At 72.5% G+C, this 56,199-nt stretch carries 54 protein-coding genes (2 of these 54 running past the window's edge); 32 read left to right on the top strand and 22 right to left on the bottom strand.

Features of this window, described 5'->3' with window-relative positions:
* Window positions 1-883: the 3' portion of a dipeptide ABC transporter ATP-binding protein gene (locus tag ABZ877_RS05305; protein WP_361064786.1), read on the top strand. Its footprint begins 203 nt before the window's first position; the window shows 883 of its 1,086 coding nt (coding positions 204-1,086); its start codon lies beyond the left edge, outside the window; it ends in the stop codon at window positions 881-883.
* A gap of 3 nt (window positions 884-886) precedes the next feature.
* On the opposite strand, the gene ABZ877_RS05300 is transcribed toward ABZ877_RS05305, so the two are convergent.
* Entirely contained in the window at window positions 887-3,049 is a 2,163-nt protein-coding gene (locus ABZ877_RS05300) for an alpha/beta fold hydrolase (protein WP_361064605.1), read from the bottom strand.
* Window positions 3,050-3,228: 179 nt separating this feature from the next.
* Here ABZ877_RS05300 and ABZ877_RS05295 point away from each other — a divergent pair, with 179 nt between their 5' ends.
* From ABZ877_RS05295 to ABZ877_RS05280, 4 genes are all read left to right on the top strand, one after another.
* Window positions 3,229-3,423, top strand: coding sequence for a hypothetical protein (locus tag ABZ877_RS05295; protein WP_361064602.1), 195 nt, complete (start codon window positions 3,229-3,231; stop codon window positions 3,421-3,423).
* Window positions 3,424-3,454: 31 nt separating this feature from the next.
* Window positions 3,455-4,381: an N-acetyl-1-D-myo-inositol-2-amino-2-deoxy-alpha-D-glucopyranoside deacetylase gene (gene mshB / locus ABZ877_RS05290; RefSeq protein WP_361064599.1), complete on the top strand. Its 927-nt coding sequence runs from the start codon at window positions 3,455-3,457 to the stop codon at window positions 4,379-4,381.
* A 77-nt stretch (window positions 4,382-4,458) separates the two neighbouring features.
* Window positions 4,459-4,833, top strand: a complete 375-nt coding sequence (locus ABZ877_RS05285; protein WP_361064783.1) for a DUF6113 family protein — start codon at window positions 4,459-4,461, stop codon at window positions 4,831-4,833.
* A gap of 143 nt (window positions 4,834-4,976) precedes the next feature.
* Window positions 4,977-7,115, top strand: a complete 2,139-nt coding sequence (locus ABZ877_RS05280) for a hypothetical protein (protein WP_361064596.1) — start codon at window positions 4,977-4,979, stop codon at window positions 7,113-7,115.
* Between the two features lie 183 nt (window positions 7,116-7,298).
* Here the strand turns inward: ABZ877_RS05280 and ABZ877_RS05275 are convergent, their stop codons facing one another.
* A complete protein-coding gene (locus ABZ877_RS05275; RefSeq protein WP_361064593.1) occupies window positions 7,299-8,141 on the bottom strand; it encodes a transglutaminase-like domain-containing protein in 843 nt (280 codons plus the stop codon).
* 17 nt (window positions 8,142-8,158) lie between these two features.
* Window positions 8,159-9,205, bottom strand: a complete 1,047-nt coding sequence (locus tag ABZ877_RS05270; RefSeq protein WP_361064590.1) for a GNAT family N-acetyltransferase — start codon at window positions 9,203-9,205, stop codon at window positions 8,159-8,161.
* 140 nt (window positions 9,206-9,345) lie between these two features.
* Between ABZ877_RS05270 and fdxA the strand changes: the two genes are divergently transcribed.
* On the top strand, window positions 9,346-9,666 hold the full coding sequence (gene fdxA, locus ABZ877_RS05265; protein ID WP_111666449.1) for a ferredoxin: 321 nt from the start codon (window positions 9,346-9,348) through the stop codon (window positions 9,664-9,666).
* Between the two features lie 135 nt (window positions 9,667-9,801).
* Window positions 9,802-10,905, top strand: a complete 1,104-nt coding sequence (locus ABZ877_RS05260) for a bifunctional succinyldiaminopimelate transaminase/glutamate-prephenate aminotransferase (protein ID WP_361064586.1) — start codon at window positions 9,802-9,804, stop codon at window positions 10,903-10,905.
* Between the two features lie 69 nt (window positions 10,906-10,974).
* Here ABZ877_RS05260 and ABZ877_RS05255 read toward each other — a convergent pair whose 3' ends face one another.
* Complete coding sequence (locus ABZ877_RS05255; RefSeq protein WP_361064583.1) at window positions 10,975-11,421, bottom strand: ATP-binding protein; 447 nt, start codon at window positions 11,419-11,421, stop codon at window positions 10,975-10,977.
* 382 nt (window positions 11,422-11,803) lie between these two features.
* Between ABZ877_RS05255 and dapE the strand changes: the two genes are divergently transcribed.
* Complete coding sequence (gene dapE, locus ABZ877_RS05250; protein WP_361064580.1) at window positions 11,804-12,883, top strand: succinyl-diaminopimelate desuccinylase; 1,080 nt, start codon at window positions 11,804-11,806, stop codon at window positions 12,881-12,883.
* Between the two features lie 93 nt (window positions 12,884-12,976).
* Window positions 12,977-13,726, top strand: a complete 750-nt coding sequence (locus ABZ877_RS05245; RefSeq protein ID WP_361064577.1) for a TIGR00730 family Rossman fold protein — start codon at window positions 12,977-12,979, stop codon at window positions 13,724-13,726.
* A 16-nt stretch (window positions 13,727-13,742) separates the two neighbouring features.
* Here ABZ877_RS05245 and folP read toward each other — a convergent pair whose 3' ends face one another.
* Window positions 13,743-14,603: a dihydropteroate synthase gene (folP, locus tag ABZ877_RS05240; protein WP_361064574.1), complete on the bottom strand. Its 861-nt coding sequence runs from the start codon at window positions 14,601-14,603 to the stop codon at window positions 13,743-13,745.
* Window positions 14,604-14,740: 137 nt separating this feature from the next.
* On the opposite strand from folP, the gene ABZ877_RS05235 reads away from it, so the two are divergent.
* Entirely contained in the window at window positions 14,741-15,139 is a 399-nt protein-coding gene (locus ABZ877_RS05235) for a DivIVA domain-containing protein (RefSeq protein WP_361064571.1), read from the top strand.
* Window positions 15,136-15,729: a DNA-3-methyladenine glycosylase I gene (locus ABZ877_RS05230; protein WP_361064568.1), complete on the top strand. Its 594-nt coding sequence runs from the start codon at window positions 15,136-15,138 to the stop codon at window positions 15,727-15,729. Before ABZ877_RS05235 ends, ABZ877_RS05230 begins: the two co-directional genes overlap by 4 nt.
* Window positions 15,730-15,736: 7 nt before the next feature.
* Here ABZ877_RS05230 and ABZ877_RS05225 read toward each other — a convergent pair whose 3' ends face one another.
* Window positions 15,737-16,540 carry an enoyl-CoA hydratase-related protein gene (locus ABZ877_RS05225; RefSeq protein WP_361064565.1) on the bottom strand — a complete coding sequence of 268 codons (804 nt, stop codon included), beginning with the start codon at window positions 16,538-16,540 and terminating at the stop codon, window positions 15,737-15,739.
* Window positions 16,541-16,874: 334 nt separating this feature from the next.
* Here ABZ877_RS05225 and ABZ877_RS05220 point away from each other — a divergent pair, with 334 nt between their 5' ends.
* Window positions 16,875-17,042 (top strand): DUF3117 domain-containing protein, encoded by a 168-nt coding sequence (locus ABZ877_RS05220; protein WP_003966491.1) that lies wholly within the window; start codon window positions 16,875-16,877, stop codon window positions 17,040-17,042.
* 90 nt (window positions 17,043-17,132) lie between these two features.
* Here ABZ877_RS05220 and ABZ877_RS05215 read toward each other — a convergent pair whose 3' ends face one another.
* Complete coding sequence (locus tag ABZ877_RS05215; RefSeq protein WP_361064780.1) at window positions 17,133-17,765, bottom strand: O-methyltransferase; 633 nt, start codon at window positions 17,763-17,765, stop codon at window positions 17,133-17,135.
* A gap of 261 nt (window positions 17,766-18,026) precedes the next feature.
* Here ABZ877_RS05215 and sigE point away from each other — a divergent pair, with 261 nt between their 5' ends.
* The 5 genes from sigE (at window position 18,027) to ABZ877_RS05190 (ending at window position 23,131) form a co-directional block, all read left to right on the top strand.
* Window positions 18,027-18,806, top strand: coding sequence for an RNA polymerase sigma factor SigE (gene sigE, locus ABZ877_RS05210; protein ID WP_361064562.1), 780 nt, complete (start codon window positions 18,027-18,029; stop codon window positions 18,804-18,806).
* The gene (locus ABZ877_RS05205) at window positions 18,803-19,753 is read left to right on the top strand and encodes a zf-HC2 domain-containing protein (RefSeq protein ID WP_361064559.1); all 951 of its coding nucleotides are present in this window, start codon (window positions 18,803-18,805) and stop codon (window positions 19,751-19,753) included. The genes sigE and ABZ877_RS05205 overlap by 4 nt, the downstream gene beginning before the upstream one ends.
* Window positions 19,754-19,847: 94 nt before the next feature.
* A complete protein-coding gene (locus ABZ877_RS05200; RefSeq protein WP_361064556.1) occupies window positions 19,848-21,704 on the top strand; it encodes a trypsin-like peptidase domain-containing protein in 1,857 nt (618 codons plus the stop codon).
* A 170-nt stretch (window positions 21,705-21,874) separates the two neighbouring features.
* The gene (locus ABZ877_RS05195) at window positions 21,875-22,339 is read left to right on the top strand and encodes a sec-independent translocase (RefSeq protein ID WP_361064553.1); all 465 of its coding nucleotides are present in this window, start codon (window positions 21,875-21,877) and stop codon (window positions 22,337-22,339) included.
* 135 nt (window positions 22,340-22,474) lie between these two features.
* Window positions 22,475-23,131, top strand: coding sequence for a hypothetical protein (locus tag ABZ877_RS05190; RefSeq protein WP_361064550.1), 657 nt, complete (start codon window positions 22,475-22,477; stop codon window positions 23,129-23,131).
* A gap of 84 nt (window positions 23,132-23,215) precedes the next feature.
* Here the strand turns inward: ABZ877_RS05190 and ABZ877_RS05185 are convergent, their stop codons facing one another.
* From ABZ877_RS05185 to ABZ877_RS05175, 3 genes are read right to left on the bottom strand one after another with little or no spacing between them, the layout of a single operon-like run.
* A complete protein-coding gene (locus tag ABZ877_RS05185; protein ID WP_361064547.1) occupies window positions 23,216-24,349 on the bottom strand; it encodes an Mrp/NBP35 family ATP-binding protein in 1,134 nt (377 codons plus the stop codon).
* A 44-nt stretch (window positions 24,350-24,393) separates the two neighbouring features.
* A complete protein-coding gene (locus tag ABZ877_RS05180; RefSeq protein WP_361064544.1) occupies window positions 24,394-24,942 on the bottom strand; it encodes a DUF1003 domain-containing protein in 549 nt (182 codons plus the stop codon).
* Window positions 24,935-26,209: a CBS domain-containing protein gene (locus ABZ877_RS05175; RefSeq protein ID WP_361064541.1), complete on the bottom strand. Its 1,275-nt coding sequence runs from the start codon at window positions 26,207-26,209 to the stop codon at window positions 24,935-24,937. Before ABZ877_RS05175 ends, ABZ877_RS05180 begins: the two co-directional genes overlap by 8 nt.
* Window positions 26,210-26,451: 242 nt before the next feature.
* On the opposite strand from ABZ877_RS05175, the gene ABZ877_RS05170 reads away from it, so the two are divergent.
* On the top strand, window positions 26,452-27,171 hold the full coding sequence (locus ABZ877_RS05170; protein ID WP_361064777.1) for a hypothetical protein: 720 nt from the start codon (window positions 26,452-26,454) through the stop codon (window positions 27,169-27,171).
* 48 nt (window positions 27,172-27,219) lie between these two features.
* Here ABZ877_RS05170 and ABZ877_RS05165 read toward each other — a convergent pair whose 3' ends face one another.
* Window positions 27,220-27,735, bottom strand: coding sequence for a hypothetical protein (locus tag ABZ877_RS05165; RefSeq protein ID WP_361064538.1), 516 nt, complete (start codon window positions 27,733-27,735; stop codon window positions 27,220-27,222).
* A gap of 14 nt (window positions 27,736-27,749) precedes the next feature.
* Window positions 27,750-28,880 carry a magnesium and cobalt transport protein CorA gene (locus ABZ877_RS05160; protein WP_361064535.1) on the bottom strand — a complete coding sequence of 377 codons (1,131 nt, stop codon included), beginning with the start codon at window positions 28,878-28,880 and terminating at the stop codon, window positions 27,750-27,752.
* A 497-nt stretch (window positions 28,881-29,377) separates the two neighbouring features.
* Here ABZ877_RS05160 and ABZ877_RS05155 point away from each other — a divergent pair, with 497 nt between their 5' ends.
* The gene (locus ABZ877_RS05155) at window positions 29,378-29,968 is read left to right on the top strand and encodes a suppressor of fused domain protein (RefSeq protein ID WP_361064532.1); all 591 of its coding nucleotides are present in this window, start codon (window positions 29,378-29,380) and stop codon (window positions 29,966-29,968) included.
* Window positions 29,969-29,975: 7 nt separating this feature from the next.
* Here the strand turns inward: ABZ877_RS05155 and ABZ877_RS05150 are convergent, their stop codons facing one another.
* Window positions 29,976-31,211: an MFS transporter gene (locus ABZ877_RS05150; protein ID WP_361064529.1), complete on the bottom strand. Its 1,236-nt coding sequence runs from the start codon at window positions 31,209-31,211 to the stop codon at window positions 29,976-29,978.
* A 197-nt stretch (window positions 31,212-31,408) separates the two neighbouring features.
* On the opposite strand from ABZ877_RS05150, the gene ABZ877_RS05145 reads away from it, so the two are divergent.
* The 3 genes from ABZ877_RS05145 to ABZ877_RS05135 all read left to right on the top strand — a co-directional run bounded on the left by ABZ877_RS05145 (window position 31,409) and on the right by ABZ877_RS05135 (window position 33,826).
* On the top strand, window positions 31,409-32,062 hold the full coding sequence (locus ABZ877_RS05145) for a DUF6758 family protein (RefSeq protein WP_361064526.1): 654 nt from the start codon (window positions 31,409-31,411) through the stop codon (window positions 32,060-32,062).
* 161 nt (window positions 32,063-32,223) lie between these two features.
* Entirely contained in the window at window positions 32,224-33,096 is an 873-nt protein-coding gene (locus ABZ877_RS05140; RefSeq protein ID WP_361064523.1) for a PHP domain-containing protein, read from the top strand.
* A 124-nt stretch (window positions 33,097-33,220) separates the two neighbouring features.
* Window positions 33,221-33,826: a MarC family protein gene (locus ABZ877_RS05135; RefSeq protein ID WP_361064520.1), complete on the top strand. Its 606-nt coding sequence runs from the start codon at window positions 33,221-33,223 to the stop codon at window positions 33,824-33,826.
* A gap of 76 nt (window positions 33,827-33,902) precedes the next feature.
* Here ABZ877_RS05135 and ABZ877_RS05130 read toward each other — a convergent pair whose 3' ends face one another.
* The 3 genes from ABZ877_RS05130 to ABZ877_RS05120 form a co-directional block, all read right to left on the bottom strand.
* Window positions 33,903-34,055, bottom strand: coding sequence for a hypothetical protein (locus tag ABZ877_RS05130; RefSeq protein ID WP_361064517.1), 153 nt, complete (start codon window positions 34,053-34,055; stop codon window positions 33,903-33,905).
* A gap of 274 nt (window positions 34,056-34,329) precedes the next feature.
* Complete coding sequence (locus ABZ877_RS05125; protein ID WP_361064513.1) at window positions 34,330-35,193, bottom strand: alpha/beta hydrolase; 864 nt, start codon at window positions 35,191-35,193, stop codon at window positions 34,330-34,332.
* A 100-nt stretch (window positions 35,194-35,293) separates the two neighbouring features.
* Window positions 35,294-37,786: a DEAD/DEAH box helicase gene (locus tag ABZ877_RS05120; RefSeq protein ID WP_361064510.1), complete on the bottom strand. Its 2,493-nt coding sequence runs from the start codon at window positions 37,784-37,786 to the stop codon at window positions 35,294-35,296.
* A gap of 511 nt (window positions 37,787-38,297) precedes the next feature.
* Here ABZ877_RS05120 and ABZ877_RS05115 point away from each other — a divergent pair.
* Window positions 38,298-39,053: a ferritin-like fold-containing protein gene (locus tag ABZ877_RS05115; RefSeq protein ID WP_361064774.1), complete on the top strand. Its 756-nt coding sequence runs from the start codon at window positions 38,298-38,300 to the stop codon at window positions 39,051-39,053.
* A 19-nt stretch (window positions 39,054-39,072) separates the two neighbouring features.
* Here the strand turns inward: ABZ877_RS05115 and ABZ877_RS05110 are convergent, their stop codons facing one another.
* From ABZ877_RS05110 to ABZ877_RS05095, 4 genes are all read right to left on the bottom strand, one after another.
* Window positions 39,073-39,348, bottom strand: a complete 276-nt coding sequence (locus tag ABZ877_RS05110; RefSeq protein WP_361064507.1) for a hypothetical protein — start codon at window positions 39,346-39,348, stop codon at window positions 39,073-39,075.
* A 197-nt stretch (window positions 39,349-39,545) separates the two neighbouring features.
* The gene (locus ABZ877_RS05105; RefSeq protein WP_361064504.1) at window positions 39,546-39,773 is read right to left on the bottom strand and encodes a DUF3107 domain-containing protein; all 228 of its coding nucleotides are present in this window, start codon (window positions 39,771-39,773) and stop codon (window positions 39,546-39,548) included.
* A gap of 169 nt (window positions 39,774-39,942) precedes the next feature.
* Entirely contained in the window at window positions 39,943-40,596 is a 654-nt protein-coding gene (locus ABZ877_RS05100) for a TetR/AcrR family transcriptional regulator (RefSeq protein ID WP_361064501.1), read from the bottom strand.
* 179 nt (window positions 40,597-40,775) lie between these two features.
* The gene (locus ABZ877_RS05095) at window positions 40,776-40,994 is read right to left on the bottom strand and encodes a hypothetical protein (RefSeq protein ID WP_361064498.1); all 219 of its coding nucleotides are present in this window, start codon (window positions 40,992-40,994) and stop codon (window positions 40,776-40,778) included.
* Between the two features lie 205 nt (window positions 40,995-41,199).
* Between ABZ877_RS05095 and ABZ877_RS05090 the strand changes: the two genes are divergently transcribed.
* The 7 genes from ABZ877_RS05090 (at window position 41,200) to moeZ (ending at window position 50,112) form a co-directional block, all read left to right on the top strand.
* Window positions 41,200-42,303, top strand: a complete 1,104-nt coding sequence (locus ABZ877_RS05090; protein WP_361064495.1) for an alpha/beta hydrolase — start codon at window positions 41,200-41,202, stop codon at window positions 42,301-42,303.
* Between the two features lie 59 nt (window positions 42,304-42,362).
* Window positions 42,363-43,673 (top strand): DUF3152 domain-containing protein, encoded by a 1,311-nt coding sequence (locus ABZ877_RS05085; RefSeq protein ID WP_361064492.1) that lies wholly within the window; start codon window positions 42,363-42,365, stop codon window positions 43,671-43,673.
* A 200-nt stretch (window positions 43,674-43,873) separates the two neighbouring features.
* On the top strand, window positions 43,874-45,676 hold the full coding sequence (locus ABZ877_RS05080; RefSeq protein ID WP_361064490.1) for a DUF3492 domain-containing protein: 1,803 nt from the start codon (window positions 43,874-43,876) through the stop codon (window positions 45,674-45,676).
* Window positions 45,673-46,935 (top strand): hypothetical protein, encoded by a 1,263-nt coding sequence (locus ABZ877_RS05075; protein ID WP_361064487.1) that lies wholly within the window; start codon window positions 45,673-45,675, stop codon window positions 46,933-46,935. The genes ABZ877_RS05080 and ABZ877_RS05075 overlap by 4 nt, the downstream gene beginning before the upstream one ends.
* Window positions 46,936-47,161: 226 nt before the next feature.
* Window positions 47,162-48,133 carry an NAD-dependent epimerase/dehydratase gene (locus tag ABZ877_RS05070; RefSeq protein WP_361064484.1) on the top strand — a complete coding sequence of 324 codons (972 nt, stop codon included), beginning with the start codon at window positions 47,162-47,164 and terminating at the stop codon, window positions 48,131-48,133.
* Window positions 48,121-48,870 carry a spherulation-specific family 4 protein gene (locus tag ABZ877_RS05065; RefSeq protein WP_361064481.1) on the top strand — a complete coding sequence of 250 codons (750 nt, stop codon included), beginning with the start codon at window positions 48,121-48,123 and terminating at the stop codon, window positions 48,868-48,870. Before ABZ877_RS05070 ends, ABZ877_RS05065 begins: the two co-directional genes overlap by 13 nt.
* 63 nt (window positions 48,871-48,933) lie before the next feature.
* Window positions 48,934-50,112 (top strand): adenylyltransferase/sulfurtransferase MoeZ, encoded by a 1,179-nt coding sequence (gene moeZ, locus ABZ877_RS05060; RefSeq protein ID WP_361064478.1) that lies wholly within the window; start codon window positions 48,934-48,936, stop codon window positions 50,110-50,112.
* A gap of 80 nt (window positions 50,113-50,192) precedes the next feature.
* Here the strand turns inward: moeZ and ABZ877_RS05055 are convergent, their stop codons facing one another.
* Complete coding sequence (locus tag ABZ877_RS05055) at window positions 50,193-51,740, bottom strand: alpha/beta hydrolase (protein ID WP_361064475.1); 1,548 nt, start codon at window positions 51,738-51,740, stop codon at window positions 50,193-50,195.
* A gap of 91 nt (window positions 51,741-51,831) precedes the next feature.
* Window positions 51,832-54,603: a lysylphosphatidylglycerol synthase transmembrane domain-containing protein gene (locus ABZ877_RS05050; RefSeq protein ID WP_361064472.1), complete on the bottom strand. Its 2,772-nt coding sequence runs from the start codon at window positions 54,601-54,603 to the stop codon at window positions 51,832-51,834.
* A gap of 108 nt (window positions 54,604-54,711) precedes the next feature.
* Here ABZ877_RS05050 and ABZ877_RS05045 point away from each other — a divergent pair, with 108 nt between their 5' ends.
* Together ABZ877_RS05045 and ABZ877_RS05040 are read left to right on the top strand one after the other, a co-directional pair.
* Window positions 54,712-55,086: an MGMT family protein gene (locus ABZ877_RS05045; RefSeq protein ID WP_361064469.1), complete on the top strand. Its 375-nt coding sequence runs from the start codon at window positions 54,712-54,714 to the stop codon at window positions 55,084-55,086.
* A 278-nt stretch (window positions 55,087-55,364) separates the two neighbouring features.
* Window positions 55,365-56,199 carry the start of an ATP-dependent DNA helicase gene (locus ABZ877_RS05040; RefSeq protein WP_361064466.1) on the top strand. 2,459 nt of this gene lie beyond the right edge of the window, so the window shows 835 of its 3,294 coding nt (coding positions 1-835); its start codon is at window positions 55,365-55,367; its stop codon lies beyond the right edge, outside the window.

Below are 56,199 nucleotides of genomic sequence, written 5' to 3'. Positions count from 1 at the left end.
GTCCGGCTGCGGCAAGTCCACCGTCGCCAAGATGCTGGTCAACCTGGAACAGCCCACCGCGGGCGTCATCAAGTACAAGGGCGAGGACATCACCCGCCTCTCGGGCCGCGCCCTGAAGGCGGTGCGCCGCAACATCCAGATGGTGTTCCAGGACCCGTACACGTCCCTGAACCCCCGTATGACGGTCGGCGACATCATCGGGGAGCCGTACGAGATCCACCCCGAGGTCGCGCCGAAGGGCGACCGCAGAAAGCGGGTGCGGGAACTGCTCGACGTGGTCGGACTCAACCCCGAGTACATCAACCGCTACCCGCACCAGTTCTCCGGCGGCCAGCGCCAGCGCATCGGCATCGCGCGCGGCCTGGCCCTGCGCCCCGAGATCATCGTCGCCGACGAGCCGGTCTCCGCGCTCGACGTGTCGGTGCAGGCCCAGGTCATCAACCTCCTGGACCGGCTCCAGAACGAGTTCGACCTCTCCTACGTCTTCATCGCCCACGACCTCTCGATCGTGCGCCACATCTCCGACCGGGTCGGCGTGATGTACCTCGGCCGCATCGTGGAGATCGGCTCCGACGCGGAGATCTACGACCATCCGACGCACCCCTACACGCAGGCGCTCCTGTCCGCGGTGCCGGTCCCGGACCCGGAGGCGCGCGAGCACCGCGAACGCATCATCCTCACCGGCGACGTGCCCTCGCCCGCCAACCCGCCCTCGGGCTGCCGGTTCCGCACCCGCTGCTGGAAGGCGCAGCAGCGGTGCGCGGACGAGGTGCCGCTGCTCGCGGTCCCGGCCGCCTTCCGGCTCGGCGACCAGGGCCCGGCGCAGCACCCCTCGGCGTGCCACTTCGCGGAGGAGAAGCAGGTCGTGCCCCCGGAGCAGTAGGAGCTACCGCAGCCCGAGGGACCGCTTCAGGAAGTCGACCTGGAGCAGCAGCAGGTTCTCCGCGACCTGCTCCTGCGGCGTCATGTGCGTCACGCCCGACAGCGGCAGCACCTCGTGCGGCCGCCCGTCCGCGAGCAGGGCCGAGCTGAGCCGCAGGGCGTGCGCCACCACCACGTTGTCGTCGGCGAGCCCGTGCACGATGAGCAGCGGCCGGTGTTGTGGCGCGGCGCCCGACAGCCCGTCGTCGGTGACGAGCGAGTTCGTCGCGTACGTGTCGGGCGATGCGGCCGGGTCGCCCAGGTACCGCTCCGTGTAGTGCGTGTCGTACAGCCGCCAGTCGGTGACCGGCGCGCCCGCGACGCCCGCGTGGAAGACGTCGGGCCGCCGCAGTACGGCGAGCGCGGAGAGGTAGCCGCCGTAGCTCCAGCCGCGCATGGCGACCTTCGACAGGTCGAGCGGGAACCGCTCCGCCAGCGCGTGCAGAGCGGTGACCTGGTCGTCCAGGGTCAGGGTGAAGTCGCCGCGGATGGACTTCTCCCGGCCCGGCGAGGTGCCGGGCGTGCCGCGCCCGTCCGCGACGATCACCGCGAAGCCCTGGTCCGCGAACCACTGAGACGTCAGGTACGGGTTGTGCGCCGCGTGGACGCGCTGCCCGTGCGGGCCGCCGTACGGGTCCATGAGCACCGGGAGCGGCCCGTCCCCCTCCGCGTACGAGGACGGGAGCAGGACGGCGCAGGGGATGCCCTCAGCCTCCGTCAGCGTCACGCGCGGCGAGAGCAGCGGCCGTTCCGCGTGCGAGGCGATGTCGGCGACGTGCTTGCCGTCGCGCTCCACGCGCACGCGCGCGCCCGGGGCGTCCAGGGCCGACGAGACGAACACGGTGACACCGCCCGAGCGGACCGCCGTGTGCACACCGGGCCCCTCGGAGACGCGCTGCACGCCCAGCTCGTTGACCCGGTAGACGTGCACCTCACCGGTCTCGGGGGCTTCGGCGCGGGCGCCCGCGGAGGCCGAGACGAGCACGTCACCGTCGCCGACGTCGAGCACGGCCCGCACATGCAACTGCCCGCCCGTCAGCAGCCGTTCCCCGACCGCGAGGACCCGCGCCCCGCCCTCGTCAGCGATCCGCACGAGCTGCCCGCTCGGCGACCAGCACGGCACGCCCGGGAACAGTTCGAGCCACTGCGCGTCCTCGTCGGCGTGCACCATCCGCGTCGAACCGTCCTCCAGGTTCACCGCCAGGTACAACGCGCTCCGCTGGTCGCGCGCCTGTACGAGGATCAGCGGGGCGCCGTCCGCCGACCAGTGCACGCGGGCCAGGTACGGGTAGGCCGACCGGTTCCAGTTGATCTCCGTACGGGAGCCGTCGAGGCCGTACGCGAACAGGCGCACCTCGGCGTTGGGCGTGCCCGCCGCCGGATAGGCGGTGCGCTGCGGCTCGCGGTCCGGGTGCGCGGGGTCGGCGATCCACCAGCGCCGCACGTCCGCGTCGTCGGCGCGGGCCACCAGCAGCCGGTCGGACTCCGGCGACCACCAGAAGCCGCGGTGCCGGCCCATCTCCTCGGCCGCGATGAACTCCGCCAGCCCGTACGTCACCGTCTCCGACTCGGGGGTCGCGAGCGCCCGGTCGTCGTCGCCCTCCGCGCCCACGACCCGGAGCGCGCCCCGGACCACGTACGCGACGTGCCGCCCGTCGGGGGAGGGGCGCGGGTCCAACACGGGGCCGGGAACGCGCAGTTCACGGGTGGTGCCGGCCCGCAGCTCGGCCGCGAAGAGACGGCCCGACAGGGCGAACGCGGCCAACTCGGCGGCGGCGTCCGTCGCATAGCCCACGATGCCCGCGCCGCCCTCCCGGCTGCGCTCGCGCCGCGCCCGCTCCTCGGCCGACAGCCGCTCCGCGGAACCGCCGAGGAGGGTCACCGGATCGGCCGCGACCCGCTCCCGGCCGCTCGGCACGTCCAGGACCCACAGGGCGTTCGCCCGGTTCTCGCCCCCGGACGACCGCAGGAACACGACCCGCTCCCCGTCCGGCGCCACCGTGAAGGCACGGGGCGCGCCCGAGGTGAAGCGCTGCGTCCGCGCGTGCTGACGAGGAAAGGAGTACGTCCCGCTCCCACTGCCCTGCGGCGTGTCGGGCCCGCTGCCCGTGGCGTTCTCGGTGGTCATTCCCGAAGCCTAGGACGTAAGCAGGGGCGACGCGCCCCCCACGCGCTCCCGCCCGCCCCCGGTGCTCCCTCGCGGTGACTCATGCGCGACAGCGGATAGTTATGATCAGTAGCGCTGTGTGGGCATCCCGGAAGGGGGACGTCCGTCAGTGACCGGATCACTTTGGAGGAGGGACCGCTGTGGCACTCTCGATCTCGGCCGTGGTGCTGTTCGCGATCATCGTCTTCATCCTGATCAAGAAGTCAGGGCTGAAGGCCGGGCACGCCGTGGTCTGCGTGCTGCTCGGCTTCTATCTGGCGAGCTCCTCCATCGCCCCCACGATCAAGGAACTGACGACGAACGTGGCGGGGATGATCGGCGGCATCAAGTTCTGATCCGGGGGGTGCGGCGTTCTAGGCTGGGCGCATGACGGAACTGCCCGGTCGGCGTCTGCTCCTCGTGCACGCGCACCCCGACGACGAGTCGATCAACAACGGCGCCACGATGGCCAGGTACGCCGCCGACGGCGCCCACGTCACCCTCGTGACCTGCACCCTCGGCGAGGAGGGCGAGGTCATCCCGGACGAACTGGCACATCTCGCCCCGGACCGTGAGAACCGCCTCGGCCCCCACCGCATCGGCGAACTCGCCGCCGCCATGAAGGAGCTGGGCGTCACCGACCACCGCTTCCTCGGCGGGCCCGGCCGCTACCACGACTCCGGGATGATGGGCGTCGAACAGAACGAGCGCCCCGGCGCCTTCTGGTCCGCCGGCCTCGACGAGGCGGCGGCCCACCTCGTCGCCGTCGTCCGCGAGATCCGCCCGCAGGTCCTGATCACGTACGACCCGGACGGCGGCTACGGCCACCCCGACCACATCCAGGCGCACCGCGTCGCCATGCGCGCCGCCGACCTCGCCGCGGAGCCGGACTTCCGCCGCGACCTCGGGAACCCGCACACCATCTCCAAGATCTACTGGAACCGGGTGCCCCGCACGGTCGCCGAGGAACGGTTCCGCGCGCTCGCCCAGGCCCTTGACCGCACCCCCTTCACCGTCACCGCCGCCGTCTCCGACGTCCCCGGTGTCGTGGACGACGCACGGGTCACCGCCGAGATCGACGGCGGCCCGTACGCGGACCGCAAGGCCGCCGCGATGGCCGCGCACGCGACCCAGGTCACCGTCGCGGACCCGGTCGGCGACCTCCGCGCCTTCGTCCTGTCCAACGGCCTCGCCCAGCCGCTGTTCGTCACGGAGTACTACGAGTTGGTGCGCGGCGAGGCCGGATCGGCGTACGAGAAGGACCTGTTCGAGGGCATCGACGGCACTGAGAGCATCGAAGGAGCGGGCGCGTGACGAGCGGCGGCAAGAACAACGGTACGAACGGGGCACGGGCCGGGAGTTCGGCGGCCCCGGTCGACCTCCCCTTCAGCATGTCGGTCACCCCGGGCCGGGCCGCCGTCCTGGTCGTCCTCTTCGTGCTCGGCGCCCTCGTCGGCACCGCGGGCGCGCTGCTCCAAGGGGGCTGGTTCCCGGCCGGGTTGCTGCTCGCGCTGCTCGGCGCGGCCGGACTCTTCCACGGCGGGACACGGCTCACCGGCGGAAGGTCCGGCGCCCTCGCCCCCGCCGCGGGCTGGGTCCTCGCGGTCATCCTGCTCACCGCGAGCCGCCCCGAGGGCGACTTCCTCTTCGGCGCGGGAATCGGCTCCTACCTCTTCCTCCTCGGAGGGATGGCCGTCGCTGTGATGTGCGCCACGCTGGGACTTCCCCGGCAACCGGCCGCCTCCGCCGCCCGACTTGGGAAGTGACGTACCACTTCGGCCCGTGCCCGGTGCACCTTTCACCGTCCGTCACTCCGTGCCGTCCGGCCGCGGCCAGTATGGTGGTGCGCGCCGCCGAGCAGCCCGCGTGAGGTCGAGACGGGCGGCGGAGCCAACCGGGAGAACCTGCTTTGAGTCGTGAAACTGACAGTTCGTCCTCCGGGCCCCAGGGGCGCGGCGCTGCCGCGTACCCGTCGGGGACGCCTCCGTACGGCACGTCCGCGCAGGGCGCGGCGTCCGGCGACGCCGACCCGCTGGGCCAGGGCCCCGCGGGTGACCAGGGCACCCCGGACAGCCCCAAGACGGAGACCACGCTGACGACGCGGATCCGGATCAACATCCCCGGCTCGCGTCCCATCCCGCCGGTCGTGATGCGTACGCCGATGAGCGACGTCGACGCCGGGCCGCAGGACGGCGCGGAGGCGCGGGGCGCGGAGCCCGAGTCCGGCGCGGGCCACCCGTCCGCGCTCACGGGGTACACGGACGGCGCGGCCGACGGCGGCGGGGCCGCCGCAGGTGACGCGCCCGAGCCGAAGGCTCCCCGCGAGGAGAAGACCAGCGACTGGTTCGCACCCCGCAAGAGCCCCACGGCACGCGGCACGGGCGGGGCGCCCTCCGGCACGTCCGGTCCCTCCGGCACGTCGGGCGGCTTCGACGCGAACGGCGCGGAGCCCGGCCCGGGGGAGAGGGGAGACCTGCCGTACTTCTCCGGTGGCCCGGACAACCCCGGTGCGCCGGGCGCGAACGGCGGCCCCGGCCCGGCGGACGACCTCGGCTTCCCGGGCGGCCCCGGCACCTCCGGTGGCCGCGACGCCTTCGCGGGCCCCGGCAGCGCGGGTGCCTCCGGTGGGCCCGGTGCCTCCGGTGTTACTGACGGCCTCCGTGCCGGTGCCGGGCGCGGTACGTCCGGCGTCCCCGGCATGTCCAGCGGCCTCGACGCCTTCGGTGATCCCGGCAACGGACGCGCGCCGGGCGGTGCCCGTGGCGCGTCCGAGGGGCGGCGGGGCGGTGCCCCGCGCAAGGGGCCCGTCGGGCCGACCGCCGGGCCCGCCACCGGGGACGGGCCGATAATGCCGACGCCCGCGCCGAACCCGCAGGTCCGCCCGGACACGCCGCGCCTGAGCGACGACACCGCGATCCTCACCCCGCAGAAGCCCGCGCCCGAGCCGCCGTCCAGCGGCCATGTCTCCGGCGACACGCTCACCAGCGGGATGCCGGTCGTCCCGGCGGCCGACGGTGACCGGGGCCCCGGTCGGCCCTCGCCGCACACCCCGCCGAAGCTCCCGGACCCGGTGCCGAGCACCCCGGCCCCGGCGAAAAAGAAGAAGGGCCGCAACAAGCTGGTCCTGCTCGGCGCGGCCGTCATCGGCGTGGCCGGGGTCGCGTACGGCGCGGGCCTGCTGATGAACCACTCCGACGTGCCCAAGGGCACCACCGTCCTCGGCGTCGACATCGGCGGCGGCACCCGCGACCAGGCCGCGGCCAAGCTCGACGACTCCCTCGGCAAGCGCACGACGCAGCCGCTGAAGCTCCAGGTCGACGGCAAGACCGTCGAGCTGAAGCCGGACCAGGCGGGGCTGTCCCTGGACAGCGCGGCGACGGTGTCGGCCGCCGCGGGCAGCGACTACAACCCGGTCTCCGTGATCGGTTCGCTCTTCGGTCAGCAGCGCGTCGTCGAGCCGGTGATGCCGGTCGACGAGGAGAAGCTGCACGCGGCGCTGGAGCAGGCGGCGGGCGGGGCCACGGGCTCCGGTGACGGCACGATCAAGTTCGTACCGGGCAAGGCCGTGGCCGTGTACGGCAAGGCGGGCAAGGGCATCGACGTGGCCAAGTCGACCAGCGCCGTCGAGCAGGCGTACCAGCGCCAGGTCGAGACGGGCGCGTCCACGCCGGTCCGGGTCGCCACGACGACCCGGCAGCCGACGGTCTCGAACGCCGAGGTCGACCGGAAGATGAAGCAGTTCGCCGAGCCCGCGATGTCCGGCCTGGTCACGATCAAGGCGGGCGCCGCGTCGATCCCGTTCGGCCCGGACAAGTCGCTGCCGAAGATCCTCGGCATGAAGGCGGTGAACGGCAAGCTGGTGGAGACGTACGACCTGGAGGCGCTCAAGAGCCTCTACGGCAACATCTTCGACGGCGTCCTGATCACGCGCGGCAACGGCAAGAAGACCCCGGTCCAGCCGACGGACGTGGCCGCCGCCATGGGCAAGGCCCTCCTGGGCAAGACCCCGGCGGAGCGCACGGCAACCATCGAGACGAACCCGAGCTAGCACGCGACAGCAAGCCCCGCATGCCACCATGCGGGGCTTGCTGCAGCCCCGCCAGGGGCGCGGGGAACTGCGCGCTCAGCCACGTACAACAGGCACCTGAAGGGCGGTCCGCAACCCGGCAGACGCTCAGACGCGCGGGCAACCACAACCACCCGCACCCGAAAGCGCACCGCACCGCACCGCCTAGTTCAACATCGCCCGAGCCGCCCGAGCCTGCCCCCGCACCCGCTCCGCGGCCCCCGCGTCCACCGCCTCCACGACCTCCGCGTACGCCTCCAGCTCCACGGCCCCGGCCACGAACTCCCCCCGCTGCACGAGCAACTGCGCCCGCTCGTACCGCAGCCGCGCCGGATGCGACGGCAGCAGCAGGGACAGCTCCAGCGCCCACAGCGCGACCTCGGACCGCTCGGGCCGGGTCGCCGCCCACGCCCGGATGTTGTTGAGGATGCGCAGCACGACCTCCAGCGGCGCGACGGGCCGCAGCATCGACGGGTCGAGCGGCGCCCCCGTCGCCCCGGCGACGAGCAGCTCCGCGTCGGACCCGGTCAGCACCCTCCCGGCGCCGAACGGATCGGCGAGGATCTGCTCCTCCGGGTCGCCGAACCCGACGACGAAGTGGCCGGGCAGCGCGACCCCGTAGACCGGGGCACCGGCCCGCCGAGCGACCTCCATCCACACGACCGACAGCAGGATGGGCAGCCCGCGCCGACGCCGTACGACCTCGTGCAGGAGGGACGACTCCAGACGCTGGTAGTCGGCGGCCGAGCCGTGGAAGCCGAGCCGTTCGCCGAGCAGGTCGGCGAGGGCGGTGGCCCAGGAGCGCGGGCCGCCCGGCCGGAACGGCAACTGCCCGGCGAGCGCGTCGAGTTCGACCTGGACGGCGTCCATGCCGGCCTCGTCGAGCGCGCCGTCCCCCTCCGCGGCGAGCAGCAGGCACAAGTGCGCGAGGTCGGGCCGCTCGGCTCTGGCCTCCTCGGCGAACCGGCGCCGTAGCTCGGCGGAGCGGGGGGACAAGTGGGGGGACATACGAGCCTCGTGCCCTCTCAGACCGATCGATTAGCGCGCTCGGCGCTCCCGGCGACGGGGCTCCGGACGCCGCGCTCCGGAGCACGGTAGTGGTGATAGGCGTGGTGTGTGGCGAAACCCAGGCGGTCGTAGAGCGCGCGGGCCCCTTCGTTGTCGGCCTCGACCTGGAGCCAGGCGGCCGACGCGCCCTCGTCGAGCGCGCGGCGCGCGAGCGCCGCCATGACGGCCGAGGCGAGCCCCTGGCGCCGCAGGGCGGGGTCGACCTCGACGGCGGCGAACCCGGCCCACCGCCCGTCGACCACGCACCGCCCGATCGCCGCGGGCACCGCGCCGTCGCCGGGCACGGTGGCGAACCACACGGACGGCCCGGCGCGCAGCACCCGCAGCGCGACCTCGCTCGCGCCCTTGCGCTGGTACCGCCCGAGCCACGCCTCGTCCGGCTCCCGGCTCAGCGTGACGGGCCGGCCCTCCGCCGCGTCGCCGATGGGCGCGAGCGCCGCGATCCGCGTCTCGGCGCTGACCTCCCGCACCCAGCCGCGGGCTTCCAGTTCGGCGCAGAGCATCTCCTGCGTCCCGGCGGCCCCGGTCGCGGTCTGCGCGTAGGCGGGCAGGCCACGGGCCGCGTACCAGTCCCGTACGCGCTCCAGGGCGTCGTCGAGCGGCACGCCCGGGTCGCCCACCGGCAGGACGGAGTTGGCGCGCCGCGTGAACCCCTGAGCGGCCCTCAGCTCCCACTCGCCGAGCCGCTCGCTCTCGACCGGCCGCCACGCGCGCGAGGCGACGTGCGCCAGCTCCGGATACGTGGCCGAGGGCCCGCGGCGCCTGGCCGGTTCGGCGGGCACGACCTTGCCCGCGACCAGCGTGGCCGCGTCCACGGCCACCTGTTCGCCGGAGCGGCGTGTGATGAGCAGCACACCGTCGTCCCACGATGTGAGAACCCCGACCGTGTCGGTGAACTTCCGACCCGCGGGCCCCTCCTCGCTCACCCGTCGCACGGACACGCGTTTTCCCACGTCAGCGCGGGTCAGGCGAACGGCAAGCCGTCCGCTCGCAGTGAATTCCACAGCTCGGTCCACCCCTCCTGTTCGGATCATGGCCGGGAACGGAGATACTAGGGGCGGGCATCGACGACGCCGCGCTCCCGCGCGCCAGGCGGCGGAGCCTGTGGAGGCCCGCCAGCGCCCTATCGAGGAGGAACGACAGCGTGACCTACGTCATCGCGCAGCCTTGTGTCGACGTCAAGGACAAGGCGTGCATCGAGGAGTGCCCGGTCGACTGCATCTACGAGGGCTCCCGGTCCTTGTACATCCACCCGGACGAATGCGTCGACTGTGGTGCCTGTGAGCCGGTCTGCCCGGTCGAGGCGATCTTCTACGAGGACGACACTCCGGAGGAGTGGAAGGACTACTACAAGGCGAACGTCGAGTTCTTCGACGAGCTCGGCTCGCCCGGTGGTGCCTCGAAGATGGGTCTCATCGAGAAGGACCACCCGTTCATCGCCGCTCTGCCGCCGCAGAACCAGTAGCAGAAGCAGTCACCGCGTCCAGCGGTACGCACAGGCGCTGCCCCGGTCCCGTACGGCTCGACTGCCGTACGGGACCGAGGCGTTTGTCCGCCCGCCCGTCCAGGGCGCCCTACGCAAGAGAAGTGAGCTGACCTGGTGTCCGCAGTCCCCGCCCCTGTCGACCGCCTCCCCACCTTCCCCTGGGACAAGCTGGAGCCGTACAAGAAGACGGCCGCGGCGCACCCGGACGGCCTGGTCGACCTGTCGGTCGGCACCCCCGTGGACCCGGTCCCCGAGCTGATCCAGAAGGCGCTCACGGACGCGGCGGACTCACCGGGCTACCCGACGGTGTGGGGCACCCCGGAGCTGCGGGACGCGCTGGTCGGCTGGTGCGAGCGGCGCCTGGGCGCCCGCGGCCTCGGCCACACGAACGTGCTGCCGGTCGTCGGCTCCAAGGAGCTGGTGGCCTGGCTGCCGACCCAGCTCGGCCTCGGCCCGGGCGACAAGGTCGCCTACCCGCGTCTCGCCTACCCCACCTACGAGGTGGGCGCCCGTCTGGCCCGCGCCGACCACGTCGCCTACGACGACCCGACCGAGCTGGACCCGGCGGGTCTGAAGCTGCTCTGGCTCAACTCCCCGTCGAACCCGACGGGCCGGGTGCTCTCCAAGGAGGAGCTGACCCGCATCGTCGCCTGGGCGCGCGAGCACTCGGTCCTGGTCTTCTCCGATGAGTGCTACATCGAGCTGGGCTGGGAGGCCGACCCGGTCTCGGTCCTCGACCCGGAGGTCAACGGCGGCTCGCTGGACGGCCTGGTCACCGTCCACTCGCTGTCCAAGCGGTCGAACCTGGCGGGGTACCGGGCCGCGTTCCTCGCCGGTGACGCGGCCGTCCTGGGCGATCTGCTCCAGATCCGCAAGCACGGCGGCATGATGACCTCGGCGCCGACCCAGGCGGCGGTCGTGGCGGCGCTCGGCGACGAGGCCCACGTCCACGAGCAGCGCGCCCGGTACGCGGCCCGCCGCGAGCTGCTGCGCGAGGCGCTGCTCCGGCACGGCTTCCGCATCGAGCACAGCGAGGCGAGCCTGTACCTGTGGGCGACCCGCGACGAGTCCTGCTGGGACACCGTCGCGCACCTAGCGGACCTCGGCATCCTGGTCGCGCCCGGCGACTTCTACGGCGAGGCGGGCGAGCGGTTCGTGCGCGTGGCCCTGACCGCGTCGGACGAGCGAATCCGGGCGGCCGTCGCCCGCCTGGCCTGACAGCGAGAACGGGGGTGCGAGGAGCGTCGCGCTCCTCGCACCCCCGTGGTCACCGACGACCCGCGGTGATCAGCCCAGCGGAAGCTGGTCGGTGGGCAGCCCGCCGGAGAGCGGGAGGCCGCCCTTGGTGAGGGAGTCGGTGGGCAGACCGCCGTCCGTCACCGAACCGGCCGTCTTCCCGACCGTGTCACCGGCGCTGCCGGCCAGGTCGCCCGCGGCCTTCTGCGCGACCGGGGTGGTGGTCTTGGCGGTCTTGCCGACCGTCTTGCCCGCTTCGGGCACGGCCGTCTGCACGGCCTCGCCGCCGGCGTGGCCCGCGAGGTTGCTGACGTGCCGGCTCGCGCCGTCCACGGTGTTGCCCAGGTTCGCGCCGTCCAGCGCGGTGACACCGCCGAGGTCGGGCGTGGCCGGGAGTTCGGCAGCGCTTGCGGAGCCGGCCGCACCGACCACGGGTGCCGCTCCCGCCGCTACGAGCAGCGCGACGCGGGCGATCCGGCGGGTCAGGGGGAGGGACATGGTGCTCCTTAGACGGGAGAGAGGATTTTCCGTCCGGCTGCCGTGCGGCGGCCGGACGTCGTGACAACAGGCCCAGGGCCCCGGAAGGTTGCGGGTCGGCAACGCAAAGGGTTGGTAATGCGTCGCATAATCGGCTGCGGATAAAAACGGGCAAAAGTCGTGTGTGCCGCGGCGCTCCCGGAGCGCTGAAGAACCCTTACGCCCCTGTAAACACAAGGGAAGCGCGGGACGGCCCGCGCGGCGGCCGAAGCGTTTTGCCGCAGGGGTGCCGACCATGCCGGGTGTACTTCGATCGAGTGGCCGCTCGCACGGATGACCAGGGAGAATTCGGACACCAGAAGTCGCTCCGTACCCCGCATGGCCGGGCGATAGGGTCAACACCATGGACCGCACCTCACTCGACCTCACACAGGACGCCGCCCTCCTCACCGCCCAACTGGTCGACTTCCCCTCGCCCAGCGGCAGCGAGAAAGAGCTCGCGGACGCCATCGAGGCGGCCCTGCGCCCCCTGCCGCACCTCACGGTCGACCGCCACGGCAACAACGTCGTGGCACGCACGCACCTGGGCCGCGCCGAGCGGGTCGTCCTCGCGGGCCACATCGACACGGTCCCGATCGCGGACAACGTGCCCTCGCGCCTGGACGCCGACGGCATCCTGTGGGGCTGCGGCACGAGCGACATGAAGTCCGGCGTCGCGGTCCAGCTCCGGATCGCGCGGACGGTCACCGAGCCCAACCGCGACCTCACGTTCGTCTTCTACGACAACGAGGAGGTCGCCGCCCATCTGAACGGCCTCGGGCACGTCGCCGACGCCCACCCGGACTGGCTGACGGGCGACTTCGCGATCCTCCTGGAGCCCACCGAGGGCCTGGTCGAGGGCGGCTGCCAGGGCACCCTGCGCGTCATCCTCAAGGTGAAGGGCGAGCGGGCCCACTCCGCGCGCGCGTGGAGGGGCCACAACGCCATCCACGCCGCCGCCCCGATCCTGGAGCGCCTGGCCGCCTACGAGCCGCGCAGGCCGGTCGTCGACGGCCTGGAGTTCCACGAGGGCCTCAACGCCGTGGGGATCGAGGGCTTCGTCGCCACGAACGTCATCCCGGACGCCTGCGCCGTCACGGTCAACTTCCGGTACGCGCCCGACCGCTCCATGGCGGAGGCCGAGCAGTTCGTGCGCGACTTCTTCGGCGGCTGCCCGATCGAGGAGTTCGTCGTCGACGACCACACGGGCGGCGCCCGGCCCGGCCTCACCCACCCCGCTGCCGCCGCCTTCCTGGCCGCCGTGGGCGGTGAGCCGCGCCCCAAGTTCGGCTGGACGGACGTCTCCCGCTTCAGCGCCCTCGGCGTCCCGGCGGTCAACTACGGCCCCGGCGACCCGATGTACGCCCACAAGATCGACGAGCATGTCGACACGGCGCTGATCCTGGAGGCGGAGAAGCGCCTCGCCGCCTGGCTCACCGCCTGACGTCCGACACCCCGACGTCCCTCGCATGTAACCCGCGTAGACCTACCCTTGCTCTACGTGAGCGCGTGAAACCTGCGCATGGAGGGAGCGGACATGAGCAACCAGGAGGGCGAGCGGCGTCCCACGGAGCAGCGGACGGGGCCGGTGGTCCGCCGCCGCGACCAGGTGCAGCACGGGACGAGCGACCAGCGTCTGCTCGATTCGGAAGGACCCTCGGGCTGGGTGCACACCGACCCCTGGCGGGTCCTGCGCATCCAGTCGGAGTTCATCGAGGGCTTCGGCACACTCGCCGAACTGCCGCCCGCGATCAGCGTGTTCGGCTCCGCGCGCACCCCGGTGGACTCACCGGAGTACGCGGCGGGCGTCGCGATCGGCAAGGCGCTGGTGGAGGCCGGTTTCGCGGTCATCACGGGCGGCGGGCCCGGCGCCATGCAGGCCGCGAACCAGGGCGCCGTGGAGGCCAACGGCACCTCGGTCGGCCTGGGCATCGAGCTGCCCTTCGAACAGGGCCTCAATCCGTACGTCGACCTGGGCCTGAACTTCCGCTACTTCTTCGTGCGGAAGACGATGTTCGTGAAGTACGCGCAAGGGTTCGTGGTGCTGCCCGGCGGCCTCGGCACCCTGGACGAGCTGTTCGAGGCGCTCACCCTCGTCCAGACGACCAAGGTGACCCGCTTCCCGATCGTCCTCTTCGGCACGCAGTACTGGAGCGGCCTCGTGGAGTGGCTGAAGAACACGGTGATCGCCCAGGGCAAGGCGAGCGAGGCGGACCTGCTCCTCTTCCACGTCACCGACGACGTGGAGGAGGCGATCACGCTGGTCACCAAGGAGACCGGCAACTAGCCGCAGGTACTACCTGTCACGCGAGTCCCCGGCGGGCCACCGCCGGGGGCCTGTGCCCCGCGATCGACGCCACCATGTCGAGCACCTGCCGGGTCTCCGCGACCTCGTGCACGCGGTAGACCTGCGCCCCCAGCCACGCGGAGACCGCCGTGGTCGCGAGCGTCCCGATGACGCGCTCCTTGACGGGCTTGTCGAGCGTCTCGCCGACGAAGTCCTTGTTGGACAGCGAGACGAGCACCGGCCAGCCGGTCTCCACCATCTCCGGCAGCCGCCGCGTCGCCTCCAGGGAGTGGCGCGTGTTCTTGCCGAAGTCGTGCCCCGGGTCGATGAGGACGGACTCACGGGGCACCCCGAGCGCGACGGCCCGCTCCGCGTAGGAGACCGTCACGTCGAGGATGTCGGCCATCACGTCGTCGTACGTGACACGGTGCGGGCGCGTACGGGGCTCGGCGCCGCCCGCGTGCGTGCAGACGATGCCCACCTGGTGGCGGGCCGCGACCTCGGCGAGCTTCGGGTCGACCCCGCCCCACGCGTCGTTGAGCAGGTCCGCGCCCGCCTCGCACACGGCCTCGCCGACCTCGTGGCGCCAGGTGTCCACGCTGATGATCACGGACGGGAAGCGGCGCCGTACCTCGGCCACGAACCCGACGGTGCGCCGCGCCTCCTCCTCGGCGTCGACGTGCTCGCCGGGGCCCGCCTTCACCCCGCCGATGTCGACGATCGCGGCGCCCTCGGCCACCGCCTGCTCGACGCGGGCCAGCGCCGGCTCGTCCTGGAACGTGGCGCCCTGGTCGTAGAAGGAGTCCGGGGTACGGTTCACGATCGCCATGATCACCGGCTCGTGCGCGTCGAACTCGCGCCCGCCAAGCCTGAGCATCCCTGTGACTCTCCTCTGGATCACGCTTCCACGGTCGCCTGCGACCTTAACCGTCGGTGCGGCATGGCACGATCGGAGCCTGAAGGTTCCGGGTCGTGTGCGCACACCGGCCCGGTCGAGCCCAGGGGACGGCAGCGATGGTCATGTTCTTGTTTCTGGTCGCCGCGCTCGTCGTGGTGGTCGCGGCGGTGACGCTCGCGGTCCTCGGCGGGGGGGACGGGGGCGCCCTGCCCGAGGAACCGCCCCAGTTCTACGCCGACCCGCTGCCCCAGGACCGCCCGCTGGCCCGCGCCGACGTCGAGGAGCTGCGCCTTCCCGTGGCTGTGCGCGGCTACCGCATGGCCGAGGTCGACGACGCGCTGAACCGCCTCGGGGCGGAGCTGGCCGAGCGTGACGCCCGTATCTCCGAGCTGGAGTCCGCCCTCGCCGCCGCGCACGCGCGGGCGGGGCGCCCCGCCGACCAGGGGCCGGGGCACGGCCTGGGCTTCGCGCCGCCCGGCGGCCACCAGAGCGAGACCGGGGAGGGTCTGAAGTGAGCGAGCCGACCAGCGGGGCGATCCCCGGCCCCGACGGCGCACCGCGCTGCCCCTGGGGCCTGTCGACGCCGGACTACATCACGTACCACGACGAGGAGTGGGGCCGCCCCGTCCACGGCGACGACGCGCTGTTCGAGCGGCTGTCCCTGGAGGCGTTCCAGTCGGGCCTGTCCTGGATCACGATCCTGCGCCGCCGCGAGACCTTCCGTACCGCCTTCTCCCACTTCAAGATCGCGGAGGTGGCGGCCTTCACGGACGCCGACCGCGAGCGCCTCCTCGCCGACCCCGGCATCATCCGCAACAAGGCGAAGGTCGACGCGACGCTCGCCAACGCGCGCGTGCTCGCCCACTGGGCCCCCGGCGAGCTGGACGAGCTGATCTGGTCCCACGCCCCGGACCCGGCCACACGCCCGGCGCCGCGGGCGCTGACCGACGTACCGGCGATCACCGACGAGTCGACGGCGCTGTCCAAGGCGCTCAAGAAGCGCGGCCTGCGCTTCGTCGGCCCGACGACGGCGTACGCGCTCATGCAGGCGTGCGGCCTGGTCAACGACCACCTGGCGGACTGCGTCGCCCGCACGCCCGCGTGAGTGCGGCTCAGCGCCCCAGGTAGTTCGGCTTCTCCTTGGCGATGAACGCCTGGACGGCGATGGCGTGGTCCTCGGACTCCCCGGCCCGCGTCTGCAGCTCGTCCTCCTTCTCCAGCGTCTCGTCCAGGGAGTGGTCCGCGCCGAAGGCCACCGACTCCTTGAGCGCGGCATAGGCGACGGTCGGCCCGGCGGCGAGCATGAGCGCCAGCTTGCGGGCCGTCTCCGCCAGTTCACCGGCGGGCACGATTCTGTGCACGGCGCCGATCTCGAACGCCTCCTGCGCCGAGATCGTGCGCGGGAACAGCAGCAGATCCATCGCGCGCCCCGGGCCGACGAGCCGCGGTAGCGTCCAGGAGACGCCGGAGTCCGCGGTCAGGGCGACGCCCGCGAACGAGGTGTTGAACGACGCCGTGTCCGCGACGATCCGGTAGTCCGCGCAGAGGGCGAAGCCGAACCCGGCGCCCGCCGCGACCCCGTTCACCGCGGCCACCACCGGCTTCGCCATCCCGGTCAGCGCCCGCACGATCGGGTTGTAGTGCTCCCGCACGGTGCTCATGGTCTGCCCCGAGCCGGCCTTGCGGTCCTCGACCAGGGTCGTCACGTGCTCCTTGAGGTCCTGCCCGACGCAGAACGCGCGGTCCCCGGCCGCCGTGAGCAGCACCGCCCGCACCGCCTCGTCCGTGGCGGCCGCCTGCACCGCGTCGCGGAGGGCGACCTTGGCCTCGGTGTTCATCGCGTTCATCGCCTCGGGGCGGTTCAGCGTGATCGTCGCGAGCCCGTCGCTCACCTCGTAGAGCACGGTGTCGGCCATGACGCTCCTCCTGCGGTGCGGTCCACTATGCGGTTGCTCAGATGTCCGTGCTCAGCATGACGGAGATCTCGGCATGCGGAACGGCCCCGGTATGTGACCTGCGTCAAACAAATTCCTCACGGGACGGGCACGTGAGCGGCGCAGTATCGCAGCCACATCGCCGAAATGAGTGGTTTTGCTCAAGCGCGTTGCGCAAGCGATGCCGACCGATGTTGGTCATCGGGCTCCGCGATGCGGGATAATGGCCTGGAGCAATGTGTTCGATGCCGGTGACGTGTGCCCGTCCAGAGGGCCGTCGGCTGACGATGAGCTGGTTTCAGGAAGGGGAACGAGCATGGCGGCCATGAAGCCGCGGACGGGTGACGGCCCGCTCGAGGTGACAAAGGAGGGGCGGGGCATCGTCATGCGCGTTCCGCTCGAAGGCGGCGGTCGGCTCGTGGTCGAGCTGACGCCGGACGAGGCCGATGCCCTCGGCGACGCCCTGAAGAAGGTCGTCGGCTGACGCGGAAGCGACCATACCTTTTCGACTGCCCCGGCACACACTCGGTGCCGGGGCAGTCGTCTGTTGGACAACACCGATGGGCTACGCGTGTCAGCGCTTGACCGCGCAGAGCAGCCCGTCGCCGACCGGCAGCAGGGACGAGACGAGGTCAGGGCTCTCGCGCACGGCGCGCAACAGCTCCCGCAGCCGCACCACCTCCACCGGCTGCGGACCCGAGTCCACGGTCCGCCCGTCCGCGAAGACACCCTCGAAACAGACCAGACCGCCCGGGCGCAGCAGCCGCAACGATTCAGCGAGGTAGTCCAGGCTCTCCATGCGGTCGCCGTCGCAGAAGACCAGGTCGTAGCCGCTGTCCGCGAGGCGCGGCAGGACGTCGAGGGCGCGCCCGGGGATGAAGCGGGCCCGGTTCGCGGCGAAGCCGGCCGCGCGGAACGCCTGCCGGGCGAACTGCTGCTGCTCCGGCTCCGGGTCGACCGTCGTCAGGACGCCGTCGGGACGCATCCCGTGCAACAGGTGGATTCCGGACACCCCCGTGCCCGTACCGATCTCGGCGACGGCCTTCGCCTCCACCGTGGCGGCGAGCATCCGCAGCGCGGCACCCGCGCCGGGGGACACCGAGCGAAGACCTGCCTCGCGGGCCCGGTCACGGGCCCAGCGCACAGCGTCGTCCTCGGCGACAAAGGCGTCGGCGAACGCCCAGCTCGTCTGCCGGTTGCCGGTAATGGCCCTCTCCTGTCCCCGCTGTCCCCTGCATGGCCGTGTGCTCGTTCGCGCCTGCCCGTGCTTGCCTGCGCGTGACTTTATCCGTTGGCGCCGGGAACTCGCAGATGGGACCGGGCGTTTGGAAAGGGCGGGGGAAAAGAGCGGGGCGAAGCGGGGGGCAAGGCGAGAGTGACGGGCGGGAAACGGGCGAAACGGACGGCCGAGAGTCGACCGGCAAATCTGAGTAAAAACGCTTATCCGGAGCTAACGGGCGAGGTGGATATGGTAGGGGCTCCACTGGACACCACCAGAGCCGACAGGGGAGGTGCGGCTGCGCCTGTGGATCGGGGAGGGGTGCTGCGGCGCCTTCTCAGGTCGGCGGGTGAGCCGAAATCCGTGACCGACACCGCTGACCGATCCCGCGCCGCCGACTCCGCGCAGCAGACCGCGACCTTTGCCGCTGACGCGGAATCACAGGCGTGGACCCCGCCCACCTGGGAGGAGATCGTCAGCACGCACAGCGGCCGCGTCTACCGCCTCGCGTACCGCCTGACGGGCAATCAGCACGACGCCGAGGACCTCACGCAAGAGGTCTTCGTCCGTGTCTTCCGCTCCCTGTCGACCTACACGCCCGGCACGTTCGAGGGCTGGCTGCACCGCATCACCACCAACCTGTTCCTGGACATGGTCCGCCGCAAGCAGCGCATCCGCTTCGACGCCCTCGGGGACGACGCCGCCGAGCGGCTGCCCAGCCGCGAGCCGTCGCCGCAGCAGGTCTTCAACGACGCGCACTTCGACGCCGACGTCCAGCAGGCGCTCGACACCCTCGCGCCCGAGTTCCGCGCCGCCGTCGTCCTCTGCGACATCGAGGGCCTCTCCTACGAGGAGATCGCCGCGACCCTGGGCGTGAAGCTGGGCACGGTCCGCTCCCGCATCCACCGCGGCCGCTCCCAACTGCGCAAGGCGCTGCAGCACCGGTCGCCCGAGGCGCGCGCCGAGCGCCGCACGCTCGCGACCACGGGAGGGATCCCCGTCCTAGGAGCAGGGGGCGCGACCGCGTGAGTGGATCACGTCTCAACCCTGCCGAGCGCGGGCAGACCGCGGCCGACCAGCACCTCGGAGACCGGCTCGCCGCGCTGGTCGACGGTGAGCTGGACCATGACGCCCGCGAGCGTGTCCTCGCCCACCTGGCGACCTGTGCCAAATGCAAGGCCGAGGCCGACGCGCAGCGCCGCCTCAAGAGCGTCTTTGCCGAGGCGGCCCCGCCGCCGCCATCCGAGAGCTTCCTCGCCCGCCTCCAGGGGCTGCCCGCCGGAGGTGACAGCGACGGTGGGGCACCACCGTTCGGGGGAGGCGGCTTCGCCACCGGACGGGCCTTCGGCAGCGGACCCGGACTCGGGCTCGGGGGCGGCGTCTACGCCGTAGACCAGGAGCCGTTCGCCGGGCACGCCGCCGTGCTCCCCGGCTCCGGCCAGCGCGGGTTCCGCATCCACGAGGTCGGCCGCACCGAGCGGCACGACAGCGAGCGGGCCTCGCGCGGGCGCCGGTTCGCCTTCGCGGCGGCCGGGGCGGTGTCGCTCGCCGCGATCGCCCTCGGCGGGGTCACGGCCGGGGCCCCGCTCGACCGGCCCGACCCGCGCGGCAGCGGTGCCAACAGCAATGTCACGCCGTTGCGCAGCCAGGCGTCCGGCGCCGCGTCCGAGGCACAGCGCCGCCGGTCGCTCACACCGCTGCTCGGGCAGAGCGGGGGCGCCCTCGCGGCGCCGGTCGTTCCCGCGCGGGCCAGCGCGCCGCTGCTGCCCGGGGGCCGGGTGAACAGCGCGAGCTACCCGTTCGCGACGCCGCTGCTGTCCGGCGCGGCCCGGATGTCACCGCTGATACGCCCCGTCGCCCCCGCGCCGTCGCCTCCGGCGGCGGTCGCCCTGGAGCCCCGCCCGGCCCCCAGCGGCTCGGCCACGGCAGCGGCCTCCTCGCCGACGCTCTCCTCCCGGTCGTCCGCGGTCCGCTGACGCCCCCTGCGCCCGGGCCGCGGAACCTGGTTGAATCCACGGGAGGAGTCCGTGGCGGCGTGCCGCGGGCCAGGTGTGGGGAGAGCGGCGGGACATGGACGAGGGCAAGCCCACGAAGGCCAAGTGGTGGAGCCGCCCCCGACCGAACACGGGCGGCACAACAGAAGACGGCGACTGGCACCTTCCCGCTCCGCACCCGCCCGGCCCTTCCTCACCGGGGCCGGAAAGCACGGGTACGCCGGTTGCTGGGGGCGCGGATGCTTCGGCGCCGCCTGCTGGGGACCTGGCGGGGGCCGGGCGCGGTGCCGGTCCGGGGTATGGGTTGCCGCCATCCGTTGATTCTGGCGCTGACGCGGGGCAGGTAGGTGCTGGGGGCGGTGCCGCCCCGGGGCATGGGTCACCGTCGGCCCCGGGCACCTCCGCCGACCCCACCCCCGGATCAGCCCCCATGCCCCCCGCCCAAGCCTCCCCCCGCCCCCTCCACGACCCCGACCCCTACAGCACGCCGCCCTATGGTGAGCCCGGGCCCTGGGCGCCCGCGCCGCCTGTGCAGCATCCCGCGGGTACGCCGCCGCACGGCACGGCGTCGCCGTTCGACGCGCAGCACGGGGCCCACCCGGGCACCCCGGGCGAAACCTTGCAGCAGGCCCCCGCCCAGCCCTACGCGGCCGTGCCCGAGCAGCCTCACCTCGGCGAGGCACCCTCGTACCCGGCGCCCCAGGACCCCGCACACCAGCCCGCCCCGGACCCCTACGGAACCCCCGGAGGGCCCTGGCAGAGGTATGACCCGTGGGCCGGGCCCGTCGGGCTTTCGGGGAGCGGGGGGCTCGTCGGGGAGCGGCCGAGGCGGTCGCGGCGGGCGGTGGTGACGGGGGCCGTGCTGATCGCCGTGGTCTCCGGTGTCGTCGGCGGAGCCCTCGGCTCCTACCTGGAGCGGAACGGCGGGACCGACGTCGAGCTGCCGCAGGCCGGTGCCGAGTCCACGCACCGCGCCCCGGGCAGCGTCGCCGGGATCGCGGCCGCCGCGCTGCCCGGCGTGGTCACGATCCACACGAAGGGTTCGTCGGAGGAGGGCACCGGCACCGGGTTCGTGCTCGACGGGCGCGGGCACATCCTCACCAACAACCACGTGGTCCAGCCCGCCGGTTCCGGTGGTCGGATATCGGTCACTTTCGCCGGGGGCGAGAGCGCCGACGCCAAGGTGGTCGGGCACGACAGCGGCTACGACCTCGCCGTGATCAAGGTGTCGAACGTCCGCGGCCTCAAGCCGCTGCCCCTGGGCAACTCGGAGAACGTGCAGGTCGGCGACCCGGTCGTGGCGATAGGCGCGCCTTTCGACCTGGCCAACACGGTCACCTCGGGCATCATCAGCGCCAAGGACCGGCCCATCACGGCGGGCGGCGAGAAGGGCGACGGGACCGATGTGAGCTACGTCGACGCCCTCCAGACCGACGCGCCCATAAACCCGGGCAACTCCGGCGGCCCGCTCGTCGACTCCAGGGCCCGTGTCATCGGCATCAACAGCGCGATCCGTTCCGCCGACAGCAGCTCCGACCTCGACGGAGGCCAGTCCGGCTCGATCGGTCTGGGGTTCGCCATCCCGATCAACCAGGCGAAGCGCGTGGCCGAGGAGCTCATCAACACGGGCAGGGCCACGCACCCGGTGATCGGTGTCACCCTCGACATGGACTACTCGGGCGACGGCGCCCGCGTGGGCACGAAGGGCAACGACGGCGGCTCCGCCGTCAGCCCCGGCGGCCCGGGCGCCAGGGCGGGCATCAGGCCCGGCGATGTGATCACGGAGGTCGACGGCGTCCGGGTGCACACCGGCGAGGAGCTGATCGTCAAGATCCGCGCCCACCGCCCGAAGGACGAGCTGGCCCTGACGGTCGAACGCGGCGGGACGGAACGGAAGGTGTCCCTCGTCCTCGGCTCGGCGGACGGCGACTGACCGCGCACCGGCCACCGCGGGGAGACCCGGCGTGATCCTCCCCGTAGCCCGGTGGCTACCGGACGGACAGCATGGCCGGGTACCGTGGAGCCGGTCCGTTCGATGCCGGACCAGCCGAAGACCTGCTGCTTGAGACCGACCGCGGGCCGAGGACACGCTAGGAGTGCAAGGTGTTCAACGACATTGGCCCACTGGAGGTCGTGACGCTCGTCGTGCTGGCCGTCCTCGTCTTCGGCCCCGACAAGCTCCCGAAGCTCATCCAGGACGTCTCGCGCACCATACGCAAGATCCGTGAGTTCTCGGACAGCGCGAAGCAGGACATCCGCAACGAGCTGGGCCCGGAGTTCAAGGACTTCGAGTTCGAGGACCTGAACCCGAAGACGTTCATCCGCAAGCAGCTGGACAGCGACGAGCTGGGTCTCAAGGAGATCCGCAACGGGTTCGACCTGAAGAAGGAGATGGCCGAGGTCACCGACGCGGTGCACACCGTCGGTGAGCTGGAGGACTCCGCCCCGCCGGTCTCCTCCGGCGCGAACGGCTCCCGCGTGGACATGCGCAAGGGCCCCGACCTGGAGAAGCGCCCCGCGAAGCCTGCCGCCGACGACCGTCCGCCGTTCGACGCCGACGCGACCTGAACCGGACCGGTCGAAGCCGGGCCCCCTGGACCCGGTGTGGCATCCTGCCTTGTTGTTGCGCGGACCGGACGTGAGACACGCCCGAGGGGGGCGGTCCGCTCCGGTCCGTACGGAAGCGAGGAGGCGGCCGGGTACATGGAGACGACGAGTCGGGTGGGCGCGCAGGCGCCGGACACCGAGGGGGCCGAGGACGCCCCCGCGGCCCGGCGCACGGTCGACGGCTACCTGCTGGCGCCCTTCCCCTGGTACGGCCTGGACGAGGCCTTCACGGGACCGCGCTGGCTGATGCAGGTCGGCATGGCGGCGGACGGGTCCGTCGAGCACGGTTCGATCGGGCACGGTGAGGAGCCCTCGGTCCGCAGCGAGAGCACGGAGGACACCGAGCGGTTCGCGGTCGTGGTGACCGTCGCCGCGCATCCGACGCGGCGCAGCGCCGACGGCACGGGCACCCTGGACGCCACGTCCGTCTCGTCCGCGGCCTGGCTCGCCGGGGTTGGACTGCTCTCGTACACGTGGCCGACGCAGATGGACCACACCCTGCGTGACGACTGGCTGGAGCAGCAGACGGAGACGGCCTGGGTGCTCGCGGACGACCTGGACTCCGCGGACTGGGCGACGCTGTCGCTGCCGGTGGACGGGGTGCCGACGCCGTTCCACTACCGCGAGTCCGAGTACGGCTGGGTGCTCGCCGGTTCGACGCCCGCGGGGGAGCACCTGGGCGCGTACGGGCGGGGGATGAGCGCGTACGGGCTCGCCTTCTCCGTGATCAAGGACATCTCGGCGCTCGCCTGACACGTGCACACGTGACGGTACGAGGAAGGGCGGGCCGCACCGGTTCAGGTGCGGCCCGCCCTTCCTCGCAGGCGCGGAGCGCGGTCAGAACTTGTTGCGCGGGGTGATCCCGAGCGACATGCCCGCGAGGCCGCGCTGGCGGCCGCCGAGCTTGCCCGCGATGGCGCGCAGCGCCGATCCGGCCGGGGAGTCGGGGTCGGTCAGGACCACCGGCTTGCCGTTGTCGCCGCCCTCGCGCAGGCGGACGTCGATCGGGATGGAGCCGAGGACCGGCACGGTCGCGCCGGTCGTCCTCGTCAGGCCGTCGGCGACGAGCTGGCCGCCGCCGGTGCCGAAGACGTCGACCATCTCGCCGCAGTGCGGGCAGGGCAGGCCCGACATGTTCTCGACGACGCCGACGATCTTCTGGTGGGTCTGTACGGCGATGGAGCCGGCCCGCTCGGCGACCTCGGCGGCGGCCTGCTGCGGGGTCGTCACGACGAGGATCTCGGCGTTCGGGACGAGCTGGGCGACGGAGATCGCGATGTCGCCGGTGCCGGGCGGCAGGTCGAGCAGGAGGACGTCGAGGTCGCCCCAGAAGACGTCCGCGAGGAACTGCTGGAGGGCGCGGTGGAGCATCGGGCCGCGCCACACCACCGGCGCGTTGCCCGGGGTGAACATGCCGATGGAGATGACCTTCACGCCGTTCGCCGACGGCGGCATGATCATGTTCTCGACCTGGGTGGGCTTGCCGTCGGCGCCGAGCATGCGCGGGACGCTGTGCCCGTAGATGTCGGCGTCGACGACGCCGACCTTCAGGCCGTCGGCGGCGAGCGCCGCCGCCAGGTTCACGGTCACGGAGGACTTGCCGACGCCGCCCTTGCCGGACGCGACCGCGTAGACCCGGGTCAGCGAGCCGGGCTTGGCGAAGGGGACCTCGCGCTCGGCGGTGCCGCCGCGCAGCGCGGCGGCCAGCTCCTTGCGCTGCTCGTCGCTCATCACGTCGAGGGTGACGTCCACGCGCGTGACGCCGTCGACGCGGCCGACGGCCTCCTTCACGTTCGTCTCGATCGTGGAGCGCATCGGGCAGCCGGAGACGGTCAGGTACACGGTGACCGCGACGGCTCCGTCCGCACCGATGTCCACCGATTTGACCATCCCCAGCTCGGTGATGGGTCGCTGGATCTCGGGGTCGTTCACTGTCGCGAGCGCCTCGCGCACCGCGTCTTCCGTAGCCATGTCCCCGATAGTACGGCGCGGTAACCGGGGCACGGAAAGGCCCGTCAGCGGTCGTCTACGTCACGTCGGCGCTCGTTCTCGACCGGGAATACGGCGGTTCGCTGCTGCTCCTCCAGCTCCTTGAGGAGGTCTTGCAGTTCGGAGCGGATCCAGTCGCGCGTGGCGACCTCGCCGAGACCGATGCGCAGGGCCGCCACCTCGCGGCTCAGATACTCCGTGTCGGCGATCGACCGCTCGTTCTGCTTGCGGTCCTGTTCGAGGTTGACGCGGTCGCGGTCGTCCTGCCGGTTCTGCGCGAGCAGGATCAGCGGGGCGGCGTACGACGCCTGGAGGGACAGCATCAGGGTCAGGAAGATGAACGGGTAGGTGTCGAAGCGCAGCGAGGGCGGCGCGAAGACGTTCCAGGCGACCCAGGCGATGATGATCACCGTCATCCAGACGATGAACCGGCCGGTGCCGAGGAAGCGCGCGATGCGCTCGGACAGCCGGCCGAACGCCTCGGGGTCGTAGTCGGGCAGGATCTTGCGGCGCGCCGGCCGCGGCTGGTCGAGCCGGATGCGGGCCCGCGTGTCGCGCTCGCGTTCGTCAGTCACCGTGGTTCACGTCCCCCGAAAGGTGAAACTCCTGCTCGCGCCAGTCGTCGGGGAGCATGTGGTCCAGTACGTCATCGACGGTCACGGCGCCGAGCAGCGCCCCGCTCTCGTCCACGACGGGCGCCGCCACCATGTCGTACGTGGCGAAGAACCCGGCGATCTCCGGCAGTTCCGCCTCCGGTGACAGGGCCTGGAGGTCCTCGTCGAGGATCGAGCTGACCATGGTGAACGGCGGGTCGCGCAGCAGCCGCTGGAAGTGGATGGTGCCGAGGTACTTGCCGGTCGGCGTCTCGTCCGGCGGGCGGCAGACGTAGACCTGCGCGGCGAGCGCGGGGGAGAGGTCGGGGTTGCGGACGCGGGCGAGCGCGTCGGCGACGGTGGAGTCCGGGCGCAGCACGATCGGCTCGGTCGTCATGAGACCGCCCGCGGTCCTGTCCTCGTACGCCATGAGGCGCCGCACGTCGGCCGCGTCGCCGGGCCGCATGAGGGCGAGCAGGCGCTCCTTGTCGGCCTCGGGGAGTTCGCCGAGGAGGTCGGCGGCGTCGTCCGGGTCCATCTCCTCCAGGACGTCGGCGGCACGTTCCTCCTGGAGCTTGCCGAGGATCTCGATCTGGTCGTCCTCGGGGAGCTCTTCGAGGACGTCGGCGAGGCGCTCGTTGGTGAGGGCGGCGGCGACCTCGGCGCGGCGCTTGGGGGAGAGATGGTGCAGGACGTTGGCGAGGTCGGCGGGGCGCAGTTGTTCGAAGGTGGCGAGGAGGTTCTCGGCGCCCTGCCCCTCCTCCTCGCGCGCGAAGCCCTCGACGGCGGCCCAGTCGACGGTGAGCGTCTCGCCCCTGCGCCGGAAGGTGCCGCCCTTGCCCTTGCGCACGTAGACCTTGTCGATCTCCCAGTCGCGGCGCGCGGGCAGTTGCTGGATGGAGATGTCGAGCACGGTGACGTCCTCGCCGCTCTCCACGAGCCGGACGCGCCGGTCGAGCATCTCGCCGAGGATCAGCCGCTCGGTGGGCCGCTGCTCGAAGCGCCGCACGTTGAGCACGCCGGTCGTGATGACCTGGCCGGACTCGATGCCGGTCACCCGCGTCATGGGCAGGAAGATGCGGCGGCGCGTGGACAGTTCGACGACGAGCCCGAGCAGCCGGGGCGGCCGGCGGTCGGGGCGCAGTATGACGACGAGGTCGCGCACGCGTCCGACCTGGTCCCCGTTCGGATCGAAGACGGCGATGCCGGACAGATGGGAGACAAAGATCCGCGGAGCCACTGCTGCCATGTCTCCTCGTACCACCCTTTCGTACTGATCCATCCCGCTGTGCGCGATCCGGGGGCCAGGCTATCCGCTGCCCGTCGAACACGCCTTTGTGTCCACCGCCCCGGCCCCGTACGGTCCCGTACGAGTAACCGCAGATGACACAGGTACGCTGCCGTACTGCCGTGGAGCCCGATGCCGTACGAGAGGTGGTCCCGCCCGTGACCGCACGTCCCCCGCGCCGCCGCAGCACCCGCAGGACGCTCGTGGCGGGCGCGCTGTGCACGGGGCTCGCGGCCGGGCTCGCGGGCTGCGGCGGCGACGACCCCGACGCGGGCACGAACGGGGTCGGCAAGCTCGACGCCGCCAAGATCCAGACCCGTACGGTGAAGGCGGCGCAGGCGGCGGCCACGGTCCGGCTCGCGGGCACGGTGGTCAGCGGCGGCCGCACGTACCGGCTCGACATGCGGCTCAAGGACGACGGCGGCACGGGCTCGGTGACGACGGGCGGCAGCACGTTCCGGCTGCTGCGGGTCGGCGAGCACCTGTACCTGAAGGCGGGCGCCGAGTTCTGGACGCACTCCAACGGCGCGGACAACGCGGAGGGCTCCGCCGGGGACGCGGCGGCGGCCCAGAAGCTCGACGGCAAGTACGTGAAGGTGCCGACGGGCGACCCCGCGTACAAGCGGCTCAGCACCTTCACCGACAAGGACACGCTGCTCGACGGCCTCCTCACCCTGCACGGCACCCTCGACAAGGGCGACCGCTCCACGGCGGGCTCCACCCGCACGATCCAGCTCACCGGCGACGACGGCGCGGGCGGCACCCTGGACGTCTCCCTGGAGGGCACGGCGTACCCCCTGCGCCTGGAACGCGCGGGAGGAGCGGGCACGCTGCGCCTGACGGAATGGGGCCGCGACTTCACGCTGACCGAGCCGAAAGAGACGGAGACGGTGGACTACGGCCAGGCGTTGCCGACCAATTGAGCCCGTCCGGCGATTGAGGACCGGGGCCCGGGGCGGAGCCCCGCGACCTCAGCGCTTGCGCCGCCGCCCGATCAAACGAGGCAGCCCCGCAGGCACGGCGTTACGGGTGACAGCGGAGGACGGCACCGGAGCAGCGGCCAGAGACCCGTCGGAGGCCGGCACGACATCCGCCCCCCGAACCGGTTCGAGCCGCACGACCCGGCACTCCCGCCCCCACCGCAGAGTCATCGTCTCCGCGTCGGGAGCGTTGAGCCGCTTCCCCTTGAGCTCGGCCACAGCCGCCTCCCACGCCTCACCCCCCGGCGCGAGCTCAAGAACCTTCGCCCGCCAGCCGACGATCCGCCCGCCCTTGTCCTTGCTGCGTACGGTGACGGTGGCCGCGCCCCCGTCGACGAGGCCGGGCAGCGGCTGCTCGCCGGGGCCATCGCCGACGACGAGCGCCGCGCCCTCGTGCCACACGTGCCACAGCGCCCGCTCGGGGCCGTCGGCGCCCCGCACCCAGATGAGCCCGGACTTCTTCGTGGCCTCCTCGACGAGGGCGGCATCGAGCAGTTCAGTCGTCATACGGGTCAGCGTAGCTACAGCCAGCCGTTGCGCTTGAGGGTGCGGTGGATCGCGAAACAGGCGGCGACGGTGACGCTCAGGACGAGCGGATACCCGTAGCGCCAGTGCAGTTCGGGCATGTGCTCGAAGTTCATGCCGTACACGCCGCACACCATGGTCGGCACGGCGACGATCGCCGCCCACGAGGTGATCTTGCGCATGTCCTCGTTCTGGGCGACGGATGCCTGCGCGAGGTTGGCCTGGAGGATGGAGTTGAGCAGTTCGTCGAAGCCGATGACCTGCTCCTGCACGCGCTCCAAGTGGTCGGCGACGTCGCGGAAGTACTTCTGGATGTCCGGGTCGATCAGCCGCATGGGCCGCTCGCTGAGCAGTTGCAGCGGGCGGCGCAGCGGCGCGACGGCGCGCTTGAACTCCAGGACCTCGCGCTTGAGCTGGTAGATGCTGCCCGCGTCGGAGCCGCGCGGCGCGCCCTTGCCGGTCTGCGAGAAGACGGCGGTCTCGACCTCGTCGATGTCGTCCTGCATGGCGTCGGCGACGGCGAGGTAGCCGTCGACGACGTGGTCGGCGATGGCGTGAAGGACGGCGCTCGGCCCCTTGGCGAGCAGTTCGGGGTCGTCCTGGAGGCGGTGGCGCAGCGCCCGCAGCGAGCCCTGGCCGCCGTGCCGGACGGTGATGAAGAAGTCCCGTCCGGTGAAGCACATGACCTCGCCGCTCTCCACGACCTCGCTGGTGGCGGTGAGTTCGGCGTGCTCGACGTAGTGGATGGTCTTGAAGACGGTGAACAGCGTGTCGTCGTACCGCTCCAGCTTGGGCCGCTGGTGGGCGTGGACGGCGTCCTCCACGGCGAGCGGGTGCAGCCCGAACTCGGCGGCGATGCCGGCGAACTCGGCCTCGGTCGGCTCGTGCAGGCCGATCCAGGCGAAGCCGCCGTCGCGGCGGACCTGGAGGCGCGCCTCGCGCGGGGTGAGGCAGGCGGGGGACTCGACGCGGGCGCCGTCCCGGTAGACCGCGCAGTCGACGACCGCGGAGGCGGCCGACGGGTCGCGGGTGGCGTCATACGTATTACGCGCTTCGTTGCCGTACGGGGCCACGCTCTTGCGCAGCGAGGGGCGGACGGCGGCACGCAGGTCGCGGATCATCGACATGGGCAGGCTCCTTCGCGGGCGGGAGCCGCGCCGAGGAGGCCGGAACATCGGCACTACCCGGAATGAGGACGTCCTGGGCAACCGGACACGCTGCACGTCCACAAAGCGGGGAGCACCGCACCGACGTCGGGGCGGCTTCGCTTACTGATGCAGAACAAGATCGGGACGATCTCTGGGATCAGGCGGTGTCGAAGCGCTCTTCCGGCGTACGCGGGCAGCCCGGGAAGCAGACGACATCTGCTGACTGCGAAGGGGGCGTGCGAGCCTAGCGGCCGGAAGAACGGGTGATACTGCACGGTCGACTTCGATCCATGACAGCCCCACCTCCTCCGGCCGGTCCCCCGTGGGGGACGTGTGTGGGTCGGTTCTGCGAGGGCTCCGAGGGCCCCCGGCGGGTGCGCACCGCGCACCATTCCGACCGGCGGCCAAGACTATCAGCCGCCTGAAGAGAGCGATCCCGTTCTTTACCCATTGCGGGGGAGTTCTATGCTCGCGGAATGGCAGAAGTTCTTGCGCTGGTCGAGGCCCGGCTGACCACGGCCCTGGGCGAACCGGACGCGCGCGCGGCGGTCACGTTCCTCGGCACGGACCGGATCGAGGTGCTCCGCTTCACCGACGCCGAGCAGGGCCTCGTGCGGTACGCCACCCTCGGCATGTCGGCGTCCCCGATGGCCGACCCGACCGCGGTCCTCGCCGACCCGGTGAAGGGCCCGCGCGCCGAGCTCGTCCTGACGGTCCGCGCCGGGCTCGCCGACACGGACAAGGTGCTGCGCCCGCTCGCCGTCCTCGCGGCGTCCCCGCAGGTGGAGGGGTTGGTCGTGGCGCCGGGCGCGTCGCTGGACGTGGGCGAGGCGCTGTGGCCCGGGGCCCCGTTCACCTCGGTGCTCGTGGCGGAGTCCGGCGGTCTGGTCGAGGACCTCGACCTGGACGAGCCGCTCGACCCCGTACGGTTCCTGCCGCTGCTGCCGATGACGCCGAACGAGGCCGCCTGGAAGCGGGTGCACGGCGCCGCCGCGCTCCAGGAGAAGTGGCTGAACGGCGGGACGGACCTGCGCGATCCCCTGCGCAAGTCCGTGTCGCTCGACTGAGAATTTTTTACTGAGCGAAGACGCCGACGCCGTCCTCGGTGGCGTGTCGCGGCTCCAGCTCCTCCACCTCGTGGGTGAGGGCGTTCCTGCGCACCCACACGACGAGCGCGCCGATGACCGCCGTGACGGCCGCGACCACGAACGGGATGTGGATGTCGGTCCACTCCTCGATCTTCGGGGCGAAGAACGGGGCGGCAGCGGCGGCGAACCAGCGCACGAAGTTGTAGCCCGCGCTCGCCACCGGGCGCGGCGCGTCGGAGACGCCGAGCGCCAGCTCCGTGTAGACCGTGTTGTTCACGCCGATGAAGGCGCCGGACAGGATCGTGCAGACGATGGCGGCCGTGTGGCCGCCGTAGCCGAGGACGAGCACGTCGGCGGCGAGCAGGACCAGTGAGCCGCCGAGCACCTTCAGGGAGCCGAACCGGGCCTGCATGCGCGGCGCGACGACGACCGAGAACAGCGCGAGCAACACACCCCACGCGAAGAAGACACCGCCGCTCTTGTACGGCGTCATGTTCAGGACGAACGGGGTGAAGGCGAGCACCGTGAAGAACGTGTAGTTGTAGAAGAACGCCGAGATCGCCGCCGAGGCGAGGCCGCCGTGGCCGAGCGCCCTGACCGGGTCGAGGATCGACGTCTTCCGCGCGGGTTTGGGCTGCTCCCTCAGGAACGCCGTGATGCACAGGAAGCCGACGGCCATGAGCACGGCGGTGCCGAAGAAGGGGTAGCGCCAGCTCGCGTTGCCGAGCAGGGCGCCGACGAGCGGCCCGCACGCCATCCCCAGGCCGAGCGCGGACTCGTAGAGCAGGATCGCGGCGGCGCTGCCGCCCGCCGCGGCGCCGACGATGACGGCGAGGGCGGTCGAGACGAAGAGCGCGTTGCCGAGGCCCCAGCCGGCGCGGAAGCCGACCAGTTCGCCGACCGATCCCGAGGTGCCCGCGAGTGCGGCGAAGACGACGACGAGCGCGAGCCCGGCGAGCAGGGTCTTCTTGCCGCCGATCCGGCTGGAGACGAAGCCGGTCACCAGCATCGCGACGGCGGTGATGAGGAAGTAGGAGGTGAAGAGCAGGGAGACCTGGCTCGGCGTCGCCTCCAGGCCCTTGGCGATCGACGGCAGGATCGGGTCGACGAGGCCGATGCCCATGAAGGCGACGACGGAGGCCCCGGCGGTGGCCCAGACCGCCTTCGGCTGTCGCAGGAGGCCGCCTCCCGCGGCGCCGGCTTCCGTACTGCTGTGGCTCATGCCCATGCGGGTTCTCCTTGGTGGCTCCTGGGCGCCCTTTGATCGTTGGTGTATGCACATAATAAGTTAGTTGATCTAATCAATGCAAGTTACACCTATATCGGTCCCGGCCACCCGGCGGAACGCCCCCGCCCGCCGCCCTCCGGACGGGTGATCGTCCTTGACGCGACGCGGGACGGAGAGGACCGTGGGGCCTTATGAGGGGCGAACCCAGTTGCCCGAAGTGTGGTGGCCGGGTCAGGGCTCCCGGCCTCTTTGCCGACTCCTGGCAGTGCGACGCACACGGGGCGGTACACCCGCTGCAGCCCGTGATCCCGCCCAGCGTCGAGGCCCTCAGCGTCGTCGTGCGCCGCGCCCAGGTGCCCGTCTGGATGCCGTGGCCCCTCCCGGTCGGCTGGCTGTTCACCGGGGTCGCCAACGCCGGGGACGACCGCACCGGCGGCCGCGCCACCGCCGTCGCCTGCTCGGGCCCCGGACCGCTCGGCGGCATGGGGGAGCTGGTGCTCGTCGCCGAGGAGCTGGGCGTCGGGCTCGGCGCGCGCTACGCGGGCATCGACGGCCCCGACCCCGGCCCCTCCATGGACGTCTCGGGGCCGCCGCAGGCCAAGCTCCTCGCGGCGGGGCGGCCGACCCCGATGTGGCTCGTCGGGGGCACCCCCGAGGACCGCGCCGTCTTCGCGGGCGAGGCGCGCGGCCTGTGGCTGTGGGCCATCGTCTGGCCGGAGCAGTCCGGCCTCCTGATGTACGACGAGCTGGTCCTCACCGACCTGCGGGACGCGGGCGCGGAGGTGGACCTGTTGCCGTGCGGGGCGCTGTCGCCGCGCATTCTCCAGCAGGTGGGGGAGGAGTGAGGCGCCGGGGCGTACGCGGGTGAGGGCGGGGTTGTCCCGAATCCCCGTTACCCTGGAGCGTCCCCCTCCGCGCGAGACGCCCGTACGAGAGATGCGTACGGGACCTTCGTACGAGCGGGGGCCCCGATCCCGTCCGTCCGAGCCTGGAGGAGTACGCAGCCGTGCGCATCGACCTGCATGCCCACTCCACCGCGTCCGACGGTACGGACACCCCGGCCGAGCTGGTGCGCAACGCGGCGGCGGCCGGTCTGGACGTCGTGGCGCTCACCGACCACGACTCGACCCGCGGCCACGCCGAGGCGATCGCCGCACTGCGCGGGCTCTCGACCGGCCTGACCCTGGTCACCGGCGCCGAACTCTCCTGCCGTCTCGACGGGGTGGGCCTGCACATGCTGGCGTACCTCTTCGACCCCGAGGAGCCCGACCTCCTCGCCGAGCGCGAGCTGGTCCGCGACGACCGCGTGCCGCGCGCCAAGAAGATGATCGGCAAGCTGAACGACCTCGGTGTGCCCGTCACCTGGGAGCAGGTCGCCCGGATCGCCGGGGACGGCTCGGTCGGCCGCCCGCACATCGCCAGCGCGCTCGTCGAGCTCGGCGTCGTGGACACGGTCTCCGACGCCTTCACGACCCAGTGGCTGGCCGACGGCGGCCGCGCGTACGTCGAGAAGCACGAGACCGACCCCTTCGAGGCGATCCGCCTGGTCAAGGCCGCCGGTGGGGTCACTGTTCTCGCGCACCCGGGCGCCGCCAAGCGTGGCAGGACCGTCCCCGAGTCGGCCGTCGCCGAGCTGGCCGCGGCCGGGCTCGACGGCATCGAGGTCGACCACATGGACCACGACGCCGCCACCCGCGACCGGCTGCGCGGCCTCGCCGCCGACACCGGCCTGCTCACCACCGGCTCCTCCGACTACCACGGCAGCCGCAAGACCTGTGTGCTCGGCGAGTACACCACCGACCCCGAGGTCTACGGGGAGATCACGCGCCGCGCCACGGGCGCCTTCCCGGTTCCGGGCGCCGGCGGACACCGCGCCTGACGCCCCCTTCTTCGGGGTCACGCCGCCTTCCTCCGGGGCGTGCCCCCCCTTTTCTCCCCCCCTCCCCCCGCTCAGCACGCGTGTGCCCACGGCCGCGCTCAACACCCGCAAGGCAAGCCCAACAGTGTTCGACGTCGCCGTCTTCGGATCCCTCTTCCTCACGCTCTTCGTGATCATGGATCCCCCCGGAATCACCCCGATCTTCCTCGCCCTCACCGCGGGCCGCCCCGCCAAGGTCCAGAAGCGCATGGCCTTCCAGGCCGTCTGCGTCGCCTTCGGCGTCATCGCCGTCTTCGGTGTCCTGGGCCACCAAATCCTCGACTACCTGCACGTCTCGGTCCCGGCCCTGATGATCGCGGGCGGTCTGCTGCTCCTGCTCATCGCGCTCGACCTGCTCACCGGCAAGAACGACGAGCCCCAGCAGACGAAGGACGTCAACGTCGCCCTCGTCCCGCTCGGCATGCCCCTGCTCGCCGGGCCGGGCGCGATCGTCTCCGTGATCCTCGCCGTGCAGAAGGCCCACTCGGTCACCACGCAGCTCTCCGTCTGGTCGGCGATCGTCGCCATCCACGTGGTCCTGTGGCTCGTCATGCGCTACTCGCTGGTGATCATCCGCATCATCAAGGACGGCGGCGTGGTCCTGGTGACCCGGCTCGCGGGCATGATGCTCTCGGCGATCGCCGTGCAGCAGATCATCAACGGCGTGACTCAGGTGATCCAGAACAGCTGATCCCGGGCGCGCACGCCGAAGCCCCCGTACGCCGTGTGCGTACGGGGGCTCCGACGTGTGAGGCGTCGCTGCGCCGTTACGAGGCGGGCGACTCGGCCGGGCGGATGTAGAGGCGCTGCCCTATGGCGGCGGCCTGCTGAACGATCCGGTTGACGGAGGCGGCGTCCACGACGGTGGTGTCCACGGCGGTGCCGTCGACGTCGTCGAGTCGCATGATTTCGAAGCGCAAGGGCTTCTCCCTTCGTCTGGTGATCCTCCTGAAGGAGAACTACGAGTGCGGGGTGGAGGGAACAACAGCCTCCTACCGCGGTGCGGCCAGGCGGTTGCCTGCCCGTTAAGAGTGGATTGCGTGGCTAGAGTGCCCCGCGTTCTGTAAGTGACAACGAGTTGCCCCTGACAAACATTCCCTACGCTAAAGAAAATTTTCGGGCGCCTAATTACCTGGCGGTAGCGTAAGGGTGCGGACGCACACTGTCACGAGCGCGTGCGCGGGCCGACGCCGGTCAGGCGGCCGGGTGGCGGTGCCAGAAGGACGCGAGCGCCGCCGCCGTCTCGGCGGGACGGTCGGTGTTGGGGGAGTGCTCGGCGCCCGCGATCACCGTGCGCTCGGCCTTCAACCGCCGCGCCATGTCATCGAGCAGCGGCACGGGCCAGGCGTCGTCCCGCTCGCCGGAGAGCACGTGCACCGGCGGCGCCACAGCCGCCAGCTCCTCCACCCGGTCCGGTTCGGTACGCAACTGCCGCCCCGTGGCGATCAGTTGAGCCGGGCTGTTGCTCAGCCAGCGCTGCCGCAGGGCGTCCTCGTCACCCCGCACGTCCACCACGTCCTCGGCCGCGTCCAGAGCCCGCATGGCCTCCCACACCTGGGCCATGCCCAGCGCGGCGAGCGCGTCCCGCAACAGCTCGATCCGCTGCCGTTGCGCCTCGCTGACGGCGGCCGGGCCCGACGCCATCAGCGTCAGCGTCGCGAAGGGGGCCGGGTCCGCGATGACCGCGGCGCGGGCGATGAGCCCCCCGAGCGAGTGCCCCATCAGATGGACCCTGGCCGGGCCGAGCGTCGCGACCTGGGCGAGCACGTCCCGCGCCAGCTCGGCCAGCGCGTAGGGCCGCTCGTCGTCCGTGGGGCCCGGCGTCTCGTACTGGCCCCGGCCGTCGACGGACACCGTGCGGTAGCCCGCCGCGCCCAACGGCTCGTGCAGCGCGATGAAGTCCTCCTTGCTGCCGGTGAACCCCGGCAGCAGCAGCGCGGTGCCCCGCACCGCACCGGACACCGGCTCACCGATGAGCGCGGCGAAATCCCCCCGGGCGGTGCGCAGGGTGTGGGCGCGCGTACCCGGCGGCGGCGTGAAGGTCGGGGGCCTGCTCATGCCGGTGAGATTACGCGGCATCGAGCGCGCGGGCACGGAGGGGTACGGCGAAGGCCCGGCCCCCGCTCGGGGACCGGGCCTTCGTGGAGCTGCCGCGTGATCAGGCCTCGGGGCTCTGCGCGACGGCCTTCTTACGGGTCCGCTTGGGCTTCACCTCAGCGGCCTCCTCGACCGGGGCGGCGGCCACTGCCTTCTTGCGGGTCCGCTTCGGCGCGGCTTCCTCGGCGGGGGCGGCGGCGACGGCCTTCTTGCGGGTCCGCTTCGGCGCGGGGGCCTCGGCTTCCTCGGCCGGGGCGGCAGCCACAGCCTTCTTCCGCGTCCGCTTGGGGGCGGCTTCCTCCGCGGGGGCGGCGGCAACAGCCTTCTTGCGGGTCCGCTTCGGGGCGGCGGTCTCGGCTTCCTCGACCGGGGCGGCGGCGACCGCCTTCTTGCGGGTGCGCTTCGGGGCGGCGGTCTCGGCGACCGTCTCCTCGACCGGCGCGGCAGCCACGGCCTTCTTCCGCGTGCGCTTGGGCGCCGGGGCCTCGGTCTCCTCGACCGGAGCGGCGGCAACCGCCTTCTTCCGCGTCCGCTTCGGGGCGACGGTCTCGGTGACAGCCTCCTCGACGGGCGCGGCGGCAACCGCCTTCTTCCGGGTCCGCTTCGGCGCGGGCGCCTCAACTTCCTCGGCGGGGGCGGCGGCGACGGCCTTCTTGCGGGTGCGCTTCGGGGCGGCGGTCTCGGCAACCGTCTCCTCGATGGGCGTGGCAGCCACGGCCTTCTTCCGCGTCCGCTTCGGGGCGGCGGTCTCGGTGACGACCTCCTCGACCGGGGCCGCAGCGACCGCCTTCTTGCGCGTGCGCTTGGGCGCCGGGGCCTCGGTCTCCTCGACCGGCGCGGCGGCAACCGCCTTCTTCCGCGTACGGGCAGGCTTCGCCTCGGCGGCGACCTCGGCCGGGACGGCCTCCGTTGCGATCGTCTCGACGGCCGGCGCGGCGGCCTGCTCGACGACGGTCTCCGCCTTCCTGCGCGTACGGCGACGCGGCGCGGCCGGTGCCTCGGCCTCGACGGCCGGCTCGGTCTCCACGACCGGAGCGGTCGCGGCGGCCGGGACAGTCACCGCCGGGGCGGTCTGCGCGCCGCCGCGCGTGCGCCGACGGCGGCGCGGCGTGCGCGGCTCGGGTGTGTCCTGCGCGGCAGGCGTCACCGGCGCACCGGCAGGCGCGGACGCGGCCGGGGCCGCGGTCGTCTCCGGGGACGCGGCGACGGGCTCGCCATTGCGCGTCCGGCGCCGACGACGCGGCGTACGGGCGGAACGCTCGCGCTCCTGCTCACGGTCCCGGTCGCGACCACCACGGTCACGGTCGCGGTCCCGGTCGCCGGAGCGTCCGCCACGGCCGCGCGGCGACCCGCCGCGCCCGCCGGTCTCGCCCAGGTCCTCGATCTCCTCGGCGCCGAGCCCGGCGCGCGTGCGCTCGGAGCGCGGCAGGACACCCTTGGTGCCGGCCGGGATGTTCAGCTCCTCGAAGAGGTGCGGCGAGGAGGAGTACGTCTCGACCGGGTCGTTGAAGTCCAGGTCGAGCGCCTTGTTGATGAGCTGCCAGCGCGGGATGTCGTCCCAGTCGACCAGCGTGATCGCGATGCCCTTGCGGCCCGCGCGACCGGTGCGGCCGATGCGGTGGAGGTACGTCTTCTCGTCCTCCGGCGACTGGTAGTTGATGACGTGTGTCACACCGTCGACGTCGATGCCGCGCGCGGCGACGTCGGTGCAGACGAGCACGTCCACCTTGCCGTTGCGGAACGCGCGCAGCGCCTGCTCGCGCGCGCCCTGCCCGAGGTCGCCGTGGACGGCGCCGGAGGCGAAGCCGCGCTTCTGCAACTGCTCGGCGATGTCGGCGGCGGTCCGCTTGGTGCGGCAGAAGATCATGGCGAGCCCGCGGCCCTCGGCCTGGAGGATGCGCGCGACCATCTCCGGCTTGTCCATGTTGTGCGCGCGGTACACGTACTGCGCGGTGTTGCGCACGGTCGCGCCCTCGTCGTCCGGCGAGGTGGCGTTGATGTGCGTGGGCTGCGACATGTAGCGGCGGGCGAGGCCGATGACGGCGCCCGGCATGGTCGCCGAGAACAGCATCGTCTGGCGCTTCGCCGGAAGCAGGTTGATGATCTTCTCGACGTCGGGCAGGAAGCCCAGGTCGAGCATCTCGTCGGCCTCGTCAAGGACGAGGGCCTTGACGTGCGAGAGGTCGAGCTTCTTCTGCCCGGCGAGGTCGAGGAGGCGGCCCGGGGTGCCGACGACGACGTCGACGCCCTTCTTCAGGGCCTCGACCTGGGGCTCGTAGGCACGGCCGCCATATATGGCGAGGACGCGCACATTGCGCACCTTGCCGGCGGTCAGCAGGTCGTTGGTGACCTGCGTGCACAGCTCGCGCGTCGGGACGACGACGAGCGCCTGCGGGGCGTCGGTCAGCTGCTCGGGCCTGGCCCGGCCCGCCTCGACGTCCGCGGGGACGGTGACGCGCTCCAGGAGCGGCAGGCCGAAGCCGAGGGTCTTGCCCGTGCCGGTCTTGGCCTGGCCGATGACGTCCGAGCCCGAGAGGGCGACGGGGAGGGTCATCTCCTGGATGGGGAAGGCGGTGACAATGCCGACGGCCTCGAGGGCTTCGGCGGTCTCGGGCAGGATGCCGAGTTGTCGGAACGTGGAAGTCTGCGTAGTCAGGGTGCTGCCTCTTCTGTGAGGTGCGGTGCGAGGCGAACGCGGGGGTCGTGACCGTGCCGGTGGTACGCCGGTCTCGATCCGCACCATGCGAGGTGCGGGTGGACCGGTTGACGCGGGACCACTGCCGACGCTCGAGCGCTCGTGCCGCTGAGGGCCCCTCCTCGTGCCGTACGCCGTGTGACGGACGAGCCGGAGGGCTGTCGGGTCGGAGCCGATCGGGCCTCCGACCGGGCATCCTCATTCGTGCGGCCCGTCGCGAGTACGCGCAAGCGCCAGGATTCGGACTTGCACGCGGCGGGCTCTTTACCACCATACCCCGGAAACGCGCATGTGCGATGGCCGATTTGGTCACGTAGCCGTCGTCACACTCTTTGACCAGGGACTTACCGGAGGCGTGGAGCGGGCTATTGTGCGCTTCATGGAGACGCCTGACAACGCCAAGCCGTCCGCCGGAGCGACCCCCGCCGCGACCGGTATCGCCGCCCAGGACTGGGCGACCGCCTCCGCGGACGAGAACTACCGCGCCGCCGTCGTCGACCTGCTCGGCGCGCTCGCGTACGGGGAGCTGGCCGCGTTCGAGCGGCTCGCGGAGGACGCGAAGCTGGCGCCGACGCTCGCCGACAAGGCGGAGCTGGCGAAGATGGCGTCCGCCGAGTTCCACCACTTCGAGCAGTTGAGCAACCGGCTGTCGGCGATCGGTGTCGAGCCGACCGACGCCATGGACCCGTTCGTCGGCGCCCTTGACGGCTTCCACCGCCAGACCGCCCCGTCGGACTGGCTGGAGGGCCTGGTCAAGGCGTACGTGGGCGACTCGATCGCCAGTGACTTCTACCGGGAGGTCGCGGCCCGGCTCGACTCGGACACCCGCTCCCTGGTGCTCGCGGTCCTCGACGACACGGGGCACGCCTCGTTCGCGGTGGAGAAGGTGCGGGCCGCGATCGACGCCGACCCGCGCGTGGGCGGGCGCCTCGCCCTGTGGGCGCGCCGGCTCATGGGCGAGGCGCTCTCCCAGTCGCAGCGGGTCGTCGCCGACCGCGACGCCCTGTCGACGATGCTGGTCGGGGGTGTGGCCGACGGCTTCGACCTCGCGGAGGTCGGCAAGATGTTCTCGCGCATCACCGAGGCGCACACCAAGCGGATGGCGGCGCTGGGCCTCGCCGCGTAGCTCTCCCGTTCGCCGGTGGCTACGCGTTCGGGCTCAGCCGGTGCGCTCTGCCACGGGTGGGGCGGATCAGCAGCGACAGCAGGGCCGCCGACAGGACGAGCGCGCCGACGAGCGTGGTCAGCGCATGGCCTGCCGCTCCCAGCGCGTTGTGCGTGATGAACGCCCCGAACAGGGCGCCGATGACTCCGGTCGCGAGGACGAGCGCGCGCGACGGGAGACGGTGCGGCATCCGCAGGCCCACGGCCCATGCGAGGGCCAGGCCGAGCAGTGCGGAGCCGAGAGCTTCAAGAAGCATGGTGAGGGTCCCTCCCGCGCTGCCAGTTGGTGCAAATCGGTCTTTAGTCGATCTACCCCTGGCCCACCCGGCGCAATCCTTCTCCGGGCCCCCGCTGTGTGTGTCCTGTGAACGCGAAAGGGTCCGGCGGCACCGTGCCGCCGGACCCTTCCTCGTACTGCCGTGCTGCTGTACTTCCGTACCGCTCGTCGCGCGCGTTACAGCGGGCCGAAGCCCACCTTGCGCACCGACGGCTCGCCGATCTCCACGTAGGCGAGGCGCTCGGCCGGCACCAGCACCTTGCGGCCCTTCTCATCCGTCAGGGAGAGCAACTGCGCCTTGCCGGACAACGCCTCGGCCACCGCGCTCTCGACCTCCTCGGCGGGCTGGCCGCTCTCCAGAACGATCTCGCGGGGCGTGTGCAGCACGCCGATCTTGACCTCCACGGCCTTGTCCCTCCGACGATCCGTGATGTGCGCGGACGACCGCGCGCCGTACGCAGCAAACATTAGCCCGGTGAGACGAGGCACCTGGTGCCCCGGCTGCACGCCAAGAGCGAACAGCGAAACGGGAACAAAGCGCGAGGTGGCCCCGCGCCCCTTCCTGCCGGGTCGCTCAGTGCTGCTCCGCGTGCGGGTCCGCGCCGTGCAGCGGGAACCCGGCGATGCCGCGCCAGGCCAGTGACGTCAGCAGTTGAACGGCCTTGTCGCGCTCGACAGGGCTCTCGCTCGACAGCCAGTACCGCGCGACGACCTGCGAGACACCGCCCAGGCCGACGGCGAGCAGCATCGACTCGTCCTTGGACAGGCCCGTGTCCTCGGCGATCACGTCCGAGATCGCCTCGGCGCACTGCAGGCTGACCCGGTCGACGCGCTCGCGCACCGCCGGCTCGTTCGTCAGGTCCGACTCGAAGACGAGGCGGAACGCCCCGCCGTCGTCCTGGACGTACGCGAAGTAGGCGTCCATGGTGGCCGCCACGCGCTGCTTGTTGTCCGTGGTCGAGGCCAGAGCCGTGCGGACCGACTGCAACAGCGACTCGCAGTGCTGGTCGAGCAGGGCCAGGTAGAGGTCGAGCTTGCCCGGGAAGTGCTGGTAGAGCACCGGCTTGCTGACCCCGGCCCGCTCGGCGATGTCGTCCATCGCGGCCGCGTGGTACCCCTGTGCGACAAAAACTTCCTGGGCCGCGCCCAGAAGCTGGTTGCGTCGGGCTCGGCGCGGCAGGCGCGTGCCCTTGGGGCGCGCTGCCTCCGTCTGCTCGGTGGCTGTCACGCCGCCTCCCAAAATCGTCCGTGCGCGGTGTGCGCCGCGCCGTCATCGTACTTTTGGGTAACCATGATGTGCGCGGTGCGAGCGCAGAATTTCATGGACCGGACGACTGTGAAAGCCATGTGCGGCGTCGCTCCACTCGCAAAGCGGCGCAAACCACCGGCACACGCCTTCCGCCGCCGCTACCGGTAATCGTCCTCGTCGAGCGCCACGACGCGCGCCTGCTCGGCCAGGTCCCCCTCGTCGGCGGCGTCCGGCGCGGCCGGCACCGGGGGTGTGTCGTCCTCGACGGGCGCCACCTCCGTGAGCTGCTCGGCGATGTCCGCCTCCGGCGCCTCCACATCGATCTCCTGGGGCTCGTCGGCCGCGAACGTCTCGGGCTCATCGGGGTCGATCGCCATGAACGGCTCCCTTCCTCACCTGGATCTATCGGTTCCTTGTGTGGGCGGGTGCCCTGAATCGAGCGTAGGAGACACCAGAAGGCGACGCGATGCGATCTCCGGCCCGTACTGCGGACCAGGGCCGATGAGCTTTGGGTAGAACTATGAGCACTCTGTGACGGCGAACACACGATCCCCTGCGTGATCGTCTCGTAACATATGCCGCATGCCTTCGACCGATTCGCCGCGTGTGCCTCCCGCCATCGCCGCCGCGGTGCCCAAGCCGGGCACCGTCAAGGTCGGTGAGGGGGAGCGGCTGCGCTCGGTCGCCCTGCCGGGGCTGACGCTCTCGGTCCGGTCCCGGCCCGCCACGCGCGAAGGGCTGCCGCCCGCCCTGTACGTCCACGGGCTCGGCGGCTCCTCGCAGAACTGGTCGGCGCTCATGCCGCTGCTCGAGGACAGCGTCGACGGCGAGGCCCTCGACCTGCCCGGCTTCGGCGACTCCCCGCCGCCGGACGACGGCGACTACTCGGTGACCGGGCACGCGCGCGCGGTCATCCGCTACCTCGACGCGCAGGGGCGCGGCCCCGTCCACCTCTTCGGCAACTCGCTCGGCGGCGCCATCGCGACCCGCGTCGCCGCCGTCCGCCCCGACCTCGTCCGCACGCTGACGCTGGTGTCACCGGCCCTGCCCGAGCTGCGGATCCAGCGCACCGCCGTACCGACCGGGCTCCTCGCCGTCCCCGGCGTCGCCGCGCTGTTCACGCGCCTGACGAAGGAGTGGACGGCGGAGCAGCGCGTACGCGGCGTCACCGCCCTTTGCTACGGCGACCCCGGCCGGGTCTCCCCGGAGGGCTTCAAGGCCGCCGTGGAGGAGATGGAGCGCCGCCTGCAACTCCCGTACTTCTGGGACGCGATGGCCCGCTCCGCGCGCGGGGTGGTCAACGCGTACACCCTCGGCGGCCAGCACGGACTGTGGCGCCAGGCCGAGCGGGTGCTCGCGCCGACCCTGCTCGTCTACGGGGGGCGCGACCAGCTCGTCTCGTACCGGATGGCGGCGCGCGCGGCGCGCACCTTCCGCGACTCACGCCTCCTCACGCTCCCGGACGCGGGGCATGTCGCGATGATGGAGTACCCCGAGAGGGTCGCGACGGCGTTCCGGGAACTCCTCGCGGACATCGAGGCGTTGAACGGGGAGCGTGATCCCGCGACACCGGGCCGGAGCGCGACCGGTAGCGTTGCGAACGGCAATTCAAGCGAGACGGCGGGCAGTACGCCGGACATCGCGACGGGCAGCGCGGCAGGCAGCGCTACGGAGCAGGGGAGCTGAGGCGGCCAGTGGGACGGCACAGCCGCCGAGGACCGGCAGACGGCGTCGAGAGCGCCGACATGGCTGAGGCGCCGGCCGCGGCCGTGCGCACAGGGGAACCCCGCGACTCCGGCGTCCCCGGTCCGGTGCGTCCGGGCACAGGGCGCCGGCGCAAGGTTCCCGCGGAGCCGCCCACCGGGCCGGCCACCCCGGCGCACGCGTCGGCGGCGCCCGAGGTGCCGCGCGGCCGCGGCGGCCACCCCGAGCAGCGGGAGCCGGGCGGCGGCTGGGGCGCCCCCGGCGCCGGGCGGAACGTCGGGAGGCCCGCCGGGGCGCCGATAGTGCCGCGGCCCCGGCAGGAGTACGTCGACGCGTTCGACAAGGGGAGCGGCAAGGCGGTCCCGAAGACCGCCGCCGGGTCGCGCGGTGCGTCCCAGGGGCCGCCGAAGGATCCGTACGCGTCCGTGACGGACTGGGACGACAAGGCGCCGACGCCCTCGGGTGCGGGGCCGGTCCCGGAGAAGAAGAGCGGGCCGGACGGGGGCGGCGAGCGCGAGAAGCGCGGCCGGGGCTTCACCTACACCGGTATCGCCGCCGCGGCCGTCACCACCGTGCTCGCGGTCGTGGTCGCCGGACAGGTCACCGACAAGGACGGCGGTGCGGCGGGCGACGCGCGCGCCCAGGCCGCCGACGGGCCGCGCGTGCACAGTGGTTCGGCGTCGCGCTCGGACGACCGGCCGACCCCCTCTCAGACGGCGCAGGCCGCCCCGGCGACGTACGCGCAGAAGATGAGCAAGAAGTACCCGCTGGCCGCGAACCTCAAGGGCCCGGGGGACTTCGAGACGGTCCCCGGCTCAGACAAGGCGCCCGGACACGGCGGGGACCACGTCCTCTACCGCGTCGACGTCGAGAAGGGGCTCGGGCTCGACGGCGAACTGTTCGCCCAGGCGGTCCAGAAGACCCTGAACGACCGGCGGAGCTGGGCGCACGACGGCGCCTACACCTTCGAGCGCGTCTCCAAGGGCAAGCCCCGCTTCGTGATCACGCTCGCCAGCCCCGGCACCACGGCCGCCTGGTGCGCCAAGTCCGGCCTCGACACGACCGAGGACAACGTGTCGTGCGACTCCGCCGCCACCGACCGGGTCATGATCAACGCCTATCGGTGGGCGCAGGGTTCGAAGACGTACGACGACGTACTGCACGACCAGGCCATCTACCCGTACCGGCAGATGCTCATCAACCACGAGGTCGGCCACCGGCTCGGCCACAACCACGTGAACTGCTCGCAGAAGGGCGCGCTCGCGCCGGTCATGCAGCAGCAGACCAAGTCCCTCAGCTCCGACGGGATCACGTGCAAGCCCAACCCCTGGGTCTATCCGAGGATTGATTGACACTCCGTAGCGTTCTGTAGCGGAACCGTCCCTTAGCGCGACCGAACGTCACGCGCGCGGGAAAGTTACGGCCGTTCACCCCTTCCGGTGGCGCGATGGACAACCGTCCATCGCGCCACCGGCATGTCCGCATACGTTCGTCCCGCTGTGAGCCGCCGAGTCAACGGCGGCTCCCCCAACGGCAGAGCGGGGGTGTGCTCGTGCGCATCGGACTGTTGACAGAGGGTGGCTACCCGTATGCGGGTGGTGAGGCCGGACTCTGGTGCGACCGGCTCGTGCGCGGGCTCGCACAGCACGACTTCGACCTCTACGCGCTCGCCCGCGACCGGGAGCAGGAGGAAGCGGGCCTGCTCGCCCTGCCCCCGCAGGTGCGCCGGGTGCGGACCGCGCGCCTGTGGACGGACGCGGGGAGCGAGGACGGCGTGCGGGGCGGCGCGCTCGGACGGCGCGCGCGGCGCCGGTTCGCCACGCTGTACCAGGAGTTGGCGTCGGCGGTCGTCCACGGGGCGGGGTTCGAGGCCGCGGGCGAGGGGAGCGGCGGAGCCGGTGGTGCGCTCGGCGTACGAGGTGCGCCCGTGGAGGCGGACCGTTTCGCCACGGCGCTGTACGGCCTCGCCGAACTCGCCCGCGACGAGGGGCCCCTTCACGTGGCACTCCGCTCCGAGACGGCCGTACGCATCCTGGAGCGCGCCTGCCGCGCCCCCGGCGCCCTGCGCGCCGCCCGCGCCGCGCGCGTCCCCGACCTGCTCGTCTGCGCCGGACACATCGAGCGCGCCCTGCGCCCCCTCTCGCTCGACTGGTACGCCGACCCCCACGAGGGCGAGGCGGCCGGCGGGCTCGGCTCGGTCGACCTGTGTCACGCCACGTCGGGCGGGGCCGCCGCCCTGCCCGGCCTGCTCGCCAAGCGGTTCCACGGCGTGCCGCTGCTCGTCACCGAGTACGGGGTCCGGCTGCGGGCCCAGTACCTCGCGGCGGGGGACGCCGAGCTGAGCGCGCCGGTCCGGGCGCTGCTCGCCTCCTTCCACGGGCTGCTCGCCGCCGAGGTCTACCGGCAGGCCACCGTGATCACCCCGGGCGACGCGCACGCCCGCCGCTGGCAGGAGCGGTGCGGCGCCGACCGCGCCAAGATGCGCACCGTCCACCCCGGGATGGACGCGTCCCGCTTCGCCGAGGTCGGCGAGCGCGAGGAGCCGGGGGAGCCCGGCACGCTCGTCTGGGTCGGACGCGTTGAACCGGCCAAGGACCTCATCTCCCTCCTCCACGCCTTCGCGGAGATCCGCAAGGAGGAACCGGAGGCGCGGCTGCGGATCGTGGAGACGATGCCGGTCCGCCCCGGCCCCGCGGAAGCCGGGACGTACCTCGGGCACTGCAAGGCGCTGGCCGCGCAGCTCTTCCCCGACGAGGCCGCCGGGATGCACGCCGTCGGCGAGAACCCGGTCTCCTTCGAGGAGCTCGGCGACCCCGGGGCGTCCGATCTCGCCGAGGTCTACGGCGCGGGCAGCGTCGTCGTCCTGTCCAGCGTCGTCGAGGGGTTCCCGGTCAGCCTGGTCGAGGCCATGTTCTGCGGGCGGGCGACCGTGTCGACGGACGTGGGCGCGGTCGTCGAGGCCATCGGCGGCACCGGGCTCGTCGTGCCGCCCCGCAATCCGCGGGCGCTCGCCGAGGCGTGCGTGGCCCTGCTGCGCGACTCCGGGCGCCGTGAACGGCTCGGCGCCGCCGCTCGTGCGCGGGCCCTCGAACTCTTCACCGTCGAACAGAACGTCGCGGCATTTCACAGCATTTACCTCGACATCGTCTCGCACTGCCCGGTCCGCCGGGACGCCATGGACGACGCCGGGGACCCCCTCCCGTTCTCCCACCCGGCCGAGGCGCACGTCCCCGGCCACTGGGCGGCACGCACCTCGGGGCCCAGCCGACTCCCCAGTTGGGCCCCGAGCGCCGAGGGCGGCAGGCGCGAGCAATTGGCCGGAGTCAGCCAGGGCGGCGGAGAGGGCAGGGCATGAGAGGGCGCGCGGACACGACACGGACCACGACCGGCGACGGCACCGGGACGGACCTGCCCCGGGTGCCGACGCCCGCGCCCGCCTGGGGCACGGCCTCGGCGCGGGCCCTCGCGGACGCCTCGACGGGACGGCCTGCCCGGAGCGCCGAGCCTGCCCGCCCCCACCGTCGCACCAACGCCGACCCCGTGAAGGCCCTGATGCACCGGCACCGTGAACTCTGCGAGCGGGCCATCGACCCGCTGGAGATCGCCGCCGGGCTGGAGGCGCACGGTCTGACCGACCGGGCCGCGGCCCGCTACCGGCACAAGGACGTGTTCTCGCTCGCCGAGGAGATGTACGCGCGCGTGCCGCGCAACGGCGAACAGGACGAGCCCGGCGCGGCCACCCCCTCCGCGCCCGCACCGGCCACCGGCCCGCGCGGCGCATGGGCCCTGCTCACCCTGCTCCCCGGCGCGGTCTGCGCCCTGACCCTGGCCGCGCTCACGTTCACCTCCGGCACCGCGCGAGCTGCCGTCGGCGTCACCGGTGCGCTGGCCGGTGCCTTCGCCCTGCGCACGGCCCTGCGCCACGGACCGCTGCGCGCCAAGAGCCGTCCGGCCACGCTCACGACCCGCCTCTCGGTCGGCTGGCTCCTCGCCTACGCCCTGCTCGGCGACGATCTGCTGACCGCCGCGCTGTCCGGCGGCCCCGACGGCACCTGGCCCCCGAGGACCGCACCGCTCCTCGCGCTCACCGTGGCCGCCGCGCCCGCCGCCTGGTGCGCCGCGCTGTACGCGACCGGGGCCCGCCGCCGCCTGGCCACCAGCCGTGGACTCGCCGAGTTCACCGCCTCCGCGCGGCCGCTGCTCCTCGCCGTCGTCGCCCTGTTCACGCTCGCCCTGACGGCCCTCCTCGGTCTGTCGGGAGCCCTGCTCGACCAGGACGTCGACTACGCCGGGGCCGGTTCGCTCGGAGTCCTGCTGCTGCTCGCCCGGCTCCTCATCGTGCACGGGCGCACGCACGCCCCCGCCGTCGTGCTCGGCACCGCCGCGGCCGTCGAGGGCCTGGCCATCGCCTCCGTCTTCGCCGCGCGCCTGCCCGGCTGCGACGCCGTGGGCGCACCCGTCGAGGCAGCCGTCGACGCCCTGGGCGCGGGCGTCGTCCCCGGTCCGGCCTGTGGCGCGGCCGCCCTCGCGCTGCTCGTGCACGCCCTGCGCACGCTGACCCGCGCCTCCGCCCACGCGAGCGCGGACAGCGCCGCGGCAGGGGGCGCTCCCTGACCACCGCGGAGCGCCGCACCGAGCGCACCGCGCCATCCGCCTTCCAGTCAGGCACACCCCTTTCCCGCGGGGCCGACACCGCGGGCCGTCCCGCCGACTCACGGCACAACGCAGAAGGAGAACACCAGATGACCACCCCTCCCCCCGGAGGCGCCGGATACGCCGGATACTCCGGACCCCACGGGCCGCGCGACACCCACGGAGCGCGCAAGACGGGAGGCGCCCGATGAGGGTCCTGCTGATCGGAGCCAACGGATACCTCGGCCGCTTCGTCGCCGACAGACTCCTCGCGGACCCCGCCGTGCAGCTCACCGCGCTCGGCCGGGGCGACGACGCCGACGTCCGCTTCGACCTCGCCACCGGCAGCCCGGGCGCGCTCACCCGCTTCCTGGACGCCGTCCACCCGGGAGTGGTCGTCAACTGCGCGGGCGCCACCCGCGGCGGCGCCCGCGACCTCACCCGGCACAACACGGTCGCCGTCGCCACCATCTGCGAGGCCCTGCGCCGCAGCAGTTGCGGCGCCCGCCTCGTGCAGATCGGCTGCGGCGCCGAGTACGGCCCCTCCCAGCCCGGCTCGTCCACCGCCGAGGACGCCGTGCCGCGCCCCGGCGGCCCGTACGGCGTCAGCAAGCTCGCCGCCACCGAACTCGTCCTCGGCTCCGGTCTGGACGCCGTCGTCCTGCGCGTCTTCTCACCCGCAGGACCCGCCACCCCGGCCGGCTCCCCGCTCGGCCGGCTCGCCGAGGCGATGCGCCGCGCGATGCAGGCGGGGGACGGTGAGCTGAAGCTCGGCGGCCTCGGCGCCCAGCGCGACTTCATCGACGTACGCGACGTCGCGCGCGCCGTGCACGCCGCGTCGCTCTCCGCCGCCCAGGGCGTGATCAACATCGGCTCCGGCCGCGCCGTGCGCCTGCGCGACGCCGCCGCCGTCCTCGCCCGCGTCGCCGGATTCGGCGGCGCCCTCCACGAACTCGACGCGCCGGTCGGCCCGATGCGGCAATCCGTCATCCACCCCCGCTCCGAATCCGACCACGGGACGCAGGGGCCGCCGCCCGCCGCGTACCCGTACCCGGACGGCTGCGGAAGCTGGCAGCAGGCCGACGTGCGCACGGCCCGCGACCGGCTCGGCTGGCGTCCCCGCATCAACCTCGAAGAGTCACTCGCCGACATCTGGATGGAGGCGGCATGCCGTATCTGACCCCGACCGCGACCGGCCTGTCGAGCACCGACGTACGCCTCGGCCTCGGCATCCCCGGCTTCGCGCACCCCCTCGTCGCGCCCGCCGAGTGGGCCGAGCCGACCCGCCCGAACGTCCCCGTGCACTGGGTCGTCCTCAATGTCGCCCGCGGGCCCGGCGCCCGGCCCGACCCGCACTGCCTGGAGGCAGCGGGCCGTCTGCGCAACGCGGGCGTCCGCGTCCTCGGTCACCTCGACCTGACCTACGGCGCCCGCTCCTTCGGCGAGCTCGTCTCCGACGCCCACCGCTTCCTCGACTGGTACCAGGTCGACGGGTTCAGCCTCGACCGCTGCCCCACCGAGCGGGTCGCCCTGCCCGAGGTGCGGCGCACCGTGGCGACGCTGCGCGCGCTCGTCGACGACGCGCACATCGTGCTCGGCCACGGCACCCACCCCTACCCCGGCTACGCCGAGACCGGCGATCAGTTGGTGACGTTCTCCGGGCCGTGGAGCGACTACCGCTGGTCGCAGGTGGCGGAGTGGACCGCCGACTATCCGCCCGAGCGGTTCTGCCACTTCGTGCACGGCACGCCCCGCGGCCATCTCGACGAGGCGCTGCGCATCGCGCGCTGGCAGGGCGCGGGCACGGTCTGGTTCACCGACCACACGGACCGCGGGGGCCTGAGCGACCCCTGGGAGGCGATGCCCGGCTACTGGGACGAGATCGTCTCGCGGATCGGACCAGGTGTCTCGGAATGAAGGAGGGCGTGGCAGTGTTGCAGACAGAACAACCGTACGTAGATACCGACCAACGGAGTCCCCGTGTCGCTGCCACCCCTGGTCGAGCCAGCCTCTGAGCTCACCGTAGACGAGGTCCGCAGGTACTCCCGCCACCTGATCATCCCGGATGTCGGGATGGACGGGCAGAAGCGGCTGAAGAACGCCAAGGTGCTCTGTGTGGGCGCCGGTGGCCTCGGGTCGCCGGCCCTGATGTACCTGGCCGCGGCCGGCGTGGGCACGCTCGGCATCGTGGAGTTCGACGAGGTCGACGAGTCGAACCTGCAGCGCCAGATCATCCACAGCCAGTCCGACATCGGCCGGTCCAAGGCGGAGTCCGCGAAGGACTCGGTCCTCGGCATCAACCCGTACGTGAACGTGGTCCTGCACGAAGAGCGGCTCGAGGCCGAGAACGTGATGGACATCTTCAGCCAGTACGACCTGATCGTCGACGGCACGGACAACTTCGCGACGCGCTACCTGGTCAACGACGCGTGCGTGCTGCTGAACAAGCCGTACGTCTGGGGTTCGATCTACCGTTTCGACGGCCAGGCCTCGGTCTTCTGGTCCGAGCACGGTCCCTGCTACCGCTGCCTCTACCCGGAGCCCCCGCCCCCCGGCATGGTCCCCTCCTGCGCCGAGGGCGGCGTCCTCGGCGTGCTGTGCGCGTCCGTCGGCTCCATCCAGGTCACCGAGGCGATCAAGCTCCTGGCCGGCGTGGGTGAGCCGCTGGTCGGCCGCCTGATGATCTACGACGCCCTGGAGATGCAGTACCGCCAGGTCAAGGTCCGCAAGGACCCGAACTGCGCGGTCTGCGGCGAGAACCCGACCGTCACCGAGCTCATCGACTACGAGGCCTTCTGCGGCGTCGTCTCCGAGGAGGCCCAGGAGGCGGCGGCCGGTTCGACGATCACTCCCAAGCAGCTCAAGGAGTGGATCGACGACGGCGAGAGCATCGAGATCATCGACGTCCGCGAGCCGAACGAGTACGAGATCGTCTCCATCCCGGGCGCCCGGCTGATCCCGAAGAACGAGTTCCTCATGGGCACCGCCCTGGAGGGCCTTCCGCAGGACAAGAAGATCGTCTTGCATTGCAAGACGGGTGTCCGCAGTGCGGAAGTCCTCGCCGTGCTGAAGTCCGCGGGCTTCGCGGACGCCGTGCACGTCGGCGGCGGCGTCATCGGCTGGGTCAACCAGATCGAGCCCGACAAGCCGGTCTACTAGCCGGTCCGCCGGGCACACCGCCCGGCCACGACGGTCCCGGACGGGCCCCGCGCACTTCGCGCGGGGGCCCGTCCGTATTTTCACGAACAGACGGTTCCCTTCTTCGGGACCTTCCCGTTCAGGAGGTAGTCGTCCACGGCGGCGTGTACGCACGTGTCGCCGCTGTCGTAGGCCCCGTGTCCCTGGCCCTTGTACGTCACCTCGACGCCCACGCCGTCGCCGAGCGCGTCGGCCATCCTTCGCGCGCCCTCGTACGGGGTCGCCGGGTCACCGGTGTTGCCGATGACGACGATCGGCGCGGAGCCGGAGGCGCTGACGTCCGGATGGTCGGCGGCGCCGTCGACCGCCCACCCGGTGCAGCCGAGCATGCCCCAGGCCAGGAAGTCCCCGAACAGCGGTGAGGCGGCCCGGAACGCGGGCAGCTTCGCCTCCACGTCCTCGGCCGTGTAGCGCGGCTTGTCGTCGGCGCAGTTGACGGCGGTGTTGGCGGCCTGGGTGTTGCTGTACTTGCCGTCCTCGTTCCGCCCGTTCATCGAGTCGGACAGCATCATCAGGACCTTGCCGTCGCCGTCGTACGCCTGTTGCAGCCCTTCGGTGAGGTACTCCCAGAAGTCCTGCGAGTACAGGGACTGGGCGATGCCGTTGGTGGCGGCGGTCTGCGTCAGGTCGCGGGGGAAGATGCCGGGGATCGGCTCGTCGTCCAGCTCGTCGAGCAGCTTGGCGATCTTCTCCTTGACCTCCTTGGGCGTGTCGCCGACCGGGCAGCCCTCGTCCTTGGACGTGCAGTCCTTCGCGTAGTTGTCGAGTGCGCGCTGGAACCCCTCGGCCTGGCCCAGTGCGCCCTGTTCGGAGTTCTGCGTGGGGTCGACGACGCCGTCGAACACGGCGCGCCCCACATGCCGGGGGAACAAGTGCGCGTAGACGCCGCCGAGTTCGGTCCCGTAGGAGATGCCGAAGTAGTGCAGCTTGTCGTCGCCGAGGACCTGGCGCATCAGGTCCATGTCGCGGGCCGCGTCGGTGGTGCGGACGTGGGGGAGCGTCCTGCCGGAGTTCTTCTCGCAGGCGTTGTTGAACGCCTTGATGTTGTGCAGGAGTTCGGTCCGTTCCGCCGTGTCGTCCGGGGTGGAGTCCTGCTGGAAGTACGCGTCGAGCTGGTCGTCGTTCTCGCAGGTGACGCCGGCGCTGCGGCCCACCCCGCGCGGGTCGAAGCTGACCAGGTCGTAGCGGGTGCGCAGCTTCGCGTAGTCGTCGGCGAAGGCGGGCAGGCTGGTGACGCCCGAGCCGCCGGGGCCGCCGAAGTTGAACAGCAGCGAGCCGATGCGCTTGTCCTTGTCGCCGCTCGCCTTGGCGCGGATCAGCGCGAGGTCGATCGTGCGGCCCTTCGGGTCGGCCCAGTCGAGGGGCGCCTTCATGGTGGCGCACTGCCATGCCGCGCCGCCGGGCAGCGGGGACGGGGCGCCGCCTCCGCCCTGGGAGTCCGCGGGCGCGGGGCAGTCCTTCCAGTCCAGCCTCTGGGACGGCAGGTCCACGTCGTCCTCGGAGGACCCGCCGCACGCGGCCAGGGAGGCGGACAGCAGCGCGGCGGTGACGGCCAGGGCGGCGGCGCGGGGCCGGGACGGGAACGGCATGCGTCCATCCTGCGGCGGCGCGGTGCGGGACGCTCGGGCTGCGGGCTGTGCGAGTGAGGTCGTTCCGGCGTTTTCGGGCGGCACGCGCGCGTTACAGAGCGCCCTTGCGCGTCAGGTGGTTGAAGAACAGCCAGCCGGGCAGCACGGGCAGCCACAAGGTGAGCAGGCGGTAGAGCAGGACGGCGGGGGCCGCCACCTCCTTGGGCAGGCCGACGGCGATCAGACCCACCGTCAGCGTCGCCTCGACGGCGCCCACGCCGCCCGGGGTGGGCGCGGCGGAGCCCAGCGCGTTGCCCGCGAGGAAGACCACGGCGACGCTGGCGAGGCTCAGGTGCGTCGTGTTGTCGCCGAAGGCGCGGATGGAGGCGTCCAGGCACATCACGAAGCAGGCGGTGAGGAACAGCATGCCGCCGATGCCGGTGAGCAGCTTGCGGGGCCGCTGGAGCACGTCCAGCATGCGCGGGACCACCCCGGCGAAGAGCGACCTCACGCGCGTGACGACGAACTTCCGCAGGAACGGGATCGACGTCACGACAAGGACGAGCACCGCCACGGTCAGCAGGCCCGCGATGACGGTCCGGGACGGCGACAGGGACGGGGTCTTCTCCGTCCCCGTCAGATAGCCGAAGGTCAGCAGCAGGAGGATGTGGCTGCCCATGCCGAACAACTGCGAGGCACCGACACTGGCGACCGCGAGCCCGGGGCGGACGCCCGCGCGCTGCAGGAAGCGCGTGTTGAGCGCCACACCGCCGACGGCCGCGGGCGCGACGATCTTCACGAACGACCCGGCGACCTGGGCCGCCACGGTCCGTGGGACGGAGACCCGCTCGGGCACGAAGCCCAGCAGGCTCATCGCCGCGGCCACGTAGCTGAGCGCGGAGAACACCACGGCGAGGCCGACCCAGCCCCACTCGGCCTCGCCGACGATCGCGCCGAAGTCGATGTGGGTGAGCTGCGACAGCAGGAAGTACGCGCCGATCGCGCCCGCGATGAAACTGATCAGGGTGCGCGGCCTGATGCGCTCCAGGCGGGCCGGTTCGACGGGCGCCTGCGGCCGGATGCGGAGCACCTGGTGGCGGATCTGGGTGAGCAGGTCCTCCTCGCGCGCCTCGTCCAGGGCGACGTCTATGGCGCGCTTCTCGGCCTGCCGCTCCGCCTTCTCGGACTTCTTCTCGGACTTCTTCTCGGCGCGCACGGACGTCGGTCCTTCGGCGGCGGCTTCCTCCAGGCGGGCCTGCTTGGCCTTGCTGGACGCCTCCAGGACGGCCTCCCGCTCGCGCTGGGCGCGCTCCCGGCCGAGCCTGCGCAGCGTCGCCCTGGTGGTGCGGGTGAGCGCGATCGGCTGGAGCAACGGAAGGCAGTCGGCGACGGTGTCGGGGCCGAGGACGCCGACGGCGGAGGCCACCGCGCGCTCCGCGCCGACGCGCAGGCCGAGGGTGGTGAGCATCTGCGCGATGTCCATGCGCAGGACCAGTTCGCCCGCGGCGATCTCACCGCCGCGCAGATCCGTGAGGAACACCGTGCCGGAACGATCCACCAGGAGCGCGTCGCCCGCGAGCCGCCGGTGGGCGATCCGCCGGGACTGCAACGCCTGCACCTGGTGCCAGGTGTCGCGCAGCAGGTCGTCGGTGATCTCCTCGTCCGCCATGGAGTCGAGGGAGCGGCCGCCGATGTGCTCGTAGACGAGGATGACGGCGTCGGGGCCGAGCTCGGAGGTGGCGATCAGCTTGGGCGCGTTCGCCCCGGCGGAGATCGCCGCGTAGGCGAGCAGCGCCTCCTGCTCCAGGGCCTGGCGCAGCGACTGGAGGCTGCGGCGCTGGGTGATGCCGCGCAGCGTCAGACGGCGCCACACGCGGTAGAAGAAGCCCTGCGCCTGCTGTTCCCGGTCGACGACGGTGACGTCGAGGGGCGGGCCGTCCTCCAGGGTGACGAAGTAGCGCCGCCCCCTGTCGCCGTTCTCCGTGGCGCCCTCGTGCGCCTCCTCGCGCGAGGCGCTGACGGGGTGGAAGCCGACATGGCGCAGGCCCGCGAGGAGCGTCTGCCCGGTGGGGCGCACATTGGGCGAGCCGACCGCGTACAGCGTGCCGTAGGCGACGGTCCAGCCGATGAGGATGGTCAGGATGATCGAGAACGGCGTGGTGTAGCCGGTGACCAGCATCGCGAACGCGTCGAGCAGCAGCACCACCCACAGCACGACGCGCCAGCGTGGTCGCCGGGACATCCCGACGGCGGTCATGTACGCGATGACGGGCGCGAGGTAGCCGTGGACGGGGTCGGTGAGCGCGTGGATGTCGCCCGGCGACACCTTGGTGAGCGCGTCCTGGATGGACTGCGGCGCTGCCTTGGCGACCCACAGGTCCGTCGCGAGCGTCACCCCGTGCGCGAGGACCGCCGCGAGCACGCCGTCGGCGATCCGCAGCCCGTCCCGCTTGATCAGCCGCTCGATGGCGAAGGCGACCGGGACCAGCAGGATCGCGATGCTGGAGGCGAGACCCGCGAACTTGGTCAGCAGGTCGGGCGCCTGCCCCGTGCCCTTGTTGATGTCCTGGGCGAAGCCCGACGTCGTGGCGTGCGCGAACGCGGCGATGGCCAGCAGCACGGCGATCGCGAGCACGCCCACGAGCAGCCGCATCAGGTCGGAGGGGCGGTGCACGCGCGCGGGGAGCAGTGGTTCGTCGCCCTCCACCCGCTCCGCGTGCGTCTCCGTGTCGGCGCAGTCGGGGTCGTGCAGGGGCAGCTCGGGCTTCGTCTCGGCGGCCTCCGCGGCCACGTTCTCAGGGCGCGCCGGTGTCACAGAGGTGCCCTCCGCCTCGTCGGGGTGCACGCTCTGCTGCTCCGTCGTCTCTTCTTGATCTCGTATCACCGATCACCGCCCGCACGATGGTGGCATGTCCCGGCGCCGCGGGGAGGCATCAGGGTGCATTTCGTACGGCCCTCCGCGTTGTCGGTGGCGTGGGGCAGGATGGATCGGATGAGCGAGGAGAGCGAGCCGGCGGACGGGCTGCCGGCCTACCCGGAGTACGCGGAGCGGGTCCTTGAGGTCGCCGAACTGATCCCGCCCGGCCGTGTCATGACGTACGGGGACGTCGCGGAGTGGCTTCAGGAGGGCGGCCCGCGCCAAGTGGGGCGTGTGATGGCCCTCTACGGCGGCGGCGTGCCCTGGTGGCGCGTGGTGCGCGCGGACGGGGCCCTGCTCCCCGGCCACGAACTGAGAGCGCTCGGCCACTACCGGGAGGAGGGCACGCCCCTGCGGGACGCCCCCCGGTCCGCCGAGGGCCACCTGCCGCGCCTGGACATGAAGCGGGCCCGGTGGGACGGCCGGACACGTACGGAAGCTCACAGGTGACAGCTTCGGCCATCCCGCGCGCGGGCGGGGTGCCGGTGGCCCGTACGGGGGAAACGGCGCGCCGGGGGCACTTCGCCACGACCGTGTCCGTTCGTGAGACTGGGCACATCTGAGCCCGCGGTGACGTGAGGAAGGCGTCGGAAGCCCGGCTTCCGCCACACTCGACGGCGTAGCGTCGACGGCACCGCCGATGACAGACACCTCCTTCGCCCCTCAGCCACCGTTTCGCACGGCCGGCCCTCCGACCACCCGCACACCCACCAGGACCAGCGATCCACGTGAGCTCCCCCTCATCCACCAGGCACCTGTCGCACCATGCGGTCCGACAGCGGATCCCGGGTGCGTATCGACTGGTGCGTACCCCGCCGACCTCCGTGGACCCCCCTCGTCTGGACGCACCTCAGCGGGCTGTGGTTGACCACGACCACGGACCCCTGCTCGTCCTGGCCGGGCCGGGGACGGGCAAGACCACGACGCTGGTGGAGGCGGTGGCGGCGCGCGTCGCCAAGGGCACGGAGCCCGGACGCATCCTCGTGCTCACCTTCAGCCGCAAGGCGGCCGTCGAACTGCGCGACCGGATGGCGCTGCGCATAGGGGCGGCCCGCGCCCCGCAGGCGACGACCTTCCACTCCTTCTGCTACGCCCTCGTCCGCGCCCACCAGGACGCGAACCTCTTCGTCGAACCGCTGCGCCTGCTGTCCGGCCCCGAGCAGGACGTCGCCGTGCGCGAGCTGCTCGCCGGGCAGATCGACCTGGAGCAGGCCGGGCTCGCGCACGTCCGCTGGCCCGACGAACTGCGCGCCTGCCTCACCACGCGCGGGTTCGCCGACGAGGTGCGCGCGGTCCTCGCCCGCAGTCGCGAGCTGGGCCTGGGCCCCGCCGCCCTGGACGCGTTCGCGCGCCGCACAGGCCGCCCGGACTGGCGCGCCGCCGCCACGTTCCTCGCCGAGTACCTGGACGTCCTCGACATGCAGGGCGTCGTCGACTACGCGGAACTCGTCCACCGGGCCGTGCTCCTCGCCCACCGCCCGGAGGTCGCCGGACATCTGGCCGCGCAGTACGACGCCGTGTTCGTCGACGAGTACCAGGACACCGACCCGTCCCAGGTCAGGC

The sequence above is a fragment of the Streptomyces sp. NPDC046939 genome (genome assembly GCF_040644575.1).
GTDB lineage: Bacteria > Actinomycetota > Actinomycetes > Streptomycetales > Streptomycetaceae > Streptomyces.
This window is presented reverse-complemented; position numbering and strand designations above follow the sequence as displayed.

Coding starts and splice junctions, on each gene's coding strand:
- ABZ877_RS05255 (WP_361064583.1), bottom strand. CDS start 11,421: ATGTCCCTCCCCCTGACCCGCCGGATCGCCCGCGTCGCGCTGCTCGTA.
- ABZ877_RS05200 (WP_361064556.1), top strand. CDS start 19,848: ATGGACGAGGGCAAGCCCACGAAGGCCAAGTGGTGGAGCCGCCCCCGA.
- ABZ877_RS05175 (WP_361064541.1), bottom strand. CDS start 26,209: ATGGCAGCAGTGGCTCCGCGGATCTTTGTCTCCCATCTGTCCGGCATC.
- ABZ877_RS05145 (WP_361064526.1), top strand. CDS start 31,409: ATGAGGGGCGAACCCAGTTGCCCGAAGTGTGGTGGCCGGGTCAGGGCT.
- ABZ877_RS05165 (WP_361064538.1), bottom strand. CDS start 27,735: ATGACGACTGAACTGCTCGATGCCGCCCTCGTCGAGGAGGCCACGAAG.
- ABZ877_RS05125 (WP_361064513.1), bottom strand. CDS start 35,193: ATGAGCAGGCCCCCGACCTTCACGCCGCCGCCGGGTACGCGCGCCCAC.
- ABZ877_RS05095 (WP_361064498.1), bottom strand. CDS start 40,994: ATGGCGATCGACCCCGATGAGCCCGAGACGTTCGCGGCCGACGAGCCC.
- ABZ877_RS05065 (WP_361064481.1), top strand. CDS start 48,121: ATGCCGTATCTGACCCCGACCGCGACCGGCCTGTCGAGCACCGACGTA.
- folP (WP_361064574.1), bottom strand. CDS start 14,603: ATGCTCAGGCTTGGCGGGCGCGAGTTCGACGCGCACGAGCCGGTGATC.
- ABZ877_RS05150 (WP_361064529.1), bottom strand. CDS start 31,211: ATGAGCCACAGCAGTACGGAAGCCGGCGCCGCGGGAGGCGGCCTCCTG.
- ABZ877_RS05220 (WP_003966491.1), top strand. CDS start 16,875: ATGGCGGCCATGAAGCCGCGGACGGGTGACGGCCCGCTCGAGGTGACA.
- ABZ877_RS05245 (WP_361064577.1), top strand. CDS start 12,977: ATGAGCAACCAGGAGGGCGAGCGGCGTCCCACGGAGCAGCGGACGGGG.
- ABZ877_RS05155 (WP_361064532.1), top strand. CDS start 29,378: ATGGCAGAAGTTCTTGCGCTGGTCGAGGCCCGGCTGACCACGGCCCTG.
- ABZ877_RS05045 (WP_361064469.1), top strand. CDS start 54,712: ATGAGCGAGGAGAGCGAGCCGGCGGACGGGCTGCCGGCCTACCCGGAG.
- ABZ877_RS05160 (WP_361064535.1), bottom strand. CDS start 28,880: ATGTCGATGATCCGCGACCTGCGTGCCGCCGTCCGCCCCTCGCTGCGC.
- ABZ877_RS05275 (WP_361064593.1), bottom strand. CDS start 8,141: ATGTCCCCCCACTTGTCCCCCCGCTCCGCCGAGCTACGGCGCCGGTTC.
- ABZ877_RS05110 (WP_361064507.1), bottom strand. CDS start 39,348: ATGCTTCTTGAAGCTCTCGGCTCCGCACTGCTCGGCCTGGCCCTCGCA.
- ABZ877_RS05070 (WP_361064484.1), top strand. CDS start 47,162: ATGAGGGTCCTGCTGATCGGAGCCAACGGATACCTCGGCCGCTTCGTC.
- ABZ877_RS05055 (WP_361064475.1), bottom strand. CDS start 51,740: ATGCCGTTCCCGTCCCGGCCCCGCGCCGCCGCCCTGGCCGTCACCGCC.
- ABZ877_RS05075 (WP_361064487.1), top strand. CDS start 45,673: ATGAGAGGGCGCGCGGACACGACACGGACCACGACCGGCGACGGCACC.
- ABZ877_RS05120 (WP_361064510.1), bottom strand. CDS start 37,786: ATGACCCTCCCCGTCGCCCTCTCGGGCTCGGACGTCATCGGCCAGGCC.
- ABZ877_RS05285 (WP_361064783.1), top strand. CDS start 4,459: ATGTCGGTCACCCCGGGCCGGGCCGCCGTCCTGGTCGTCCTCTTCGTG.
- sigE (WP_361064562.1), top strand. CDS start 18,027: ATGGTAGGGGCTCCACTGGACACCACCAGAGCCGACAGGGGAGGTGCG.
- ABZ877_RS05235 (WP_361064571.1), top strand. CDS start 14,741: ATGGTCATGTTCTTGTTTCTGGTCGCCGCGCTCGTCGTGGTGGTCGCG.
- mshB (WP_361064599.1), top strand. CDS start 3,455: ATGACGGAACTGCCCGGTCGGCGTCTGCTCCTCGTGCACGCGCACCCC.
- dapE (WP_361064580.1), top strand. CDS start 11,804: ATGGACCGCACCTCACTCGACCTCACACAGGACGCCGCCCTCCTCACC.
- ABZ877_RS05190 (WP_361064550.1), top strand. CDS start 22,475: ATGGAGACGACGAGTCGGGTGGGCGCGCAGGCGCCGGACACCGAGGGG.
- ABZ877_RS05090 (WP_361064495.1), top strand. CDS start 41,200: ATGCCTTCGACCGATTCGCCGCGTGTGCCTCCCGCCATCGCCGCCGCG.
- ABZ877_RS05185 (WP_361064547.1), bottom strand. CDS start 24,349: ATGGCTACGGAAGACGCGGTGCGCGAGGCGCTCGCGACAGTGAACGAC.
- ABZ877_RS05225 (WP_361064565.1), bottom strand. CDS start 16,540: ATGGCCGACACCGTGCTCTACGAGGTGAGCGACGGGCTCGCGACGATC.
- ABZ877_RS05085 (WP_361064492.1), top strand. CDS start 42,363: ATGGCTGAGGCGCCGGCCGCGGCCGTGCGCACAGGGGAACCCCGCGAC.
- ABZ877_RS05300 (WP_361064605.1), bottom strand. CDS start 3,049: ATGACCACCGAGAACGCCACGGGCAGCGGGCCCGACACGCCGCAGGGC.